At 43.8% G+C, this 57,671-nt stretch carries 51 protein-coding genes; 27 read left to right on the forward strand and 24 right to left on the reverse strand.

Annotated elements, in window-relative coordinates; genetic code table 11:
• Nucleotides 1-238 precede the first annotated feature (238 nt).
• The 3 genes from DKT75_RS06490 (at nucleotide 239) to DKT75_RS06500 (ending at nucleotide 2,063) form a co-directional block, all read left to right on the forward strand.
• On the forward strand, nucleotides 239-700 hold the full coding sequence (locus tag DKT75_RS06490) for a hypothetical protein (RefSeq protein WP_109822605.1): 462 nt from the start codon (nucleotides 239-241) through the stop codon (nucleotides 698-700).
• A 172-nt stretch (nucleotides 701-872) separates the two neighbouring features.
• Complete coding sequence (locus DKT75_RS06495; protein WP_109822606.1) at nucleotides 873-1,439, forward strand: hypothetical protein; 567 nt, start codon at nucleotides 873-875, stop codon at nucleotides 1,437-1,439.
• Nucleotides 1,440-1,499: 60 nt separating this feature from the next.
• Nucleotides 1,500-2,063 (forward strand): DUF4145 domain-containing protein, encoded by a 564-nt coding sequence (locus DKT75_RS06500; protein ID WP_109822607.1) that lies wholly within the window; start codon nucleotides 1,500-1,502, stop codon nucleotides 2,061-2,063.
• 240 nt (nucleotides 2,064-2,303) lie between these two features.
• On the opposite strand, the gene DKT75_RS06505 is transcribed toward DKT75_RS06500, so the two are convergent.
• Nucleotides 2,304-3,128: a hypothetical protein gene (locus DKT75_RS06505; protein WP_109822608.1), complete on the reverse strand. Its 825-nt coding sequence runs from the start codon at nucleotides 3,126-3,128 to the stop codon at nucleotides 2,304-2,306.
• Between the two features lie 354 nt (nucleotides 3,129-3,482).
• Between DKT75_RS06505 and DKT75_RS06510 the strand changes: the two genes are divergently transcribed.
• A complete protein-coding gene (locus tag DKT75_RS06510) occupies nucleotides 3,483-3,944 on the forward strand; it encodes a LysM peptidoglycan-binding domain-containing protein (RefSeq protein ID WP_109822609.1) in 462 nt (153 codons plus the stop codon).
• Nucleotides 3,945-4,203: 259 nt separating this feature from the next.
• On the opposite strand, the gene nfsA is transcribed toward DKT75_RS06510, so the two are convergent.
• The 4 genes from nfsA to DKT75_RS06530 all read right to left on the reverse strand — a co-directional run bounded on the left by nfsA (nucleotide 4,204) and on the right by DKT75_RS06530 (nucleotide 6,927).
• A complete protein-coding gene (nfsA, locus tag DKT75_RS06515) occupies nucleotides 4,204-4,941 on the reverse strand; it encodes an oxygen-insensitive NADPH nitroreductase (RefSeq protein ID WP_109822610.1) in 738 nt (245 codons plus the stop codon).
• Nucleotides 4,942-5,056: 115 nt separating this feature from the next.
• A complete protein-coding gene (locus DKT75_RS06520) occupies nucleotides 5,057-5,818 on the reverse strand; it encodes an SHOCT domain-containing protein (protein WP_109822611.1) in 762 nt (253 codons plus the stop codon).
• Nucleotides 5,819-5,955: 137 nt separating this feature from the next.
• Entirely contained in the window at nucleotides 5,956-6,321 is a 366-nt protein-coding gene (locus DKT75_RS06525) for a SpoIIAA family protein (RefSeq protein WP_109822612.1), read from the reverse strand.
• Between the two features lie 87 nt (nucleotides 6,322-6,408).
• Nucleotides 6,409-6,927: an RDD family protein gene (locus DKT75_RS06530; RefSeq protein ID WP_109822613.1), complete on the reverse strand. Its 519-nt coding sequence runs from the start codon at nucleotides 6,925-6,927 to the stop codon at nucleotides 6,409-6,411.
• 193 nt (nucleotides 6,928-7,120) lie between these two features.
• On the opposite strand from DKT75_RS06530, the gene DKT75_RS06535 reads away from it, so the two are divergent.
• The gene (locus DKT75_RS06535; RefSeq protein ID WP_109822614.1) at nucleotides 7,121-7,552 is read left to right on the forward strand and encodes a hypothetical protein; all 432 of its coding nucleotides are present in this window, start codon (nucleotides 7,121-7,123) and stop codon (nucleotides 7,550-7,552) included.
• A 51-nt stretch (nucleotides 7,553-7,603) separates the two neighbouring features.
• On the forward strand, nucleotides 7,604-8,452 hold the full coding sequence (gene thiD, locus DKT75_RS06540; protein WP_109822615.1) for a bifunctional hydroxymethylpyrimidine kinase/phosphomethylpyrimidine kinase: 849 nt from the start codon (nucleotides 7,604-7,606) through the stop codon (nucleotides 8,450-8,452).
• Between the two features lie 11 nt (nucleotides 8,453-8,463).
• Here thiD and DKT75_RS06545 read toward each other — a convergent pair whose 3' ends face one another.
• Nucleotides 8,464-9,183, reverse strand: a complete 720-nt coding sequence (locus tag DKT75_RS06545) for a ZIP family metal transporter (protein ID WP_109822616.1) — start codon at nucleotides 9,181-9,183, stop codon at nucleotides 8,464-8,466.
• 151 nt (nucleotides 9,184-9,334) lie between these two features.
• Here DKT75_RS06545 and DKT75_RS06550 point away from each other — a divergent pair, with 151 nt between their 5' ends.
• Nucleotides 9,335-9,475, forward strand: a complete 141-nt coding sequence (locus DKT75_RS06550; RefSeq protein ID WP_109822617.1) for a winged helix-turn-helix transcriptional regulator — start codon at nucleotides 9,335-9,337, stop codon at nucleotides 9,473-9,475.
• Here the strand turns inward: DKT75_RS06550 and DKT75_RS06555 are convergent.
• Together DKT75_RS06555 and DKT75_RS06560 are read right to left on the reverse strand one after the other, a co-directional pair.
• Nucleotides 9,472-10,041 carry an excalibur calcium-binding domain-containing protein gene (locus DKT75_RS06555; protein ID WP_109822618.1) on the reverse strand — a complete coding sequence of 190 codons (570 nt, stop codon included), beginning with the start codon at nucleotides 10,039-10,041 and terminating at the stop codon, nucleotides 9,472-9,474. The genes DKT75_RS06550 and DKT75_RS06555 overlap by 4 nt on opposite strands.
• Before the next feature lie 167 nt (nucleotides 10,042-10,208).
• On the reverse strand, nucleotides 10,209-10,892 hold the full coding sequence (locus tag DKT75_RS06560; protein ID WP_109822619.1) for a cupin domain-containing protein: 684 nt from the start codon (nucleotides 10,890-10,892) through the stop codon (nucleotides 10,209-10,211).
• Nucleotides 10,893-11,164: 272 nt separating this feature from the next.
• On the opposite strand from DKT75_RS06560, the gene DKT75_RS06565 reads away from it, so the two are divergent.
• Nucleotides 11,165-11,503, forward strand: coding sequence for a high-potential iron-sulfur protein (locus tag DKT75_RS06565; RefSeq protein ID WP_211665236.1), 339 nt, complete (start codon nucleotides 11,165-11,167; stop codon nucleotides 11,501-11,503).
• Nucleotides 11,504-11,625: 122 nt separating this feature from the next.
• Here DKT75_RS06565 and DKT75_RS06570 read toward each other — a convergent pair whose 3' ends face one another.
• Nucleotides 11,626-12,048 (reverse strand): GNAT family N-acetyltransferase, encoded by a 423-nt coding sequence (locus tag DKT75_RS06570; protein WP_109822620.1) that lies wholly within the window; start codon nucleotides 12,046-12,048, stop codon nucleotides 11,626-11,628.
• A 161-nt stretch (nucleotides 12,049-12,209) separates the two neighbouring features.
• Here DKT75_RS06570 and DKT75_RS06575 point away from each other — a divergent pair, with 161 nt between their 5' ends.
• Nucleotides 12,210-13,484 (forward strand): PKD domain-containing protein, encoded by a 1,275-nt coding sequence (locus DKT75_RS06575; protein ID WP_109822621.1) that lies wholly within the window; start codon nucleotides 12,210-12,212, stop codon nucleotides 13,482-13,484.
• Between the two features lie 144 nt (nucleotides 13,485-13,628).
• Here the strand turns inward: DKT75_RS06575 and DKT75_RS06580 are convergent, their stop codons facing one another.
• The 4 genes from DKT75_RS06580 to DKT75_RS06595 form a co-directional block, all read right to left on the reverse strand.
• Nucleotides 13,629-14,804 carry a MalY/PatB family protein gene (locus DKT75_RS06580; RefSeq protein WP_109822622.1) on the reverse strand — a complete coding sequence of 392 codons (1,176 nt, stop codon included), beginning with the start codon at nucleotides 14,802-14,804 and terminating at the stop codon, nucleotides 13,629-13,631.
• A 93-nt stretch (nucleotides 14,805-14,897) separates the two neighbouring features.
• Nucleotides 14,898-15,674 (reverse strand): DUF1223 domain-containing protein, encoded by a 777-nt coding sequence (locus DKT75_RS06585; protein WP_109822623.1) that lies wholly within the window; start codon nucleotides 15,672-15,674, stop codon nucleotides 14,898-14,900.
• Between the two features lie 52 nt (nucleotides 15,675-15,726).
• Complete coding sequence (locus DKT75_RS06590; protein ID WP_109822624.1) at nucleotides 15,727-16,848, reverse strand: serine hydrolase domain-containing protein; 1,122 nt, start codon at nucleotides 16,846-16,848, stop codon at nucleotides 15,727-15,729.
• Nucleotides 16,849-16,971: 123 nt separating this feature from the next.
• Nucleotides 16,972-18,024 (reverse strand): acyltransferase family protein, encoded by a 1,053-nt coding sequence (locus tag DKT75_RS06595; RefSeq protein ID WP_109822625.1) that lies wholly within the window; start codon nucleotides 18,022-18,024, stop codon nucleotides 16,972-16,974.
• A 257-nt stretch (nucleotides 18,025-18,281) separates the two neighbouring features.
• Here DKT75_RS06595 and DKT75_RS06600 point away from each other — a divergent pair, with 257 nt between their 5' ends.
• The 3 genes from DKT75_RS06600 (at nucleotide 18,282) to DKT75_RS06610 (ending at nucleotide 23,611) form a co-directional block, all read left to right on the forward strand.
• Nucleotides 18,282-19,715 carry a BON domain-containing protein gene (locus DKT75_RS06600; protein ID WP_109822626.1) on the forward strand — a complete coding sequence of 478 codons (1,434 nt, stop codon included), beginning with the start codon at nucleotides 18,282-18,284 and terminating at the stop codon, nucleotides 19,713-19,715.
• Nucleotides 19,716-19,727: 12 nt separating this feature from the next.
• Nucleotides 19,728-21,038, forward strand: a complete 1,311-nt coding sequence (locus DKT75_RS06605) for a hypothetical protein (protein ID WP_109822627.1) — start codon at nucleotides 19,728-19,730, stop codon at nucleotides 21,036-21,038.
• A gap of 401 nt (nucleotides 21,039-21,439) precedes the next feature.
• The gene (locus tag DKT75_RS06610) at nucleotides 21,440-23,611 is read left to right on the forward strand and encodes an OmpA family protein (protein WP_109822628.1); all 2,172 of its coding nucleotides are present in this window, start codon (nucleotides 21,440-21,442) and stop codon (nucleotides 23,609-23,611) included.
• Between the two features lie 262 nt (nucleotides 23,612-23,873).
• On the opposite strand, the gene DKT75_RS06615 is transcribed toward DKT75_RS06610, so the two are convergent.
• Both DKT75_RS06615 and DKT75_RS06620 read right to left on the reverse strand, forming a co-directional pair.
• Complete coding sequence (locus tag DKT75_RS06615) at nucleotides 23,874-24,152, reverse strand: hypothetical protein (protein WP_109822629.1); 279 nt, start codon at nucleotides 24,150-24,152, stop codon at nucleotides 23,874-23,876.
• Nucleotides 24,153-24,208: 56 nt separating this feature from the next.
• Nucleotides 24,209-24,520 (reverse strand): hypothetical protein, encoded by a 312-nt coding sequence (locus DKT75_RS06620; RefSeq protein WP_109822630.1) that lies wholly within the window; start codon nucleotides 24,518-24,520, stop codon nucleotides 24,209-24,211.
• Nucleotides 24,521-24,718: 198 nt separating this feature from the next.
• On the opposite strand from DKT75_RS06620, the gene DKT75_RS06625 reads away from it, so the two are divergent.
• Nucleotides 24,719-25,684 carry a DnaJ C-terminal domain-containing protein gene (locus DKT75_RS06625; protein WP_109822631.1) on the forward strand — a complete coding sequence of 322 codons (966 nt, stop codon included), beginning with the start codon at nucleotides 24,719-24,721 and terminating at the stop codon, nucleotides 25,682-25,684.
• A 13-nt stretch (nucleotides 25,685-25,697) separates the two neighbouring features.
• Nucleotides 25,698-26,027: a chaperone modulator CbpM gene (locus DKT75_RS06630; RefSeq protein WP_109822632.1), complete on the forward strand. Its 330-nt coding sequence runs from the start codon at nucleotides 25,698-25,700 to the stop codon at nucleotides 26,025-26,027.
• 7 nt (nucleotides 26,028-26,034) lie between these two features.
• Here the strand turns inward: DKT75_RS06630 and DKT75_RS06635 are convergent, their stop codons facing one another.
• The 3 genes from DKT75_RS06635 to DKT75_RS06645 form a co-directional block, all read right to left on the reverse strand.
• A complete protein-coding gene (locus tag DKT75_RS06635) occupies nucleotides 26,035-27,267 on the reverse strand; it encodes a GGDEF domain-containing protein (RefSeq protein WP_109822633.1) in 1,233 nt (410 codons plus the stop codon).
• 183 nt (nucleotides 27,268-27,450) lie between these two features.
• A complete protein-coding gene (locus tag DKT75_RS06640) occupies nucleotides 27,451-27,717 on the reverse strand; it encodes a hypothetical protein (protein WP_109822634.1) in 267 nt (88 codons plus the stop codon).
• Nucleotide 27,718: 1 nt separating this feature from the next.
• Nucleotides 27,719-29,527, reverse strand: a complete 1,809-nt coding sequence (locus tag DKT75_RS06645) for a Na/Pi cotransporter family protein (protein ID WP_170310658.1) — start codon at nucleotides 29,525-29,527, stop codon at nucleotides 27,719-27,721.
• A gap of 213 nt (nucleotides 29,528-29,740) precedes the next feature.
• Between DKT75_RS06645 and DKT75_RS06650 the strand changes: the two genes are divergently transcribed.
• The 4 genes from DKT75_RS06650 (at nucleotide 29,741) to DKT75_RS06665 (ending at nucleotide 36,188) form a co-directional block, all read left to right on the forward strand.
• On the forward strand, nucleotides 29,741-31,453 hold the full coding sequence (locus tag DKT75_RS06650; RefSeq protein ID WP_109822635.1) for a protein adenylyltransferase SelO: 1,713 nt from the start codon (nucleotides 29,741-29,743) through the stop codon (nucleotides 31,451-31,453).
• Nucleotides 31,454-31,600: 147 nt separating this feature from the next.
• A complete protein-coding gene (locus DKT75_RS06655) occupies nucleotides 31,601-34,519 on the forward strand; it encodes a molybdopterin-dependent oxidoreductase (RefSeq protein ID WP_109822636.1) in 2,919 nt (972 codons plus the stop codon).
• Nucleotides 34,520-34,528: 9 nt separating this feature from the next.
• Complete coding sequence (locus DKT75_RS06660) at nucleotides 34,529-35,224, forward strand: 4Fe-4S dicluster domain-containing protein (protein WP_109822637.1); 696 nt, start codon at nucleotides 34,529-34,531, stop codon at nucleotides 35,222-35,224.
• A 10-nt stretch (nucleotides 35,225-35,234) separates the two neighbouring features.
• Nucleotides 35,235-36,188, forward strand: coding sequence for a dimethyl sulfoxide reductase anchor subunit family protein (locus DKT75_RS06665; RefSeq protein ID WP_109822638.1), 954 nt, complete (start codon nucleotides 35,235-35,237; stop codon nucleotides 36,186-36,188).
• 104 nt (nucleotides 36,189-36,292) lie between these two features.
• On the opposite strand, the gene DKT75_RS06670 is transcribed toward DKT75_RS06665, so the two are convergent.
• Together DKT75_RS06670 and DKT75_RS21795 are read right to left on the reverse strand one after the other, a co-directional pair.
• A complete protein-coding gene (locus DKT75_RS06670) occupies nucleotides 36,293-36,694 on the reverse strand; it encodes a hypothetical protein (protein ID WP_146201328.1) in 402 nt (133 codons plus the stop codon).
• Nucleotides 36,695-36,712: 18 nt separating this feature from the next.
• Entirely contained in the window at nucleotides 36,713-36,883 is a 171-nt protein-coding gene (locus DKT75_RS21795; protein ID WP_158278803.1) for a hypothetical protein, read from the reverse strand.
• A 362-nt stretch (nucleotides 36,884-37,245) separates the two neighbouring features.
• Here DKT75_RS21795 and DKT75_RS21800 point away from each other — a divergent pair, with 362 nt between their 5' ends.
• Nucleotides 37,246-37,413 carry a hypothetical protein gene (locus DKT75_RS21800; RefSeq protein WP_158278804.1) on the forward strand — a complete coding sequence of 56 codons (168 nt, stop codon included), beginning with the start codon at nucleotides 37,246-37,248 and terminating at the stop codon, nucleotides 37,411-37,413.
• Nucleotides 37,414-37,426: 13 nt separating this feature from the next.
• On the opposite strand, the gene DKT75_RS06675 is transcribed toward DKT75_RS21800, so the two are convergent.
• Nucleotides 37,427-38,767 carry a Fic family protein gene (locus DKT75_RS06675; RefSeq protein ID WP_109822640.1) on the reverse strand — a complete coding sequence of 447 codons (1,341 nt, stop codon included), beginning with the start codon at nucleotides 38,765-38,767 and terminating at the stop codon, nucleotides 37,427-37,429.
• Nucleotides 38,768-38,921: 154 nt separating this feature from the next.
• A complete protein-coding gene (locus tag DKT75_RS06680) occupies nucleotides 38,922-39,197 on the reverse strand; it encodes a hypothetical protein (protein ID WP_109822641.1) in 276 nt (91 codons plus the stop codon).
• A 345-nt stretch (nucleotides 39,198-39,542) separates the two neighbouring features.
• Here DKT75_RS06680 and DKT75_RS06685 point away from each other — a divergent pair, with 345 nt between their 5' ends.
• Nucleotides 39,543-46,514: a galactose-binding domain-containing protein gene (locus DKT75_RS06685; RefSeq protein WP_109822642.1), complete on the forward strand. Its 6,972-nt coding sequence runs from the start codon at nucleotides 39,543-39,545 to the stop codon at nucleotides 46,512-46,514.
• A 196-nt stretch (nucleotides 46,515-46,710) separates the two neighbouring features.
• Here DKT75_RS06685 and DKT75_RS06690 read toward each other — a convergent pair whose 3' ends face one another.
• Nucleotides 46,711-47,616: a LysR family transcriptional regulator gene (locus tag DKT75_RS06690; RefSeq protein ID WP_158278805.1), complete on the reverse strand. Its 906-nt coding sequence runs from the start codon at nucleotides 47,614-47,616 to the stop codon at nucleotides 46,711-46,713.
• A 195-nt stretch (nucleotides 47,617-47,811) separates the two neighbouring features.
• Here DKT75_RS06690 and cuyA point away from each other — a divergent pair, with 195 nt between their 5' ends.
• The 5 genes from cuyA (at nucleotide 47,812) to DKT75_RS06715 (ending at nucleotide 52,563) form a co-directional block, all read left to right on the forward strand.
• Entirely contained in the window at nucleotides 47,812-48,822 is a 1,011-nt protein-coding gene (gene cuyA / locus DKT75_RS06695) for a D-cysteate sulfo-lyase (RefSeq protein ID WP_109822644.1), read from the forward strand.
• A gap of 65 nt (nucleotides 48,823-48,887) precedes the next feature.
• Nucleotides 48,888-50,201 carry a histidinol dehydrogenase gene (gene hisD / locus DKT75_RS06700; protein WP_109822645.1) on the forward strand — a complete coding sequence of 438 codons (1,314 nt, stop codon included), beginning with the start codon at nucleotides 48,888-48,890 and terminating at the stop codon, nucleotides 50,199-50,201.
• A 10-nt stretch (nucleotides 50,202-50,211) separates the two neighbouring features.
• The gene (locus DKT75_RS06705; protein WP_109822646.1) at nucleotides 50,212-51,402 is read left to right on the forward strand and encodes a DegT/DnrJ/EryC1/StrS family aminotransferase; all 1,191 of its coding nucleotides are present in this window, start codon (nucleotides 50,212-50,214) and stop codon (nucleotides 51,400-51,402) included.
• Nucleotides 51,402-52,109: a cysteate racemase gene (cuyB, locus tag DKT75_RS06710; RefSeq protein WP_109822647.1), complete on the forward strand. Its 708-nt coding sequence runs from the start codon at nucleotides 51,402-51,404 to the stop codon at nucleotides 52,107-52,109. The genes DKT75_RS06705 and cuyB overlap by 1 nt, the downstream gene beginning before the upstream one ends.
• 106 nt (nucleotides 52,110-52,215) lie before the next feature.
• The gene (locus DKT75_RS06715) at nucleotides 52,216-52,563 is read left to right on the forward strand and encodes a RidA family protein (RefSeq protein WP_109822648.1); all 348 of its coding nucleotides are present in this window, start codon (nucleotides 52,216-52,218) and stop codon (nucleotides 52,561-52,563) included.
• 204 nt (nucleotides 52,564-52,767) lie between these two features.
• On the opposite strand, the gene DKT75_RS06720 is transcribed toward DKT75_RS06715, so the two are convergent.
• A complete protein-coding gene (locus DKT75_RS06720) occupies nucleotides 52,768-54,816 on the reverse strand; it encodes a molybdopterin-containing oxidoreductase family protein (RefSeq protein WP_109822649.1) in 2,049 nt (682 codons plus the stop codon).
• Between the two features lie 110 nt (nucleotides 54,817-54,926).
• Between DKT75_RS06720 and pdxR the strand changes: the two genes are divergently transcribed.
• Nucleotides 54,927-56,411 (forward strand): MocR-like pyridoxine biosynthesis transcription factor PdxR, encoded by a 1,485-nt coding sequence (pdxR, locus tag DKT75_RS06725; RefSeq protein ID WP_109822650.1) that lies wholly within the window; start codon nucleotides 54,927-54,929, stop codon nucleotides 56,409-56,411.
• Between the two features lie 112 nt (nucleotides 56,412-56,523).
• Nucleotides 56,524-57,474 carry an NADP-dependent oxidoreductase gene (locus tag DKT75_RS06730; RefSeq protein ID WP_109822663.1) on the forward strand — a complete coding sequence of 317 codons (951 nt, stop codon included), beginning with the start codon at nucleotides 56,524-56,526 and terminating at the stop codon, nucleotides 57,472-57,474.
• Nucleotides 57,475-57,671: the final 197 nt, after the last annotated feature.

Raw genomic sequence — 57,671 nt, forward strand, 5'->3', positions numbered from 1 at the left:
CCTGAGATGTTTTTGTAACTACTTCTAAAAACTATAAAAAAACCCTATTTATAGACTACTCGATACCCTAACAACCTTCTAACAAGGGTGTACTCTAAATGTAAATTCGAATGTTGCACCTAAGCGTTAATCACCTTAGGAAGGTTATGTTAATCTGGATTCCGTTTATTACACGTTATGTAATCAATACAGGTGTATTTATACGTAAGGATATAGTGCATCAACATCAAGGATAGATATGTCAAATACTACATTCGGCGAAGTTATTAGCAGAATCTCAACCGAAAAAGAATACTTGTTAGCATTGGGTGCTTGTGTTCTTCAATTAATCTCTGCCGAATGGAATGCGGCTTACTGCTGTGAGCGTATGCAACCGGATTATATTAGAGATGTGTCTGATCCTGACCAGAGAATTATGGCAAGGAATATAGCTGAGAAACTAGTTAGTCTAACAAAGAATCTCCCAGATTCAGATGATAAATCTGAGCTAACAAATGCAGCGGATATTTTCCTTTCTTTGGTAAAAGAAGAAAGGAATTTTCTATACCATTCTCATCCAATATCCTACGATGGAAAGACGGCGTTAAAAAAGAATCAAAGAATATTTACCATCGAAGAATTAAAAGAAACTACAGTCAGAGCCTTTGACTGTAGTGGAGTTCTCAATAAATCGCTGCATGGTTTTCTCAGGCAGCCATGACAAGCTAAACATAACGAATTATGCGTAGTTACTGTGATTACTAATTGTGTTTTAGTAGCGCTATTTAACCACTATTTCGCGTGCTAATATCAGGTGAAATCATATTAATGGTATGTTTAATGAATGAAGAAATGGCACCTGAGCTCTATGCAAACACCGGCAGTAATCAGTAATGATGAGCATAACCTATAAGATCAACAAAGCTATTCGTATGACAACAGCACTCGAGAATTTCTGGTCAAGCTCTAGAGGATGGGCTCCTGAGTCAGCTGCTGAATTGCTAGCAGAAGCAAGACTTGATCGACAAATATCTTTTGCGCATACACTGTCAGATTATCTTGAACCTTTTCCGGAGGGCTCAGCTGAGGCTCGTATAATTCTTGGGTATACAACGTTACGAAGCATGGCTGAAGGAGCATTGAAGTTATTCTTTTCCGTTTGGTTTGAGGATTATCAGGCAGATGTAGACGCAGCGAGACGCAAAGGAGAACTAGTATCACCAGAAGATGTGAAGTTTGACTATCTGATATTTTTGTATGTTAGTAAGTTTGGTAACCAGTATCAAGATTTTCTTAGACAAGTTCAATACCGAGGGAATGCAATCCATCATTTCAAACATCGAGATATTGGCACTCAACAAGAGTTAATTGCAGACATTGAAAGTTATTGTGATTTCTTAACAGCTATTAATGATGGACTGCCGTATCCAGATGAGATGTATAACCCAGCTCTAGCCTAACTAAACGTTCGCCATCCCGATAAGGCTGGTGAGGAAAGACTTTAAATAGCAAAGGAAACTATGAAGATAATATCGGGCTTAATTAGTATTATATTTATTATTCTAGCTTCTCTACATATTTTTGTAGATGCAGTAACAATTGATGTGATCGCAATTATGCTAATTGTTTTGGCTTCTTTACCTTGGACACTACCCTACCTAAAATCTTTTGAGCTTCCAGGTGGGGTAAAAATTGAATTAAAAGATGTACAAACTGCAATTGAAAAAGTGTCTGGAGGTGACGACGAACCTTCGGTAGAAACATCAGATTATGATTATCTAAAGGTAATATCTGCTCACGACCCAAGTCTTGCTCTTGTAGCAATTCGCATTGAAATTGAAAAAGCTGTCCGCTCTACACTTGATAGTGAGGAACGCCCAATTCCTTTATCGAGAGCTATTAATGAGTTAATTTCAAACGGCACCATTACACGAAGTATTGCTTCAGGTTTAACAGAATTTATACAATTAGGTAATCAAGCTGCTCATGGAGTTGAGGTTGATGCTCAAGCAGCAGACTATGTAATTGAAAATGCAGCAAATATATTAAAACCATTTAAAGAACAATTAGCTAATGCCAATTAACAAGTAGCTGCATCGAAAAAACTACTCGCTCTCGCTCGCATTTTTCCGCTGAGCAATGCGTAAGAAAGGTATTCAAACCTAACCAAAGTCTTCTTTTTTTGATCGTTTGAATGATTCCAGGTACTAGACATAACATCCGATTATGCGAAGCTACGAGGACGACTTTCCGCTTCGTATGGTTTCAAAGAAACGACTCCATCAAGTTGTAAATCTCTAGCAAGGGTATATCCTAGCCACTAATTATTTTAACGCCTTAGAAAGCTCGTAATTTATAGTTAAGCGAAGCTCACTTTCAGAGTCCATATAATAGTCTCCTTCATTCCAATCTCCCCCCATATAGCCTTGTGTTAAAAATGGTTTAATCGCATTTTTAGCCTCTAGTTGGCGTATTGCCTTGATTAATTTGACCTTATTGATCGGGATTTTTTTACCGCTATAACCTGAAAATACTGGGCAGGCTTTGATAAAAGAATCAAACAACGCTGTACCGGTTTTGAATTTTATAAATTCTGATGAAGAACCATCATAGCTCGGAAGCGGTGGTTCAATTTGTTTTGTTGCCGCTGTATATTTAATGTCAGCAAAGGTTTTGTAGAAGCCATGAAATTCACAAGGGCTGATAGCGGGAAGAACACCAACTAGCTGCTTTTCTAACTGGGGTCTTATCTCGACTTTTGAATTGCTATTTTTCTTGCTTGGGCCAGCTTTTGCTATACGCATATTAATGCCAGCCTTAGCGTGGTTAAGGCCAAACTTTTCCAATGCTGACTTCATCTTTTCATAGTTGGTGTTTAGCTCTAGGCCACCAAATTTTCCATAATAATAGGCTGGAAGTTTCTTATCGGCAGAGTCATCGGAAACATGAATTACTGGGCAATCTTGAGTGAATTTTTTTATTTTTTGCTGATCATCAGTTGATCTGTAAATCTTTGCATTTTGCCCATCACCTAGCGTTGCTATTTCATAATCAAAAAGATCATCAAGAATACCATGTATATTGCAAGCAGGAGCAGAGAGTGCACTCGATGCGCCGAACAGAGAAAAAAGCAGAATTAATGTTTTCATTTTTACTGACCGGTGATGGGGTAATTATGAGTATAGTTAGTAAATCATAGCTGTGCTGTTATATACGGTTTTTAGATACCCAAAAAAAAGGCAGTAATCGTCAAAGGATAATTACTGCCTTTTTTCATTTCACAACTTGATGCGATACCAAAGATAAACCTGTGCTCCTAACGGACTAAAAAGCAGTCTTGCAAAGTCAACAGACCAAGCTGAGTAATGCTTTTAAACCATACCAATCACAACCAAAAAACCATTACACAATCTTTACAAATACATAGCACAAACTTACACAAATGAGGTTCATGATACATCCATAAGTTAAACACCCCTCCCATTGGAAAAAAGGATATAACCATGAAAATTTTAAACACAGTGATCGTGACATCAGTACTAGCGCTTGGCCTTGCAGGTAACTCAATGGCTGCACCTAGCCAAGTTCAGTTGCTTAAAATACAACAGCAAACGGCTCAAGCTAATAAACAAGCAGCACAGCAGAGAGCAGCTCAAATTCAACGTCAGGCTGCACAGCAAAAAGTAGTTCAGGCTAGACAGCAAGCGATAAAGGCACAGCAGCTACAGGCTGCTAAACAAAAAGCCGCTCAAGCTCAGCAACAAGCAGCTAAGAAACGCGTTGTTGTTCAAAAAGTACCAAGTAAGCAAGTGGCGCAAAGTAACTACCGTGTAGCGACAGGCGATACGCTATACCGCATTGCACAACGTAATAACGTTTCAGTAGAGACACTGGTTAAGCTAAACGGCCTTTGGGGCAGCAAAGCTAGCAACCTAAGCATAGGTGCAATCATTCGTCTTAAATAATAACGAATCATAGCGCGCAATAAAAAGGCAGTAATCGTCAGAGGATGATTACTGCCTTTTGCATTAAGCCGTCTGTACTTTATGATAAAGTGACTTTCATCATTTCACTCCAACCAATAACGGATCTTAAACACTATGCTAAATTTTATTAAAGCCAATATGCTTTGGGTAGTCGTGGGTTGTGTATTGCTCGCTGCCTATATTTTTTCCGCAACGGCTTAGCCACAAAACCACCCTGTTTGCATTCGGCTTTCTACGCTTACGACTTCAAGAAGCCCTGCTTCTGACAAAACGCTAACAAATGCTCACGCTTTTTCAACTGGACTGCCGCTGCTGTTTGCTCAGACCAGTTACTCGCTTTCTGGTTATCGCCACGACTTAGGTAGTACTCGTGTATCTGTTGGTCATAAGCGTCCACATCAGACTGACAACGAGTCGCATCGTACTTGTCTTTATGAAGTACCACTTCAACCGGTAAACGAGGCTTCAAGTCAGGCTCAGCATCTGGCCAACCTAGACACATTCCAAACACCGGAATAACTTGCTCTGGTAATTCTAATAATTCAGCCACCTGCGCTGGATCATTACGAATGCCGCCAATAAACACCGCGCCTAAGCCTTCTGACTCAGCGCCTAGCATCAAGTTTTGCGCCATTAGCGCAGCATCCATTGTTGCCGCTAGGAAGTGCTCAGTATTCCCTTCTAACTCACCTAAGCCTTGTTTGATCGAGGCATATTCAACCCGCGACAAGTCAGCACAAATCACCAAAAACTCAGATGCAGCTGCTACCCATGTTTGCCCACCGGCTAACGTTGCGATTTTCTGACGCGTGTCCACATCAGTCACTTGTACTAGCGAGTACGCTTGAATGAAGCTTGACGTTGCCGCACCTTGGGCACATCGAATCAGCTTGTATAAAAGCTCAGGCTCAATCGCCTTATCTTTGTATTTACGAATAGATTTATGAGCGAGCTGAGCATCTAAAATTGGGTTCATAATCGTCCACCTATTAATTTCACCTAAAAAAAAAGCTACCCACCCTAAAAGGATAAGTAGCTGATTATTTTATTACAGTTGTTATACGAACCTTGGGTGTCGGTTCTTACAAAACTTATAGTCGAGCAAGTAGCTCTGACTTTTTCTTACCGTATTCTTCATCAGTCAATATGCCTGCTTTGTTTAGCTCAGACAGTTTATTGATCAATGCAAACGTCTCATCTGACGCGCCATTATTGACAGCGGGTGCAGGTGTGAAAGCTGGCTCAGACATAGGTGCTGGTGCTGGCTCAACAAAGTTATTATTGGGTTGTTGCGGCTTGTTGCCTGCACCGTTACCAGAAACAATTGGCAAGCTACTGACAGGAATAGTCCCGAACTGGCTACTAAAAGTCAGTGAGTCATTACCACCTTGCTGCTGGCTAACGCCACCAATCTGGTTATCAAGTGTGTCATAAACCGTTACTTGGCCATTCACTTCTACTGCTAGTCTGCCGTTAAAAACAGCGTAGCGTGTATTGTTTTGTCCACCACTACTAAACGGTGCGCCTAGCTCACTCGGCCACCACTGATTAGAGCCCGGAGTGCCCGCAGGAATAGTCGGAAACATTTCGTTATTTGCGAGTGCGTTTGACAAGTCGTTACATAGGTTATTAACCGTTGCTTGTAAGCCTTGGTTAAACATGTCGCCAACCATCGTCATTCCACCACGCATCCACTGGCCACCCCCACCCAACTCAGGGCAGTTAAATTGTGCCATAGAACCTGAGCCATTATTTACTGCAACTAACATGTGTACGACGGCATCCGTACTTAGATTATAGCGATTAGACAACTCGTTAACGATACGTTGTCCGGTGTTAGTAAGGCTTTGCATAAGGTTCTCTTTATATTGAAAATATAGAATGTAGTGGATCAAGCCTTGATAATAGCACCTCTAAAAAAAACCGTGATGCTTTACTTCATTACTATTCAAAAATAAACAAATGCGTGTCTGATTATTGACTAATAAAGCTAACTGTCTAGCCAAGCTTCGGCTTCTGCCACTTGGTCTAAGTCAAATGCTTTTATGTCGATACCTGGAATGACGGCACCTTTGATTTCACTGGCTTTTTGCAGCCATGATCGGTCAGTGAGTACCGCGGCACGGTCAAATTTCCCGAGGAGTCCAAATAGCGCTGGCAGACGTGTGAACTCTACGCCAATTGCGCCGAGTGATGGGAGGTGTAGATCAATGATGGTATAGCGCATTTTTCCGTGTTTGACGCTTTCAGATTTTGCTATCAAATCATCAAGTGCAAACTTCATGCTTTCAGCATCTAGCTTGCCACTGATTTCAATATCTACACGGTTTTCACCCTTTGATGTCACATTAAACATGGCGCTCTCCTCTGTATTTGTAAGTCTCCTACAACGACCAATATACGTTATATCGAGCACTTTAACATTAGCAAGCGCCTTTACCCCTCAGTGCTTAGGTACTTCCACCACGATTGTCTCTGCTAGGTAGTCATGTAGGCAGCGACGGTCTTCTCGAAAGATAAATAGTCCATCCACCAGACCAATGATTGAGCCAATCACAGGGATTTGAAATACTAAGGTTTGTGGTAAATAGCGTACACTAAAGACTTTCCAAAGCGGCAATATCTGCTCACTTTCTCTATCGACTATTTTAATCTTCAACAGTCTTTTGCCAATCGTTTGACCGTATTTAGCGAGAAAATTACCGTGCAGTACTAGGTACATCACCAGCCCAAAGACGACGATCACAAGCGAATCAAAAATAGTCAGTGTCAGCTCTGTCGACTTCTCCCAAAACCCCATGTAATACAAAAATGGCAGTGACACGACCAAGCCAATACCCGCATCAATAATAAACGCTAGAAATCTGTCTGACTTAGTCGCCAGTTGAAGTCCTTTTGACGCATCATTTATTGGGTCTGACAGTTGTGCTTTAGGCGGTGCAAAAACGTCTTCTGAATCCATTCTTTATTACCTTAATCTGTGGGGTTTAGTCGTAGAACACGAGGCGATGAGTTTACAGTAGCTTCATCGCTATATAAATGAAGTCAACTTAACGACACATCGATACCGCACACATCATGCGACAAAACACAACTTTCCCGCTAGTATACGCACTGCTGTATAACTGGCTTTTACTTACCAAAGGAATCACCGAATGCTTGGATCGTTACTGTTTATCGCTGCGCTTGTTACATGTGTTGGCTTACTGACTGCTATATACCGACGTCAACCGTTGAAGCGACTAACATTGATTAAGCCAGGTATCGTGTTTTTTCCTAAATACATTGCGGCTTATACGCGCAGTGACGCTGATGTAGCGTTGACTATTGGGCAGTTAGGTTTTCGTAGAAACGAAATGACGGGGTTGTATTCTCGCGGCACGATGCGTACAGGGTTAAACACTAAGTCCATCAAGCTGACTATTTCAATGGATTATGAGAAAAAAGAGATTTCTATCTACTCTTCATTTTTCGGTATTTTGTTTGATAATGGTGACATTTGGCAATTAGCACATGATGCAATCAATGGACTAGAAGTTGAGAAAGACAGAACACAAGCGTTGGTTGATCTGTTTGATAATAAGTAATAAATATTCCCCCACAACTAATCCAATAAACTGCCCACGCTAGGAGCTTTTATGTCAAGCCACACCGCAACATCTACTCAACCGTTATCAACGCCCATTGTGTTAACAATTGCTGGCTCTGACAGCGGTGGTGGCGCGGGTATTCAAGCGGATATAAAAGCAATTTCAGCAACGGGTAGTTTTGCCTGTTCTGCGATCACTGCCATTACTGCGCAAAACACCCTTGGCGTCTCGGCCATCTTCCCTATTCCACTTGAGCATATCGAAAAGCAACTCGACGCTGTGTTTACGGATTTGAATGTGATTGCCGTTAAAGTCGGCATGCTGGCAGACACTGACATCATTAAAGTAGTAGCTGCGAAAATCAAACAGTACAATCCTCAGTTTGTCGTCATTGACCCTGTCATGGTGGCAACAAGTGGCGATATGCTGTTGAAAGAGTCAGCGGTTGCTACGTTAAAATCAGTGCTATTCCCACTAGCCGACTTGATTACCCCCAACTTACCAGAAGGCGCTGCCTTAACGGGTATGAGCGTTCCACAGGATGAGTTGGACATGGAGAAGATGATTGGCCAACTGCGTGACTTGAACGTCAACGCAGTGCTATTAAAAGGCGGGCATTTAGAAGCTAATCAGAACAGTAACGACTTGCTTATCTTCCCTGATGAGGTTCACTCCTTGAGTGCAAAACGTATCGCCACTAAAAACACACATGGCACAGGCTGCACGCTGTCTTCGGCTATCGCGTCTTACTTAGCGCAAGGTAATGATTTGATACAGTCCGTTAAGTTGGGTAAACGATACATCTCTGAGGCCATTGCTCACGCTGATGAGCTAAGTATTGGCCAAGGTCATGGCCCAGTGAATCACTTTTACGACGGGCATTTAGCGGTTCGTTGAGTTGTTCAGACTCACGATGACGCGGTTAGCATAAAGCCATACATACCGAGTACAAAACCTAGTACTGCACCCATGGGTGGGCCCCAGTGATTTTCGAGTCTCACTTTGGGCGCTAAGTCTTGGAAAATGGAATAAAGAATGCCGCCTGCTGCAAACAGCATAATCATCGAAATAACGTCAGGTTGTCGGTCTAGCCATAGGTAGCCTGTCACTCCGGCTATCGGGCCTAGCAGTGACATAACGCTAAAGGTAATGATGATCTTTCTAGGGTTGTAGGTTGCGTTAGTGTTTAACTCTCGATACGCGCTAAACCCTTCCGGGATGTTTTGTAGCGCAATTAAACCTGCCAATAAATAGGCACTGTTACTGCCCGTTGCAAAGGCTGCACCGAGTGCGATGGACTCTGGAATGAAATCAGTTAACATTGCCGCTAACTGAGTGGCTGGGGTATTTATTTTCTTTAGGTAGATATCCAGCAGCATAAAACACAAACCGCCTGCAACAAACCAAAAACAGACATTTAAAGGGCTCAGTGTTGCGATCCCTTCTGGGACTAATACAAGTGCGACGGCAGACAATAATGCACCGCCCCCGAAGGCTAGGACGCTATGTTCAAAGCCTTCACCTATCCACTTTTCGTTCATCTCTTCGATGTATGCCATGACCGCACCAAACGCCATCGCCAAACCCGCGAACAGTGTCGTCGCGATAACCATAAACAAAAGAGACATACATTAACCTGTATTCAAATGTTGCCCTGAACTAGGGCGTCGAGGGCAACACTTGTAGTCTACTTTTTAGATACGTACAAGCACACTTTCTAACTTACGACGAGACTTAGGCAAGTTGGCATTGCAATAACCTTCCTCAAGACGGTAGCCTATACGTGGAAAATGGAAAGGCGTGATTCTTTATCATTTACTTGTAGATACGATTCGTTTTAACGGACTTAAACGACAAATACCGTGTGTTACGCAACGGATGTTGACTAAACAACTTCATGAGCTTGAGGCTACTGCTTAATTACACCACTGACTCTCACACGGGACACCATCATGGTCGCCATCCATCTTAGTACCTGAACAGTTTTGTACATAAAATTTGGCTTCTGCACACGAAGTAACTTCACTGCAGTAGACCTTACCTCTACAACTAAACTGGCTTTTCACAATTTTTGTGAACACTGGCGTTTCATGTGATGCTTCACTAACTAGGGTTTGAGCTTGGACTTCAACAACTATTTGTCGTTGATAAACTTCATATCCAATCACTGCTACAGCGATTAGGCCGAGCACAGTTAATAAACCACTAAAGAAACTTTTTGGCTGAGCCTCTTGCGCTGGGAGTTGCTTTGACACTCTGCTTCTGGATGTTAAATCAGTTGAGGCGACACCACGAATTTGGGCCTGCGTAGCCCTTACCTTGCCATTGTTATCTGTGTGACATTGAAAAGTAAGAACATCACCGACGACTGGACGGCGACTCATTTTCTTTAACGCTGAAATGTGAACAAAAACATCTTTAGCACCTGGTGAGCTAATAAAGCCGAAACCTTTATCCCCATTCCAGACTTTTAATCGTCCTTCCATAATAAACACACTCTTATATTGTTATTTTTATTCGTAAAGACTTATTATTAATCTTTGTGGTGTTATTTTATATATCGATTATTCATAGTACAAAAGAATAGAAAGAAATGCTCATCAAATTAACGGCTTTATTGGTTTTTTGTTGGCTAAAGCCCATGCTTTCGGAACTAAGCCAAATGTCCTACCTTCACATAAATCAATGCACCATCATCTTTAGTAAATGGCGTATGTTGGCTCAAGTGCGGGTTACGTAACCAAGTACCTGTTGGGTATTCACCATGCTCATCGTAAAACGTACCAGACAGTACAAATATCTCTTCACCACCCCAGTGCTGATGCGGCTGGAACTTTGTATTGGGTGCCCACTTAACTAACGCAACCGACTCATAACTAAAACTGTGTAGTGGCATAACGGTTAATCCATCAACTAACCCTTGCCGCCATTCTGTTGTTAACGTGTCGATAGCTTTTTGCTCTGTATCTTCAGCATCGAATTGATCCAGTTTGACAAAAATCGTCGCCCCTGCTTCTCCAATACGCGGTGTATGGGAAGTGCCGATTGGGTTTCTGACATAAGTGCCAGCAGGATAGATTGCATGCTCATCTGCAAATGCGCCTTCCAATACAAAAAACTCTTCGCCGCCAGTATGCGTGTGTGGTGAAAACTCGCTATTCGGTGCGTAACGCACAATCGTAGTGACTCGGTCAACGTCATCACAAATACGGTCTAAGCGCATACGTTCGACACCGGGCATCGGTGAATCAACCCATTGATAGTCTTCTGGCCTTATCACTACGCGTTTTTCTAGATCCGCATTGAAGTATAAGGGATCTATTTTTGTATTATTCATGTGCTCTATTCCAATCAATGGCATTCAAGGGTTGAGGTGGGCTGTTGTTAAGGCAACTGCACTCTTTCAAAATACGGTATCACTTTTAGTCTGTAAGCATATATCCATATCGGATATTCAGACGTCTTTGACCCATTGATCATGGGGTTTTATTTTTAGTTTTAGTCCAAATAACATTACATAAACTGATTTATATCAATGTTCTTAGACTTTTAATCTAATATGATTTTGTTTGACAAAGATAAACCAATTCTTATGTAGGACATAAAAAAATGAAACAAGATATGAGTAATTTAAACCGTAGAAATTTCCTAAAGAAAAGCCTTTTGGGTTTGACTACTGTTGCAGCAACTTCGACCATTTCTATTCAAGCTTTCGCTGATGAACTACCTGAGCTAACAGAAACTGACCCAATGGCGATTGGCTTAGGCTACAAGAAAGACACGGCTACTGTTGACGCGGCCAAACAGCCGAAGCATAAGCCCGAGCAAAACTGCGCTAACTGTGCCTTGTACACAAGCAAGTCAGATACAGCGGGCGCTTGCGCTATTTTCGCTGGAAAGCAAGTCAGTGCAATCGGTTGGTGTAGTGTTTGGGCTCCAAAAGCTTAAGCTTATACCGAACTAGTCGCGTAGGCCCTAGGGCTATGTATGAAGCCGAAAAGTACTAATGACTTTTTGGCTTTTTTGTTTTCTGAAGAAGTTGGCTATGAAATACGGCTTCTAGTGCCAACCTAAACCAATGCTTTTTCCATTGAAATGTGAACAATCCCAGCATCCATAAACTCTTCGCCATATGCTGTAAACCCGAGTCGCTGATAGAAGCCATTAGCGTGCTTTTGTGAACCGAGATAAACACGACTATAGCCCTTTTTTGTTGCATCATCGATTAACGAGAGGACAATTTTAGAGCCTACTTTTTGGCCCCGATATGCTTTTAATATAGCAATACGACCAATATGGCCATCGTCCAACATCCGGCCTATACCAACAACGATATCGTTTAAGTACGCTAAGGCATGCATTGCTTTAACATCCAGCCCATCAAAATCTATATCAGCAGAAATACCCTGCTCATTCACAAAAACACTTTCACGGATGGCACGTATAGACTGCTCATCTTCACCCTCAAAAGTTACAAGCCTGATTTGAAACATTACCTATCTCCGTTGTTTTGGAACGTGATATGACACGTTGCCAGATTTTATATGAAATCCATTAAAAATTACTTAGATTTAATCTTCTATCCATATTATGCTGCTGATTAATTACTCAAGAAAATAGTTACTGATACAAAATATTTATAGGAGATGACGAAATGAAGCTTACTCACCTGCCAGTACTCGCCCTAACACTCGCAATAACAGCCTGTGGTGGAAGCGAAAAAGGTGAAACGCCTCAAACCACTGCTGTAGACTCTTATGTAGGTTTTAGTTACGCGGCTAATTTAACATCTAACAATAGTTTCGAGTTTCTAGAACAGGTCTTCATTGGTAGCTCAAGCAGCGTATTAGCGAAAGCTTCGGATAGTTACGCGCCTGAAGATCAAATCAGTATTTTAGAAATGCAGTCAGTTTTCAACACTATTGCATTCAAAATGGCGCCTAACGACTTTCAAGCACGCGGCATTAATGAGACTGAACGCTGTGCAAACGGTGGTACTTTAAAACTCACCGGCACAGTTGATGACGAAAGCTATACCGGCAAGCTGAATGCCGAAATGGTCAATTGCGACCAAGGTTCAGGAAAGCTAAATGGCGACCTAACCATGGATGTAACCCTAGTCAGCGAAGCACAACAACCGCAGGCTTACATACTCGGATTTAATAACATCACTCTGACGGATGGAACACAGACTTATTACCTTGCTGGGACACAGTCTTTTGACTCAGATCGTGGTGTTGATACGACTATCTCGAACATCCTTCAAACCACGTCAGACGGTCGCCAATTGCTGTCGGAAAACTTTGTGGTCGTCGATAACACCTTAGAAAGCTTCTACACGGGCACGACTGAAACAGGCATCGATATTTCAGGCAAGATCTACATCGGTGATTATGGTTATGTTGAGATTTTCACAACCGACCTATTCCAAGACCTTCCCACCGAAATCATGCCTTACACGGGTACGATGGAGTTGTTTGGCAATGATTCATCACTGAAAGTCATGTCAGACTTCAGTTACACCTCAGTGCTTTTGGATGGAGACGGTAACGGACTTCACGAACAAATTGCTGAGCTTAATAATGATGCGTCAAACTTTGAAGAAGGTCTAAACTTCACCCCAAGACAGCCACCGTTGGTAAACATCAGTGATATCGGTGATGAGTTAACGGTTTACGTCGGTTACGACATGACCTTCGATGGCTTCCTTAGCACTGACCCTAGTGGCGGCCAACTCACCTACCATTGGCAAATAAGCTCAAAGCCAGCAGGCAGTACTTCACAAATACAACATGATAGTAGCTCACCCTACTTCATTACTGTCATACCCGACCTTGCCGGCGACTACACCGTCACTTTAACAGTGACAAACGAAAGTGGTCTATCGTCAATCGAGTCCAAGACAGTCACCGTACTATCACATTTCTAAACACTACTTCACAAAGCAAGTAGTCCTCCGTAATAAAAACAGCCATGTTCGCTGCGAAGCTGACATGGCTGTTTTTATTACGGAGAACGTTACTAACTAAGCGATATAGCCGTTTTTATTACGCAGCACATCACTAAAAAACGATTAAGAAGCAAACACCTTCTTTAATCGTTCAACTGCCTGCTCAATAACCTCACGACGACATGCAAAGTTAAACCGCAAATACCCATCGCCACCAGAACCAAACATCGAACCAACATTAGTCGCAATCTTCGCCTCTTTTTGTACCTTATTAATCACTTCAGCAGTCGATAATCCAGTACCCGAAAAGTCTACCCACGCTAAATACGTCGAGGCCATTGGCATAGATACTACACCATCAATACTACTCAGCCCCTCGTCCAACAGACGGCGGTTTTCATCCAAGTAAACCAATAGTGACTCCAACCACTCTTCACCTTGCGAATAAGCAGCCGTTGCCATCAACACACCATAACGCGTTGGTGATGTGCCAGATGCTGCATGTACTTTCAAAAATTTCTGACGCAGAGCTTTGTCTTCGATAATCACATTACCCGTCAAACCACCCGCAATATTGAATGTCTTAGACCCAGCGGTAAGCATTACTAAACGTGACGAAATCTCAGGTGCCGCTAATGGCATCACGGTATGTATTACGCCCGAAAAAACCAAGTCATGGTGAATCTCATCAGATACCAATACTAAGTCATGCTCGACACAAAAATCCGCTACCGCTTTGAGCTCTTCGACCGTCCAAACACGTCCACCTGGGTTATGTGGTGAACACAAAATCATAAGCTTCTCATGACCTTTAAGCTGACTCGCTAATAGGTCCAAGTTCATACGATAAATGCCGTCCTGAATCTCCAAAGGTGATTCAATCACTTCACGGTCATTCGCTTTAATGATACGAGCAAACGCATGGTAAACAGGGGTAAATAAAATCACACCTTCACCAGGTTTGGTATACGCCTGCACACACATTGCTGTACCTTGAATCAAACCGTGAACAGTGCTAATCCAACTTTCATCAACCGTCCAGTTATGACGCTTTTGCATCCATCCCATCACGGCTTGATAGTGTTCAGTGTCCCCACCAAAGTAACCATGCACTCCGTGATCAACTGAGCCTTGCAGCGCATTCTTCACCGCTTGCGGCGGCTTGAAATCCATATCTGCAACCCACATTGGCAAACTTTCTTCAGGCTTTAACCCGTAGTAAGTTTCCATCATGTCCCACTTTATAGAGTGAGTGCCAATACGGTCTATCTGTTCATCAAAATTGATCGTCTCGCTCATATCAGGTCATCTCGCATTGCAGGGAAAATAGAGCTCATAGTGTACTGCATCCGCAATAACGACCACAGAGAGATTTAAGAAATATTGCTGACTTTACAGGTAGCCACCAGTCGCTTGAATCACTTGTTGGTTTGCCCCTTGAGAGAGCCAAACTACCACCGCACTTTGCTTTTGACCGCTCTGCGGAATCGCAGGCATAGCAACCTGCCACTGATTAGGAGAAGCTGAGACAGTGTGTTTTTTGTGATTCAGAACAACGAAGTCATGTTTGAGTATTTCACCACGGTTTTCACCTGCTCTTACTTTAGAGCTGAGGTCCATACCAAGTATGGCAACGTTTAGCACATAGCTACCAGACTTCGCTTGAGCCATTAGACTTTTTGACTCGGGTGTAAACTTAACCGATACCGTATCTGAGTTATCAGTGATTGACGCTTTAAGCACGCCTACATTATTGGTATTTTGCTTCCATGCACGCTTGCCTGAAAGCCATGCTCGCCACTCGCCGCTGTTAGCAACAAACTGTGGTGTGTATGACTGAGATACACTGCCGCTGCTGACATAGTCACGCTGACGTATGCTGTAAGCCGGTTTTGCAAAACGATCTTTCCAACCAATGTAGTCCCAATAGTCGACATGAAATGCCATAGGGATAACGTCTTTGAATAATTCAGGTTTGTCTTTAAATGTGCTGAGCCATCGGTCAGCGGGTGGACAACTACTACAACCTTCTGAGGTGTATAGCTCAAGTACGTCGGTTGCTTCTGACTGACTACTAAAGTCTTTTGCTGACGCTATGTTAAACAAGGCCGTACTCCCCAGAAGAGTGATAAGTGCGGTCTGTTTGAGTAATTTTGTAGGTAGGGGCATTGCTGAATCTCCATTGGTATTACAAATAATACGCGAGGAGATACTTTTTAGATTAGGAAGGGTTAGACGTTGCCCATGACTGAGTGCGCGCCAGCCTCATCAACATAATGCCTGGCATGGTTAGATCTGTCGCTTTTGCCGATAAGATAATGATTGCAATATCGTCTACCGGATCAATCGCTGCATAGCTAGAAAAGCCACCGACCATGCCATTGTGCCATGATACATTTTTATTGCCGTAAAACTTCTCTAGCTTGCCAGCCTTCATCCAACCACCATCAGCATCTAAAGGATTTTTTGAGTCACTCGATTGATTAAGAAAATGCTTCAAAAAGGTCAACATATCGGCTGCTGTCGAGTTAAAACCACCAGCACCCTCTAGCGCTCCAAATGTCCACAAGTCAGCCTTATCACCGTTACGGTCATAACCCTGCACCATCGACTCATTCATCTCATCAGATAACTCAGTACTAGTCATATTCATACCAAGCGCTGAGCATATTTTGTCTTTCGCCAAACAATCCAGACGCTCACCTGAAACAACTTCAAGTACATGACCGAGTAAGCCTGTCCCGAAGTTAGAATATTCAACGTATCCAGACTCTTTCTTGCCTTCACTTGTTTTAAGATATTCAATCACATCATCAAAGCTAAGCACACTGTATGGATTTTTTAAAATGTCTTCTTTGCCAAATTGATCGACTGTTTTATCAATAAACACTTTCGGGACTCTAGGAAAACCAGAAGTATGAGTAACAAGCTGATGTAATGTCACTGACTTTGCATCTTCAGAAAGCTCATATTTGTCACCCATCAACTCACCGAGTGTTGAGTCCATAGTGACCAAGCCCTCACGAATTAAAGCGTGAAGTACCGATACTGTAATCAACTTACTGAGCGAACCAATTTGAAAAATACTATGCTGATCAGGTTGTTGATATAGGTCTTCACTAAAACGACCTTCCGATTTGAAGTAGCTTGTCCCTTGCTTGTACACACCCACCATAATGGCTTCTTTAGGGTCGCCTTTAGTCATTTTAGTGACTTCAGCATCAATCTCGACCTTCAGATGCTTTTTATCTTCTACGGTGAGGATTTTTCTTCTGGCATAAAAGAAAGCACACGCGACTAGCACTAATACTACTAATAGAAAGATCATAATATTCTGTATCATTTAATGGTCTCTATAACCAAAAGGTTAGTCGCTTTATCCATATTTTTCACCTGGGACTTTCTGTATTTATTCAGATGTCTAGCAGTATGATTAACTCAATTTCAAAATACCATACTGCCACGACTAACTGTCAACTGCACGAACAACATTTTGTTGTCCCTGATCCTTAAAATCCTTAACTAATTGTTTTTTAATATACTTTGCAATTGTTGTCTCAACATATCTAAACAACACCCAGCCACCTATTGTAGAGCTAATAAATAACACCAAAACAAAAAACCAACCATTCATAACACCAGTCAAACCTAACTTACTCAGAACCATGGCTGCAGCGACTAAAATGAATGGATGAATCAAATACATCGCATAAGATGAATCACCTAAAAGGTTCAACAGCTGATTGGGCCGCTTTTGTAACTCTCTTTCAACACCAAGTGCACCCGCCATAATTAATAGCATGGGTACGCCGAAATCAATGACTCTGATATCGGTTTGAATACCCTGATTGACAGCCAGTAAGCCACCAATACCTACGCCCATTAGCATCGGCATAGTCATCATTGGTAATCTCTTAATAAGGGGCATGTAATAGCAAAGTCCAATACCCGCTGCGAACTCTAAAAGCAGCTGATTACTCAAGAACATTCCCCAGACACTATTTTGTGGTTGGAAAAAACCAAACACTGACAGTACGGTAAGCGCCAAAACAACAAGCAAACTCCCAACGCCACGACTAAACAGTAGGCCGAGCGTAAATAGTATGTAGAACAAAAATTCGTAACTCAATGTCCAGCCGTTTGCTACTAAATAAGAGCCACTACTTGGAAGGAGAAAGAATGAGGCTAATAGATCAGTTTCACCACCGCTGCTATTTACTTTATCTGGCATTAGTACATAAACGATGAGTGCTAGACAGGTCACAAACCAATACAAAGGAATAATACGTAACACGCGACGCCACAAGAAAGTGATCGTTGAATTAGGTTGCTGGTGCTTCTCTGACATGGTGTAGCACATGATAAAACCGGAGATAAGGAAGAATAGATCAACACCTGCGCCGCCAATATGCCAGCCTGACAGTACGTCCGTAGAATACTGTGCACTCTTTAAGCCGATGTGCTCCAAAAGCACCATTCCAGCGGCTATGCCTCGTAAATATTGTACCGAAAGTACCATTTCTACCTGTCCTTAGTTAATAAACACCACAGTCCTTTGCTGTGGGTGAACTCATCATACTCAGCCGGTAAAAAATGCCATCTGCCACAACCTCAAGTGGTTATGACTGGCAGACAATCTGCGTTATAGCTACAAAAACGCTCTTATAAATTCCTTTTCAGTGAACATTTTTTTAAATAACAAACACTGAATAGTTATACGTTTGAAATTAACATAAGTTTCAACACCCACCCATTATTAGAAGGCGGAACACTCCTATGATCAAAGATTTATGCCGTATAGGCTCACGCTTATCCCTTAATCACTGGATGCGTTGGGCTGGTTTAGGATTTCTCGGACTCCTTATATTGACTCTAGTGACACGCTGTAACTCAATTGAAAATGACATACAGCAACGTACTGATAAAGACCTTAATGCAGCAGGTATGTCATGGGCTAAATCGGACCTTGATGGTCGCGGTCGTGACGTTATGCTGACGGGTGTTGCACCGAGTGAAACGAGTAAGATGAATGCCATCACACTTGTTGAAAATATTGATGGTGTGCGACAGGTCTCTCATGACATCAGCATTAAACAATACGTTTCTTCTACATTTAGTTTTAAACAGACTGACGCTAAAGTTCACCTTAGCGGCATCTTCCCCAACCAAGCCAGCATTGACAGAACAATAACTAAAGCCCGTGAAGTATATGGCGATGATAATGTCGTTAACGAATTAACAGTAAGCGATAGTGCAAGTAAACCTGCATGGTTAGCTGGCGCTGTTGGCGTAATGGCCGCGATGAAAGTAGCGGAAGACTTTTCGATGGATGCATCGGATGACGTGCTTACTATTAGTGGAGTGGTTGAGTCAGAAGAAGCTAAAACGTTGTTACTAACACAAGCAAAAGCAGACCTTCGTAAAGACATCACTGAGTCGATAAAAGTTGTTAAAAAAGGCCCTACGCCAGCAGAGTTAGCGGTAGAAGCGTCACGCCTTGCTGAAATAGACAGACTTGCTATGCTTGCTAAGGAAGAGCGCATTGCTGAGCAAGCCGCAGCGCTTAAACTTGCGGAAGAAGAGCGTTTAGCTGAAAAGAAACGACTGGCTGCTGAAGCTGAGTTATTACGCCTTGCGGAAGAAAAGCGTCAAGCCGAAGAAGCTGAATTAGCACGCCTTGCCGAAGAGAAGCGTTTAGCTGCTGAAGCTGAGTTAGCACGACTTACAGAAGAAAAACGTTTAGCGGATGAAGCACAAAAAATAGCAGTACTAGAACGCATAGCGGCAGCAGAAAAAGCGAGATTAGCTAAGCTAGAAGCTATTCGAATGGCAGAGCAGCAGGCACTTGCCGCGGCACAAAAACAACGTAACTTACTGGTGAGCTGCCAAGCTAACCTAAACCATCTGCTTGATAGCAACACGTCACTTTTCTACGATGGGACTAGCACGATTAAAGGCACAAGCTACCCTGTGTTAGCCATGCTTGCCGTACAAATAAATGGCTGTAGTGAGGTACTTCATCAAAACAACCAGTTAATCGACATTCAAGCAACTGACAACAATATCGCCATCGCGAAGGCACGCCAAAGCACGGTAATTTCTTACTTAGAAAATATCAACGGTGCACATCGCGGTTTATTGCGTATGGGACAACCGACATCGGCTACGTCAAACGGCACGTCTCAGTTAACTTTCACCCTATCAAAATAGGATAAACTCCAAATGCAAATGCTTATCTTACAAGTGATTCTGTGGTTACTTTTCGCGCTTCTAGCAGGTCTAGCCATCGGCTGGTTAGTTCGTCCTTATTTTTGTAGAGACTGCGTGACTGACGGCGCGCCTAGTGACTCAACCAGTGCACCTACCGTAACGCCAATGACTAACACTTCTGAAAAGAATGTGATTCATGATGATATCGACAGTTCATTAACAACAGCAAGTACTGCAGCAGTAACGGCTGTCGCTACTGCAGTCGCCACTAAGCTAGTCAGTAATAATGCTGACAGCCCTTCTGATGATTTGACTGACAGCTTAGATATTACTGCTAGAGATGCTTCTTATAGTGACTCTGAAGTAGATAACGAGTTAGATTTTGATGCTGATACGAAAGTATTGATCGGAGAACTTGATCTTAATGATACTGAATTAGATATTGAAATTAACTTAGACAACCCTGACTTATTAGCTGACCTTGAAATGGGAATGGAAGCGGGTACAGGAGTCGATGATGCTGAATTAGCTGTTGAGACTGTTACTAACTCAAACATCGAAGCTGTCACTAAGTCAGACTTAGATGAGGCAGTTGAAGCTGAACTAGATGTTGAGACGGTTAAGCCAGAATCAAACAGTGACAATGGTGCTGCAATCACTGCCGCTGCAAGTCTTGGCGCTGTAGCAGCATCATCTGTACTCGTCGGTAAAAACGCTAGTAGTACTAAAGATGCAACTCGAAGCACGCCATCAGCAAATATTAAAGCAGGTACGGCAACGATTAAAGCTGCGCCAAAGGATAAAGGGCCTGATGATCTAACGCGTATTAATGGTATCGGTAAACCCATTGAAACGATTTTACATGACACCGATATTCACACATTCCAGCAGATTGCTGACTTTACCCCTGAAAATATTTCAGATTATAAAGAGAATATAACCTGGCCTGGCGCAGTGAATATTTCAGAATGGGTTGAGCAAGCGAAGGTTATCGTTGGCGAAGGCCAAGTCATCATTACTGACGAAATGAAACCGGCACTCCTCACTGAGCCTAGAGCTGGTAGCAAACGTGGCGATGACCTGAAACGTGTCAAAGGTATTGGTAAGGTACTTGAGCGACGCTTAAAAGAGTTAGGGATTTATCACTACGGTCAAATTGCAGATCTAACTGATGATCAAGTGCTGTGGATCAGTGACTACATCACTTTCCCTGAGGGCCGCATTCAAGCCGAAGCATGGGTTGCACAAGCCAAGGCGTTAGCTGAAGGTGAAGATACTGAGTACTCCAATCGTTTTGACAGTGGCGACACCCCTTACAAATAATCACTAAGCCACATCAGATATTGGGAGTACCCCATAAAGTACTCCCAATACTCCTCCTACGCATACCCTCATACATGAACATCTCCCTGTCATTTTTAGATTTTCGCTTGATTAGGGCTACTTGAGTCTCTGCACCTATTAAATAATTATTTTAAGACAACAGAGAGTGATCTCTTTTCTTTAGTTAATCTAAGCTCCTGTTATTTAATATAAATTAAATATTAACACTACATTAACAATAGTTCATTTTGTCTTATACTCAACTAAATGAACTCTATTATTTGTTGTTGTTGGTTTACTAACTGCGTTACTCTAGCTCTATATAAGGCGTTTAAATAGCCCTTATAAGGGGCACAAAAATCTATAAAAGATTACTAATCTACATCTACGGGCAATAACTTATGTTTAACAATCTCTCTACACTTGGCGCATACATGAGCAAACGACGCTGGTGGTGGTGGTCCATTTTAGGATTAATCGGACTCTACCTGTTAATGATGGCAACGCGTTGTTCACCAATAGAAAAAGATATTCAAGCGAGAACAGAAGCGGCACTTACTGAAAAAGGTCATGATTGGGCGAAAGTAACACTGGATGGTCGTGGTCGCGACATTATGCTAAATGGCGTTGCACCAAGTGAAGCAGCGCGTACCGAAGCAATTGAAACGGCTACTGCTGTTTATGGCGCACGTATTGTTGAAAATGGCATTAGTATTAAGGAATACAGCACACCTGTATTTGGCCTTAATAATGAAGACGGCAAGACGATCCTTACGGGGAGTTTTCCAGAGCAAGGTTTGATCGATACAACATTACGCGCAGCGTCTGACAACTTCGGCCCTGAGAACGTGGTTAACCGCATGACGGTAAGCAATGATGTTTCTGCTCCTACATGGTTGAGCTCTGCACTCAGTGTTTTGCCAACAATCACCGGGATGGATGACGCAGACTTTGATATTACAAATGAAGGTGCAACGCTAAACGGTACTTTCCACACTGAAGAAGAGAAGCAAGCGTTTGCTGCTTTGGCTACCGATAAGTTAAGCGGCAAGTTTACAGATAGCTCAGTTGTTGTTCCTTTAGGCCCTACTCCTGAAGAGCTTGCAGAAATCGCGCGTGCGGCTGAGGAAGCTGAAGCGCTTAAAATTGCAGAAGAAAAGCGAGTTGCAGCAGAAGCAGAAGTTGCTCGTATGGCTAAAGAAGCAAACTCAGTAGCAGAAGCAGCAAAGCTTGCGGCAGCAGCACTAGTAGCTAAGGTAGCTGTTGAAGCACCAGCGACGCTAGCTGAAGAAGTCAGCTTAGCTGATATTGAAAAAGCTAAAGCTGAGATGGCTGAAGTAAAGCGTCTAGCTGATATCGAAACTGCTAAGGCTGAGATGGCGGAAGTAAAGCGTCTTGCTGATATTGAAACTGCTAAAGCTGAAATGGCTGAAGTGAAGCGTCTTGCTGATATCAAAACTGCTAAAGCTGAAATGGCTGAAGTAAAACGTCTTGCGGATATCGAAACTGCTAAAGCTGAAATGGCTGAAGTAAAACGTCTTGCGGATATCGAAACGGCTAAAGCTGAGATGGCTGAAGTGAAGCGTCTGGCTGATATCGAAACGGCTAAAGCTGAGATGGCTGAAGTGAAGCGTCTAGCTGATATCGAAACGGCTAAAGCTGAAATGGCTGAAGTAAAGCGTCTGGCTGATATCGAAACGGCTAAAGCTGAAATGACTGAAGTGAAGCGTCTGGCTGATATCGAAACCGCTAAAGCTGAAATGGCTGAAGTGAAACGTCTGGCTGATATCGAAACGGCTAAAGCTGAGATGGCTGAAGTAAAGCGTCTGGCTGATATCGAAACGGCTAAAGCTGAGATGGCTGAAGTAAAGCGTCTTGCTGATATCGAAACAGCTAAAGCTGAGATGGCTGAAGTAAAGCGTCTTGCTGATATCGAAACAGCTAAAGCTGAGATGGCTGAAGTAAAGCGTCTTGCTGATATCGAAACAGCTAAAGCTGAGATGGCTGAAGTGAAGCGTCTGGCTGATATCGAAACCGCTAAAGCTGAAATGGCTGAAGTGAAACGTCTTGCTGATATTGAAACGGCTAAAGCTGAAATGGCTGAAGCAGCGGCACTCGAAGAAGCAGAAAGAATGCGAGTTGAAGAAGCGAAAGCTGTTTTAGCTGCTCAAAAAGCAGCAGCATTAGCTGAATTGGAAAGCTGCCAAAACCAGCTTAACAATGCAATGAATGGCAACTCAATCTTATTCGCGACGTCTAGCTCTAAAATCAACACAAAGAGTTACCCACTACTCGACACTATTGCACTGACTGCTAGAGAGTGTGGCGACACAATCATTTCAAATGCACAAAACATTGAAATATCGGGCCATACAGATAGCCGTGGTGCTGATACGATGAACCTTACACTGAGTGAAAGTCGTGCGAAGGCTGTACGTGACTACTTACTGGGTAAAGGTGTGCGTTCGTCAGTACTCACTAGCAAGGGCTACGGTGAAGTTAATCCTGTAGCAACTAACGACACAGCGGCCGGCAGACAGTTGAACCGTCGCATTCAATTTACTATTCAATAATAGGACACGACTCATGGGTTATTTATTTTTCCAAACTTGGATCTGGTTACTACTCGCTTTCTTATTAGGTTTAGGACTAGGTTGGATCTTACGTAATATGTCTTTTGCTAAAGACGGAAAACTGAAAGACAAGTAATTAAGTCACGGCGACAATCCGTTTCTTAAGCACAAAAAAAAAGGGGCTCCATTTGGAGTCCCTTTTTCATTCCAAGTAAAAAACTCAGAATGCGATGCTTAATGAAAATACTGTAAGCAGTATGACTTAACGACGACCGCCAGAAGGCTTTCCACCTGTAGGAACACACGCTAATTTGCTTGAGTTACCGCGTGGACCCACTTTACAGCTGCCCGTTACATTGCCTCGTTGCGAAGTAACAGAGCAAGAGTCGCCAGCAGACTTAGCTTCACATGCAGTGAAAGCGGCGGCTGGAGGTCCCTGCTTACTGCCTTTCTGACCACCACTATCTTTATCATTAGTCGCACATGCAGTGCATAACAACGCTAGTGCGCATGTAGCCATCAGTTTCTTACTAAGTATCATTATCTCTTTCTCTTTTATATCTAGTTAAACATTTAATTATTTTGTAGCCTTCAATGTTATGAAGGTCTTTCGCCACGTTGGCCACGGCCACCCGCTGGCGCACATGCTAATGGGCCTTCTTCGCCATTTGGTGCTGCTTTACAGCTACCTGTCATCTCACCGCGAGGTGTAGTCATCGCACATGCATCACCTACTGATAAGCTCTCACACGCTGTAAATGCTTCTGCTGGTGGGCCTTTAGGACGCTCTGGACGAGTGCCTGAGTCAGCTGCCAACGCTGATACTGCTAGTGTTAAACCCACTAACAATGTTAAAGAACAGCGTAGAGCTATGTTGTTTATTTTTTTATCTGTATTTGTATGAGACATTTTATTGCTCTTCTTATCTAAGTTAGGAGAGCTTATTGTGTAAGATAAAAATGTAGGATTTGAGGAGACTTTGTGAAGAAACTGTGGAGTTAATAACAGTACCCCTGCTTTATCATAGAAGACTTGATGTACGTCATATGGTTGCAATGGTTTCTGTTAAATAATGCAAGTAACGGTAAACATGGATTCAGGAATATTATGGAATATAAAGATTATTACGACATTCTCGGATTAAAAAAAGCAGCCTCTCAAGATGAGATCAAACGGGCATACCGTAAACTTGCCCGCAAATACCATCCTGATGTCAGCAAAGAGGATGAATCAGAAACCAAATTTAAAGAAGTCGGCGAAGCTTACGAGGTTCTAAAAGACCCTGAAAAACGCGAAGCTTATGACCAACTTGGTTCTAACTGGCAAGGTGGGCAGGAAGGATTCCAACCACCACCAGACTGGGATCAGAACTTCGACTTTGGCGGAGGCGGCTACACTGAAGGTAACGCTCAAGACTACAGTAGCTTCTTTGAAGATCTATTTGGTGGAGACCGTGCTGCCGGTGGTCGCTACACTCATCAAAGCGGCCAAGGCCGTGGCTTTCAGTCAAAGGGCGAAAACGTTCGTGCCAAGATCATGATCGACTTGGAAGACTCTTTAAACGGTGCTCAACAGTCAGTAAAAATATCCAGCCCTGAAATTAATGCTAACGGCCAAATGGTTAGCAAAGAAAAAACCTTAAGCATCAAGATTCCAAAGGGAATTAAAGAAGGCCAATCGATTCGCCTGAGCAAGCAAGGTAGCCCTGGACATGGCGGTGGTGAAGCGGGTGACTTATTGATTGAAGTCGCGTTTAATACACACCCACTTTATAGCATCAATGAAAAAGACATCTCACTGAATGTGCCTGTTGCCCCTTGGGAAGCGACCTTAGGTTCGACGATACAAGTGCCGACACCGGATGGCAAAAAAGTGGACATGAAAGTCCCCGCAGACTCCCAACAAGGGCGCAAGTTAAGACTCAAAGGTAAGGGCCTACCAGGCAAAGATGCAGGCGATTTTTATGTGGTATTGCAAGTGATGCTACCTCCCTCTTCTGACCCTAAAGTGAAAGAGTACAATGAAAAAATGCGGGATGAGATCGACTTCAACCCACGTAGCTATTTTTTCTAAATGAGACAATATTATGAATACTAAAGTAACTACAATTGTCGTTGGTAGCATTCTAGAAGAAGGGCCAACGTTGAATCTTGCAGAGCTGTGCCAGCACTGTCAAACACCTGCCGAGTTCATTATTAGTCTGGTTGATCAGGGCGTGATTGCGCCGGTTGAAGGGAGTTCAACTCGCAAATGGCAATTCCACCAAAGTGCGCTAATCCGCACGGATAAGGCGCTTCGCTTAAGACAAGACTTAGGCATAAACCTATCAGGTATCGCATTGTCTTTGGAGCTATTAGATGAGATTGATAATTTGAAACGAGAGTTAAATGAACTGAGGCACTTTGCCCAACTTTAACTGATGATCAGATTAGGTGTTGTACTGATTGGCGAGGCGGTTGTTCTGAATATTCTAATGACTCGTCTCGCTGTTTTTTGCGCCCTACTTTTGACTTATGCTCGAGCGGATTAACCGCTCCTAGTGCCTTATAAATGGTTTTATTCTCCCATAACACTTCTTTAATCTGTAACGACTTAGCCTGATACATCGCTTCATCCACACGCTCCAGCAACTGCGTGGCATTAAAATCATAATCAACAGCGATTCCGCCACCTGCACTGAGTTTTATATGAAGTCGTTTCCCATTAATTACGCAAGGCGCTTTCAATTCCTCTAAAAACAGCGCGTACTGTTGTTGAATAACCTCAGGATTATCCGACTCAGCAAGCCAGACAAACTCATCACCACCCAATCGCCCCACAATGCCAAACTTACCCAGAGTCTGTGTAAATTTTGCCGCTAGACTTTTTAATAGCTGATCACCAACATGATGGCCAAAGGTATCATTGACTGCTTTGAACTTATTTAAATCAAACAACAGCAATGAAAATGGTGTTCTATTATCACAGCGAGATTGAAGAGTGGTCATCACACAGGCACGACTGCTAAGCCCTGTTAAAGGGTCATGTGCCAGCATATGGAGATTACGTTTACGTTCTTTTCGTAACGTGATTAGTAAGTAGCCCAAGTAGAGAATAAACGTGAAAATGACCGCAAGCAGAATAAAGGCCGTTTTGATAATCGTGCCAGACGCTTTCTTAGAGTACTCCGCGGAAGTCGACGATACGTTATCCAGCACCTGATCATTTATTTGCTGATTCATCTCATGAAGCTGATTTACCCAAGCATTTAATTGCGTTTTATCAACTTGCTCTGGTCTTAGTATCATCTGTTCAGCAGACTCTACATGACTAAATGTCGCATAAATTGTGTCAGATAAGCCGCTAAGCTGTTGGAAGATTTTATCGTTTTCAATACTACTAATGGTCGCAGGAAAACGAGTCAGCAGTGACTCATAGCTTTGGCGCAACAACTGACTGCCTTGTTGGCCCTCAATGAATTTATGCGCATTAAACAAAGTATTTCCAACCGCTCTATCCTGCTGGATAAGGTCAGACAGCGTCGCTTGTTTTTCGTGATGAATGCCTTTGTATGTCGACAGCATATTAGCCGTTGCCAAGCCTACCGCTAGCAACAGAATTGGCCCAAGCGCTGACAGCAGGCCATCGGATTTTGTTTTTTTACACTGTATTGTCATTTTCTTTTATTAAGTAAAATTTTACTATTACGCAGCTGACATTACCTAATGGGATATTATTATTTTTATATTAAGGTCAGGCTTGTGGCACTTAATTGTCTTTCGGGTTCTTGTAGTTTAGCCAAGGGGAGCTTTCTAGCTGCTTAACTTTAATGACTAGATGATCAGCGATAGCTTAGTATTTTACGAAGACTCACTCTCTTCAGCTTTTATCTCTTTAAGAATACCCACACCGTTTTTCCGATGCAGTTTAGTTAAAGCTAGTTTCTTCTCTAGCTTCTCCCTACTCTCCAAATCCAACTCGTCACTCTGTAATTTTTCAAAGAGTTTGGTCTGATGCTTACGCAATTTTTTAAGCACAACCTTGATGCTACTTTGACGCTGCTTTCGATCACTTTCATCAGCATTAAAGAGTGTATCCGCTTTCTCTATCAATTTTTTAAGCTTCATTTTAGCGCTCTCCTTGATCGTGGACTAACTCATCTAGCTCTTCATCTTTCAGCAATAACATTTTTTCAGCTTGCTTGATCGCTTCAGTCTCAGGGGAAAAGAGCGTCTCGCCCATTTTCACCAAATTTTTAGTCGCGCCGTAAATATAATTACTGTCATTCATCAATGACGTTGCCTGTTGAGGACTCACCTTTCGAGTTCGAATTAATTCCTCTAGTCGATGTGTTAACGCGACATCATTTTCCTTCATTCTTAACCGCATGGCGTCCAGTGAAAGAATAGCAGGAACATCATCGTCAGCACCGACTCGCGTTAGCTCAAGCTCTCTAAGTACCTCTGCAAGCTCTCGACGTAACTGATTATACTCTTGACGAATATTCGAATTATCAGACGCTAGATAGCGCTCCAAATTTTTCTGTAAATGCTTGGTGTTTTTGATCGCTTCAACGATTTCACGCCCTGCTGCACGGTATGAAAACAACTCATCCATTTGACTCGGCGACATACCCCTCAACGTAGAAATATATTCAACAATATCACTATATAGGGTCTTGATCGTTTCGTTGTATTGGACATCAATATTGATTGGATGGGGTCGCCTAGCACGCTTAATGACCTCATCTATCGGCAACTCTGAGCGAATATCATCCGTACTTAAGCGCAAACCGCCAGCAATAACATCATAGGCATTTTCATACAAATGCAGTGTCTCTTTGCGCACACTTTCAATAGCAGTTTCAGGCATGTCAGAAGACACTTTATGTAAAAAACGAGGCTGCGCAGCCGTTCTTATCTGCGGGTGAATCGCTTTAATCAACACTGACTCCAGCTTGCCAATGAATGGCAGCATAACGACCAGCCCTATCGCATTGAAGATAGTGTGAAAAACAGCTAACTTTAGGGTGTAATTATCCGGTGCTATAGACAACCACTCACTGGCTAAGTCAACCACGGTTGTTAGCTGGTAAATAAAGACTATCGCGATAATCGCCGTGACCGCGTTAAAGATCAGATGAGCACCTGCCAGTCTCCTGCCATCCACATTAGCGCCTAAAGCTCCGATAATGGCCGTAATTGTCGTCCCTAAATTGGCACCAATCGCCAGTGCTAGTGCGTTCTCATAGGTAATCTGTTGAGCAGCTAAGGCGGTAATAATCAGCACTAACGTTGCATGACTGGATTGCATAATGACCGTAGCAATCACACCGATGAGTGTGAATAGTAGAATGCCCTTATAACCAGAAACGGCATAGGCAGTCAGGTCTAGCTGATCTTTGAAGGCGTCGAAACCTTCTTTCATGTAATAGATACCTAAGAATAGGAAACCTAATCCCGCCAAAATATAACCAACGCCTTTGAGTTGCCTACTTTTCTGGAATAGGAGAATGACGCCAAAGACAATCATTGGCATGGCGTAAGCGGCAATATTTACCTTAAGACCAAAGGCCGCAACCAACCACGCGCCAGTCGTTGTGCCGAGGTTCGCACCAAAGATAATCCCGATACCTGCTGACAGGGAAATGAGTCCAGCAGACAAAAACGAAATGGTGATGATGGAGACGAGCGAACTTGACTGCATGAGGGAGGTGGTGACAACGCCAAAACTAAGGCTCTTCCACAAGCGATTGGTGGTGCGACTGAGTATTTTTTCGAGTAAGCCACCGGTGAAGACTTTGAAACCCTCTTCGAGACTCATCATGCCGAATAGGAAAATGGCAACACCCGCGGCGATTTCCTTAAAGTCAGGACTTATCCAGAAGCCACAACCGAGAACGCTAAAAATCACGAGTAGAATTAGTTTATGGGTCATTTTTTGGCGTTGACCTGCTAGGAAGTTATATTCTAAATACTAGTATAAATACCAAGGCATTTAGAAAAAGGAAAGCACTACGTCAGAATGCATCAAAAGCACCTCGCCAACTAGCATTATCAACCATGTTACACTCGCACCTACAAATACTAGTGAAATGGTTAGCTAGTCTTGCCGCAATCTCCCCGTTAATTTTAGATAGAAGACGCTTTTATGAAGACGATAGACCCGACTCAAAATCAAGACTTCACCGCTGACATAAAAACGCTCAACGATCTTGCCAAATTTGCAGATTACTCCTTCATAGAGTCGCTTACCGTTGACCCTGACGCAGATTTAAACGGAGCAAATCACTCGCCTCGTGAAGTCTTCTCAGGACATTATGTGCCGGTCACACCGACTCCCATAGAAAACCCTGAGTACATCACACACAGCAAACAATTTTTTCGCGAGCTTGGCTTTGCGGACAGCTTGGCGCAATCCGCTGACTTCACACGACTGTTCTCTGGTGATATGTCTGGCGTTCCAGAACCGATGCACAAGGTCGGCTGGGCAACAGGCTATGCACTATCCATGCGCGGCAGAGAATATATCCAACAGTGCCCTTTCGGTACGGGCAACGGATATGGCGACGGTCGTGCAACATCGGTGCTTGAGGTTGCTATCAAAGGCAAACGCTGGGAAATGCAACTCAAAGGCAGCGGACGCACACCCTACTCTCGTGGTGCAGATGGTCGTGCGGTATTACGTTCAAGTGTGCGTGAGTTTTTGGCACAGGAACACATGCATGCACTGGGTGTCCCGACGACACGCTCATTAAGTTTATACGTATCTAAAACTGAAACAGTGAAACGCCCGTGGTACTCGGAAGGCTCACGCCAGCAAGACCCTGACATCTTGGTTAACGATCCTGTCGCCATCTCGACTCGTGTTGCTCCGTCATTTATTCGAGTCGGCCAACTCGAACTTTTCAGTCGTCGTGCGCGTTGGGAATCATACCCACACGCTACAGAAGAGTTAGAAAAAATTGTATTGCACCTGATCGACCGTGAGTATGCTGACGCTATCGACTCGCAACTCAACACTGCTGAAAAAGTCGTACTGCTTGCGCATGAGTTTCGCAGTCGGTTGACTTCAATGATTGCAAACTGGATCAGGGTTGGGTTTTGTCAGGGTAACTTTAACAGTGACAATTGTGCTGCGGGAGGCTTCACACTCGACTATGGCCCGTTTGGATTTATGGATGTGTTTGACCCTCGCTTCCAACCTTGGACAGGCGGTGGAGAGCACTATTCTTTTTTGAATCAACCGTTAGCAGCTGAACGTAACTTCGCTAGTTTTTGCTCGGCCTTGAAGCCTTTACTGACAAAGCACCCAGAATCGTTGGAACAACTTGATGACGTTCATCGAGGTTTTCCAAGCATGATGCAAAGCCAAATGGATGATATGTGGGCGGCTAAGCTGGGGCTTAAAACGTTTGACGAAGTGTTATTCAATAAATTGGTGGCGTTGATGATGGAAACGTCCGTCGATTACACAATATTCTTTCGGGAGCTTTCAGAGATACCTAAGGACATCGAACCACTAAAAAAGAGTTTTTACACTGACTCAGAAGCTATGGATGAGCATTGGTCAGCCTGGCTCGCACAATGGAAAATGTTGATTAATAATGTTGGAATGTCGCCTGAGGCGGTGTCTGAGCAAATGAAACTCGTTAACCCTAAATATTGTTTGCGGGAGTGGTTTGTTGTACCTGCTTATAAGGCAGCGGCTGAGGGAAACCATGCGTTGGTGCGTGAGTTGCAGGAGGTTATGACGCAACCTTATGCTGAGCAATCGAAGGCCGTTGAAGATAAATATTATAGACTGAAGCCAGCTCAGTTTTTTGAGGCTGGTGGGACATCGCATTATAGTTGCTCGTCATAAATATTCAGATAAGTGCGGTCTTTATCACTCCTATAAAATATACTTATTATATAAACTTATGCCCATATAAGATATACGTATTGGCTGATCTCAAAACTTAAGCGCATGATGATTTTAGACAATCACTCACTCGCGTAGGAGGACACGATGAGCACAGTCCCTAAGTTTGAAGATCCCGACAAGCAATCGGTGAAATACTCAACTTGTTATATGTGCGCGTGTCGCTGCGGCATCAAGGTGACGGTTGAAGACAAAAAAATTCGCTACATCGAAGGGAATCGTGACCACCCCGTCAATAAGGGTGTTTTATGTGCTAAAGGTAATGCCGGCATAATGAAACAAAACTCACCCGCCAAACTCACCACCCCCTTGTTACGCAAAAAAGGCAGCAAACGTGGTGATGGCGAGTACGAAGCCATCAGTATGGGTCAAGCGCTAGATATCCTTACTGCGCGCTTACGAAACATTCGTGAAACTGACCCTAAAAAACTCGCCTACTTCACTGGCCGTGACCAAATGCAAGCACTCACAGGCTTGTGGGCATCGCAGTTTGGCACCATCAACTGGGCGTCTCACGGTGGTTTTTGTTCGGTAAATATGGCCGCTGCTGGCCTCTACACCACTGGCTTTTCCTTCTGGGAATTTGGCGACCCCGACTGGGATCTGACCAAATACTTTATGATGTGGGGCGTGGCCGATGACCATGCATCCAACCCGATAAAAATTGGTCTTGAGAAGCTCAAAAGCCGTGGCGCAAAATTTGTTTCCATCAATCCAACCCGCACAGGTTATCAGGCGATTGCCGATGAGTGGATTGGCATTACACCCGGTACAGACATGCAGTTTGCCTTGTCGATGGTGCATGTATTGCTCAAGCACGAGCAGTTCGATTGGGAGTTTTTGATTCGTTACACCAACTCCGCTTACCTCACCGTCAATACGCCCGGCCAGAAAGGTGACGGCTTATTCTTGCGTGACGACGATGGTAATCCGCTCGTTTGGGACATGGAACAAGAGAAGGCAGTGAACGGTAAACTGCCTGACATCAACCCAGCACTTTTCTACGAAGGTGAAGCCAATGGCAAACCTGTTCGTAGTGCAATGGTCATCTTTGCTGATACGTACCTTGACGATAAATATTCACCTGAAAACTCTGCTGAAATCACCGGTATTCCTGCTGATACTATTGAGCGCTTAGCCTTAGAAATGGCACACGTTGCGTTTAAAGAAACCATCGAAATAGAGCAAGAATGGACCGACTACGCTGGCCGTAAGCACGATAAATTTATCGGTCGCCCTGTGTCTATGCACGCTATGCGCGGTGTATCTGCTCACTCCAACGGCTTCCAAGCCTGTCGTGCGATTCACTTTGTACAAATCCTGTTAGGCTCGGTGGACTGCCCCGGAGGACACTTGGCTAAACCACCGTTTCCAAAGCCAATCCCGCCGCCATTAAAACCGTGCAAAACAACAAAACCTAATACACCACTCACCTCACCACCGCTAGGCTTCCCGACCTGCCCTGAAGATTTGGTGATTGATGATGACGGCAAGCCATTACGTATCGACAAAGCTTTTTCATGGGACGCGCCACTGTCAAACCACGGTTTGATGCACATGGTGATTACCAATGCTTACAACGGCGACCCGTACCCGATTGATACGTTAATGATGTTCATGGCAAATATGTCGTGGAACTCCACCATGAATACCTCTCAAGTGCGCAAGATGCTGAGTGCGCGTGACGAGGAAACCGGTGAACATAAAATCCCATTCATTGTGGTGTCTGACGCCTATCATTCGGAAATAACCAACTTTGCCGACTTGATCATCCCAGATACGACCTATTTAGAGCGTTATGACACCATTTCGATGTTAGACCGCCCTATTTCTGAACCACACATGGCCGGTGATGCCATTCGCCAGCCTATTTTGGAAACCAACCGTGACGTGATGTCATGGCAGGAAGTACAAATAGAAGTCGGCAGTCGCTTAGGCTTCCCCGTGTTTACCAATAAAGACGGTAGCCGCAAATACAAAGGCTACGAAGACTTTGTCACCAACTGGCAAGCCGCGCCGGGCATTGGTCTATTGGCCGGTTGGCGCTTGGATGAAGACGGTAATGAAACCCACTTACGCGGTAAGCCAAATCCTAAGCAATGGGAGCGCTACAAAGAAAACGGCGCTTTTATGCAAGTGCCATTCACACCTGAAAGACGTTACTACCGCCATGCTAATAAAGACTACTTAGAATGGGCTAAAGGTAACGGTTGGATTGGCTCAAGTGATCAGATTGTCATGGAGCTTTATTCTGAGACACTGCAAAAATTCAACCTCGCAGGGCAAGGTTTGTATGACGGCCCAATGCCGACTGAGCAGCATCACAAAGATCGCTTAACCAAGTACTTTACACCGTTACCTGAGTTCTACACACCATTAGAGCAAACGCGAATTGATGAAGAGGAATACCCATTCCATGCCATCAACCAGCGCCCTATGTTTATGTATCACTCATGGGATTCGCAAAACGCGTGGCTGCGACAGATCATTTCGCAAAACTTCATGTATATAAACCGTGAACAAGCGGAAAGCATGGGCATCGAAGACAAGTCTTGGGTCTGGGTAGAGTCGCATAACGGAAAGATTCGTGTGCAGGTCAAACACATGGAAGGCTGTGTGAAAAACACCGTCTGGACATGGAATGCGATCGCCAAACAATCAGGCGCTTGGGGCCTAAAAAAAGGCTCGAATGAAGCAAAAGATGCGTTCTTAATGAATCACCTAATTTCAGAGTTATTACCGAAAAAAGGCGATGCACTGGACAACGTCACCAACTCCGACCCTATTACCGGGCAAGCGGCTTGGTACGACTTGCGCGTGAAGATCTACCCTGTTGAAAACGGTGAAACAGGTGCTTATCCGCAATTCCCTGACATGAAGAAGATGCCAGGCATGGAAGAGTCGCCAGATATTTTACGCTACAACGCACATGAGCACCCTGTCCGCATCCATCGTTCAATGGACGACGTGCTAAAACGTGGCAGCGTCCACGACAAAAAGAAATAGGAGTCATTTATGAAGCTAGGACTAGTGATTGATCTTGATGTCTGCGTCGGCTGCCATGCCTGTACCGTCTCCTGCAAACAGTGGAACACCTCTGGCGCAACCGGCCCGTTAACTGACCTCAAACCTTACGATGAAGACCCGCAAGGCGTTTGGTTTAACCGCATACGACACTTTGAAGTCGGCGACTCGCCAAACAGCAAAACCGTCAATATGCCCATGTCGTGTATGCACTGTGAGCAAGCCGACTGCGTAGACGTTTGCCCAACGGGTGCTTCTTACAAGCGTGTTGAAGATGGCATCGTACTGATCGACCAAGACAAGTGCATGGGATGCAACTACTGTTCGTGGGCTTGTCCATATGGTGCGCGTGAACTTGACCGTGACACGGGAACCATGAAGAAATGTACGCTGTGCATTGACCGTATTTACGATGAAAATCTTGAAGAAATTGACCGTCAACCTTCCTGTGTCATCACCTGCCCGTCCAATGCACGCCACTTCGGTGATTTTGATGACCCTGAATCAAATGTTAGTACACTGGTGCGCCAACGTGGTGGCCATCAACTAATGCCTGAGTTGGGATATAGCCCAACCAACCACTACCTACCGCCTCGCATTATGAAACCAATGCCAACGGCAGAAGCTAAGCCCGGATCATTGATAAGTTCAGTGAAAAAATGGGTCAATCAGTCCGTGTCAAGATAAGGAAAATACTATGCAACCCGCCTTTTCTGTTATTGCGTTTACCGTCTGCTCAGGCGCAGGCTTTGGTTTGTATATGTTGCTGGCAATGGCACATGTTCTTGGCTTTCTACCTATACTCAGTCGTGGCGAAATACTATTTGGGATAGTACTCGCCATGGTCTTAGTTATCGTTGGTTTATTATCATCAACCTTGCACCTAGCCAATCCCAAAAATGCGTGGCGTGCATTCTTTCGCTTTAGAACGTCGTGGTTATCTCGCGAAGGTGTATTTGCGGTGCTATTTTTTCCGTTTGCAGGGCTGTATTTACTAGGTGTCTATTTCGCTGATATGAAAACTGGTGATATTGGCTTTTTCAGCAAGCTCATGGGGCTGTTTGGCGTCATGCTCGCGTTCGCTACCTTGTTTAGCCAAGGCATGATTTATGGTTGCCTCAAAACGATTAAGCAATGGAACACACCACTAACTCCAACGAATTACATACTGCTAGCGTTTATGACAGGCGCTTTGTTGTTAAATGTCGTTTTGGCGTTTAGTGGTCAAGCGGTTGGTGTGATGGGTGGTATTACGGTTGGGCTGATTGTGACTGCTGGGATTAGTAAGGCGATTTATTACTACTGGATTCGTACGCCGAGCGGTTCAAGTATTAACACGGCAACAGGCTTCTTACGCGGCAATGTTCGTTTGTTAGATGTTGGGCATACTGCTGCTACGTTTTTGACCGATGAATTTGGCTATAAAACAGCGAAGGGACAGCTTAACTTGTTCAAAGCTGTTGTGTTTGTTTGTGGTTTCTTTATTCCGTTTTTACTGACTGCGTTTTCGGTGATTGGTGCTAGTGCAGCGGTATTTTCAGCGTTGTTGGCATTTGTAATTGCGATGGTTGGTATTACTGCGGAGCGTTGGTTGTTTTTTGCTGAGGCTAATCATGTGGTGAATCTTTACCATGGGGCGCAGCGGACTTGATGTCGTCTAAAAACTAAAACAAAGGTACTCCCTGCAGTATCTGTCGTAGCTCCAACCATAATCAACAATGGCAGTGGCACGCAAAGTGCCACCACCAAATAAGGTCATTTTGCTCTTTTGATGACTGAACCGTCGGGGCTAACGGTCCAACGCAAGCCATTGGTCGTATGCAAGACAAACTCATATGGACTGCTCAATATGGATAATTTTGTTTTAGAATCTAACCAAGTGTTCCTAAGACAAGCAGGCGCTTTTCTAACCTTTACGCCAAAATGGCTGGCTGGATACTCCATGGTTTTCTTGCCATTTTTATAAGCAATAAATGCATGAGTATCTGCGTCACTTTTTATATAATTGTTTACTATTACTAAACTCGTGCCGTCATTAGAAAGCTTCATAGTTCCAACACCATTTACATCCCAATGTTTAAAACTCCAAAGTGGCTTAGACTGACCATATGGGGTAGCCTCAAAAGCCAAAGCATAAGAGTCTCTTTTTCGAACCAATCGACCTTTCTCAAACGCCTATTTACTTGGCACGAGCTTAAGGAAGTACTGCTGGTTAGCAGAGGTGACTACCAATGACTTTTTAGCATTCAAAGGCCCGACCAAACCTGCATTTGGGGGCACAGGCTTGCAAGCGAATGCCATATCAGTTAGCAATAAAGTAAGTGCTAGAGAGATTATTTTCTTCATGATTACGTCTAGTTAGCTCAAAAAAAGTTAACATACCATAAAAATAAAACATATTAGTCTAAATATAAACCTATAAAGCACTATAATTAACAGAAAAAACCTACAAGAACTTGCTATTGTCAAAATGATAGGTGGGTAAACTTGGCCTTATACTCAAACCATAGAACGATATGGAATAGTCGAGTTAAAGAAAGTTAGCCGCTCTGTTGAGATCTGCTGTAAAAGCAAGTCAGTTTTCTATTCAATAAGGTACTTAATACCTCATATATCCTTTTTTAAGATATAAAAACCAAAATACATCACTTTATTGGGGTATAAGTCTCGTCTATAGTTAATCTACTTACAGAGCAAAGGTGATTGACATGTTGACTGAATACAAAGATGAAAACAGTATTGAAGAGACTACACTCGACCTGCAAAGCGTTAGTGTGAATGACACCATTAAGCAAACGACACAAGCGGCTAATGAAGAGCAAACAGAAGCTGAAGAAGAATTGTTTTTCTGGTTTGAGCCTGGAGTTTGTGGCTAAGTAAAACCTCACCTCATCGCTTTACTTTCCACAGCTCAAACTCCGAAGGTCGTAACCCATACCGAGCTAATACACCTTCATGCAAACGCCTAAGCTCTTCAATAATCAACGCCTCAACAGCCTTCTGATCAGCTTCCACAACCTGTTCACTAACCATCTTTTCAATCATATCCAACGGATCATTTTCTGGCTGTTTCACAATCTCATGAATCGCCTGCTTAATCACATCGCGATAGCTCAGTCTCAATGGGTCAGGCTCACTCAAGTCTTGTTTAATCGCCAAATACTCTTGAGTAGATCGTTCGTAAGCCCATACAAACAAATCACGCAGTAACTCAAACCGCCCTAGTTCGTACACACCTAAAATCGCCCGACTGTAAGCCTGCTCTGGAACATCTAAAAACGTCAACGGACAAAGGTTAGCGCGTATAAGCGGCAAGTTGGCAGCAATACGCGAGGTGCGTTTATTCATATCTGCAAACGGCTGCAAGTATGGAATATGCACCATGACGAAAAACGATTGCTCAAATGGGTCTGTGATCTGCGATGCTTTTTCTAATAACAATGCCAATGCTTCATCCAGCTGCGACGGCACTGAGAGTGGCCTAAATACACTTTTCCCAATTTCAACAATATGCTGACGCACCCTGCCTTCATCTGACGGATTAGGCAGTAAGTTTTCAGAAAGCAGACTGTGTAAGTTAAGCACGGTGAAAAGGTTAAACCCTACCTCCTCTGCATTCTCAACTAACAGCTCAATAGCCGCTTTATGATTCAATATCATCTGCGTTTCTATCGCAGCTTTACCACTAGCAGCATGGCCATGCTCAATCAGTTCACGAGTGTCCAGCCGAGAGTAAGTGTTCCCTTCCAAGTTACTGGATGCCCATGACAGGTCGATCAATAAACGATTTAGAATCGCACGGCCATAAGTGCCAACAGGTAACTTGGTTTGGCGGGTATCACCCATCTTATACAGCTGGCGTCGTAACGATTCAGACAGATAAAACGTTTCATTGGGTTGGTAGTCTTGAAGAAAGCTAATGTCATAGCCAACAGGGCGACGCACCTCTAGTGGCTGATCAATATAATCAAGAATGTCGCGACTGTCTGCGGATAATGGAATGTAGCTTGGATATTGATCAGTACTTGCCGCACTGCTTTCGGTAGTAGCGAGATATGCTCTGGATGGGCCATTGCCTTCTGCGATAATCTTATTATCATCAACAAGTTGCTTGAGCCAACGCTGTGCAGTTCTTTTCTTAAGCTCAGGAAAAACCTCTAGTAATTGCCCTAAGGAAAGCGCTTCATTCGCTCGTTGAATACTTTGTAATAACTTATTAACCGTTGTCATCTTTGTCACTATACACTTGCTATCGTGTCACTATTATGGCGCAATAGCCAAAATAGTGACACTAAAAGTGGCGCGATAGAAAATAATCGCGCCACTTCATCTCTTCCCTAACTCCCAAGTATACATAATGGCAGTGCATAAAATGTCCTATCACCTATCCTAAATGGCAACACTGAAGTACCCGTGTACAAAACAAAACCTGCTTTAAATGTTGGCCCAACAAAGTCTGCAAATTTAGCAATACCTTTATCTCTAATGCATTCAGACGTCCCTGCAAATACGAGTTTAACCAGATTGGCTTAGCGCGTGCACTCTTCGTTTGTAACTCAGGGTAGCCTCCATTAATGAGTGCATGCGCAAAATCTTCGCGCCCCATCTCTGGTAGATTTTCAGGTGCAGATATTTCATCATAACTAACTGGCTTACCCATCTTAATACTTATTATGAATATATCTAATAATCGGTCAATTAAGTAGAATACTAGTTGTTATTTTATAAAAAAAAGAGTACTGAAATTCAAAATTTCGATACTTTGACGCATTAAATAGTATCAACCAAGCAATAAAAACTACTTTTAGTATGGTTTAATAAATACTCTGACGATAAAACATAATACTCTAACGCTCGACATTAGATAACCAGTCAAAAAAAATACATTATCTCCTTCTCATCACCTATCAAGTCCCATCATTGCTCATATTATACACATCACCTTTCCTTATGATACTTTCGAATTGACAGCATTTTTTGTCATTTAGCAAATGAGGATAATTATATGGGAATTAACACGGCTTTTTCTAAAAGTCTTCTTAAAAAACGACCGACTATACTTCGGCGTTTTTTACTGGGTGCTCCTGTCGCCCTTTTATCTCTTTTAAACCCGTTACATGCAGCTACCTACAACGGTACAGAAGGGTTTGAAACCGCCATAACCGAGCCCGACTTCAAGGGCGGCGAAAAAACGTACTATGGCTTATGGATCGATGGTGGTTCGAGTGCTTACACCAAAACGTCAGAAAAATATGCTGGCAGTTCAAGCTTCACCCTTGTGCCGCTCGACAGTGCGTCCACCAATGCTGATGGTAACTATGTCGACAGTACGGGAGAGGTTAAGCAATACTACGGCTCTTTCTACAGCAAAACCTTAGACTTATCTAATTCAAGCAGTGCCAAACTTCGTTTTCGTTATTTATTAGTCAACTCTAGTGTCAGTGGCATCGTATTGCCAGATGGTGATTTTAACGTAGAAGCTTCAAATGATGGCGGTGAAACGTTTGAGATCTTAGAAACCTATAGGTCAGATGTTATCCATAGCACCAAAAATCAATGGCTAGCAGATGAGCAAGAACTTTGTCCGCTCACTACAGTTATTTTCTATCGTGAGTGCATCGCGTCTTTGTCTACGCAAAGTCAGAGTTTAAGTGTTACAGACACGCGAAAATACTGGTCCGGCCTGACTCAAGTAACTATTCCCGAAGAGTATTTAACCGCACACACTGTACTGCGTTTTAAGGGATATTATGATGATACGATTGATCCTAATATAAGGGCACATTTTGATAGTGTATCCCTTCAATACTCGGGTGAAGAACCGCAACTCAGTGATGACGCTTTCGTTCTCACTAATGACACGCTTCCATCAGGTGCAGAACTATATAACGAAGCAACTTTTGACGGTGAATTAACAGCTGGAGCAGTCACCGATTCTTCTACGCATGATTGGGGCATATGGACTGATGGTGGTCGTAATGCATACCTAACTGGCTTTTTATCGGAAGGTAATGATTATGGCTTAACCAGCAACACTAATGCCGGTGTTGCGCTAAAATCGCAATACGTTGAAGGCCAAGCAAATGAGGGTGAAGGCACCGGTGAACATAAACCAACCTACTCGTCCATTATCACAGCCAATACCGATTTCTCTGGTGCACAAGATCTCGCCGTTGAGTTTAGCTTTGTGGGTTATGGCTTAGATATCGCACAACAAGAATACTTTCAGTTATCAATATCTACCAATTCTGGAGTTGATTTTTACCCTGTTCAGCGCTGGACGGTGGGTGAAGATTTCATGAATCTAAACCGTTATAACGCGACTGTCGTTATTCCTGGAGATATTACCGAGTCTGGTCGTTTAACTCAAACCACGCAACTTAAGATACAGTCTCATGGGGATGAGCTTGAGGATCATACGTATATCGATAGCATCAAAGTGTATACCATTGGGACTGGCTCTGGACTAACCGCTGCTAATCAATCAATTGATTGGGAGGGTGACTCATCAGGCCTTACGGTATTAAAAGCAAACACTAGCCACACACCAGCCGACTCAAGCATTGTACCCGCTTATGACTTAGTCAACAGTGCTTTTATCAAATCATCTATTTATTTAGACGGTGCTGGAGATTTTGAAGGAAAGTTCGGTGAGGTTACCGACGGCACATTGCCATGTATTTACGGAGCCGTTGAACACACTGATGATAGTTACCCGGAATTCGGCCCTCATATCAAAATGGAAAGTGATAGTGATTTAGGCTCGGATGTATTTTACTTCTATCTTAACCAAGATGACCACACTCCACTAACGTCATCTGGACGTGCATACCCCTCTCCTGACACCGACCGTTGCCGTACTGACGCCGAGCCAGGTGAAGATTCCTACCGAACAGATCGTCAGCGCATGGAAATTAAAGCGTTCTCAGAATCTTACGATCACCAATTAGGTGTTGAGGGCGAAACACATTATATGGCGTGGCGTATGAAGCTACCTACAGGTTTCGGCGCTTCTGACAAGTTTACTCACTTGCACCAATTGAAACCAGTGGGTGGTGACAATGCCAGCATGCCGACGATCACTCTAACACCCGTTGCGGGAAAAGAAGGTGAAGATGCCGGAGAGGTTTCAACGCCTGCGAAGTTAAATCTACGCTATTCTCCATCAGCAGCGTCACAAGTAACTTTAGCAAGTATTGATTTAGCAGATATAGAGGGAAAGTGGGTCCATATACTTGAAAAAGTAACCTATGGCGTGACTAATGAAGGACGCTATGAACTCCTTATAATGGATAATAGTAACCTTGAAGGTGAACCTATCATGAGTTTTGCCTCAGACAGCTTACCTACCTGGAAAGGTGGAGATTATGTACGCCCTAAGTGGGGAATGTACCGCAGTATTGCTCAAGGCGATAAAGTTAAAGATGAAAAGGTTGGTTTTGCAGACATTGTCATGCTGGAACTGACGTCAGGCGATGCAGAATTTGGTAGTTTAATCGATTTTGCATACTACGCAAATAGCCTATCTGATGGAAACTCTGTTAGCGCAACACCAGCAGGAGCAACATCTTTCTTCAACGGTACCACAGGTGCTGATACCATTACAGTTCAGCAAAGTCCAACTGGCGTGGTCAGTATCACTGTCAATGGCGAGACAACAGAGTTAACCGGTACTCAAACACGCCGCTTAGAAATCGATGCTGGCTCTGGTGATGACAGCATTATTATTGATCCAGATGTTGAGTATGGCACTCTCTACCTTAAAGGTGGAGCTGGCTCAGATATTATTGTCGGTGGTCAATATGATGATAATATCGAAGGAGGTAGTGGCAAGGATTTCATCATTGGTAGTACGGGCGATGACACTATTTACGCTGGTGGCGGTAATGACCGAATTGCTCCGGGCTATGGCTACGACGTTGTCCACGGCCAAGGTGGTGTTAATGACCAGCTATTATCAGATGTCCACGACGCCACTGCTACTAATGTAGAAAAATTACTCGATAACCATGTGTCATTGGATGATACAGCTGAAACCTTATATTTGAAATCGGTACTGGACCATGTATCAAAGTTCAAGGCTTCAGAAGAAACCATTGAAATTGATCCTGTGGGGACCTCTCCACATGTGACAAGGTTTCATGATACACGTGACGCCTTTGGTCTAGCAACGGATCCTGAAGTGGAGTCAAGTTTTTTAATACCCACTCAAAACAAAATCTTAGCTGAAACGCATATTCTTGAATATGAAAGGAGTACCGATGATGCATCAAAACAAGATGCTTTAGATGAGATTAACAGCTTACTAGCGAATGATCCTGATACCTATGGTAAGTACATTTTATGGCGATTAAGGGCTGATAACGACTCAACCACAATCGCAACCATCAATTATGTTTATGATACATTTATCACTGACTACTTGTCTGGTAACACCGATGCGACAAGCTTTGAATATCAAGGCGAGCATACATTTGTATTCAATAATGGAACGACCTTCGAACCAACGATGGATGAGATTGAATATACGTCTGCTGAGGTTATTGATTGGGGTGAGCCACTAGGTACAGGTGAAGGACGCTATGCAGACCTAGTCAGAAATTGGGAAAAGGCAGAGGGTGAAGTTGGCTTTTTCATGGTCGTAGAGTATGACGGTAAAGGGGCTTTCCAAGCATCACATAACACTGGTGTTTTCAGTAAAAAGTTGTTGGCTAATGGAAATCAAGAGTCCGCAAAAATTACTTATCTTCGTAAAACAAGCTCTATAAGTGACAAAAGTGATCTACTGGATATCCGCTTTGAGCGTGCAGATGCACCTTATTGTTATTACACTGACCCGGTAACAGGCGAATGCTTTAAGTACATTAACAAAACATGGTACTTGAGTGAAGCTGAACAGATAGCAGAAACTACAGGCCTCCTAAAGTATCAACTCGATATGAGTATCACTGATATTGATGGTGAAGATACAACTACTACCGCTACAATTACCTTAGTAAAAACGGGCTATGAGCCTGACTTTAGTCTTTGGCAAGATGCAGACAGCTCCGGTGATATTAAAGCGTTTAATTATGAGTACGCGTTTGAACAAATACATGGTAGCAACGGGTTTACAGTCAGCCCAGCCAAATACCTAGAGTATGCGGCAACAGCGAACCAAAGCTTTTACTCAAGAGCAAAGGATGTCCTAGACAATCCAGATAGTAGTAGTAACGCTTCTTTTACAGCCTATGAAAAAGAGTTGTGGTCTAACCTATCGTATATTGTGCAAACTTATTCGGTAGACGAAAACTACCTCGACAACTACACTTACACTGACTCTAGTACAGGCGAAGTGTATGTGGGATTCCAAGACACTTATGAGTATTTAATTAGCACTGACTTTATTCAGGGACGATTGGATTCACATCAGTTTCACGCTCGTGGAGAAGTGTTTAATGAATATGTACCAACAAGTATTGCCGATAATATCGATTCATTCTTAACAGAGGACCGTAGCTTAGAATTTCTTGATATTGCAACACCCTCTATGCGTCAGGCGTATTTTGACCCATTGCAAGCAATACAGTTGACATTTGATGAAACTATTGCTGAAAGCACCAGTGACATTCTAGTCAGACGTCAATTAAATCTCGATGATGATGATAAGGTAACTGAACGCCGTGGCAATGCGCTTGATTTAGGTGATGGTTTTGGTGAAGGTGTTGATGTAACAGTTGCTCTCTTCCGTCTTGGCGGAGGCATCTTATCTACCTCTCAAAAAATAAGCCTATACCGTTATGACACTCTAAACTATGCTGAATGGAAAGAGTTTGCCGACATCATGAAGGAGGTATCTACTAAGGATAACAATGCTAGTGCTATCACTTTACTGGAAACCCTCACCGAGAATATGGGAGCGACCAAACGTAGTACGTTTTATGAAGTAGGCCATCTGATTATCAATGAAGGCTTTCTCGACGTAGCGGATGCTTTTGCGACCATTGTTTCCCTCATGCATCGTATAGATGCAATTCAAGATGGTGATGGCAGTGAGTTTGACCTCGGAACACGCTGGGCGATGGCCGCAGACATTCTGCATATCATCAAGGGCCCCGTTCAATTGGTCAACTTGGCCAGTAGCTTAACAGCTAAACGCCGTGCGACTTTAGGCAATATTATTGAGTCCATGAATGCAGAGAACACGAGTTATGTAAGAATCGCATCACAGCTTCAAGGTTATGCAGGTGCTTATACATCTCGTCAGGACCTAATTGACGCACTTAGACTTCAGTTAGAAGACTCAGATGCTGAGTTAACTAAGCTGAAAGATCGCGTAGTCCTTAATGCTCAGAACTTGGATGAAGCTAAAGGATTGCTTGCTACTGAAGAAGAAGCAATAGTGGTTGAGTTCCTTGAAAACTTGGTGCCATATGAACTTGCTGGCCCCTATGTGGACTCCGTTATAATTGATTGGGACGACGCTTTAATCGAGCGCCTAAGAAACATTAGGGCGATGTCTGAAGGAGACATAACTCACCTAGGAGCAGAAGGCGAAGCACTACAGAAATCCTATGCTACAATGCTTGAGTCAGTAGAAGGCTCAAGATCAAATTTGCAAGCTAATGTCAGCGTTTCAAGAATAGAAATGGAAACAATTGCTGAATTGGAGGCAGCGCTAGAAGCAGAAACGATAACCAACCTTATTGGTACTCGTGATGCTAAACTCGCAGCAAGGATTACCAAGCTATGGAAGGATGATATGGTAGCAAACTCCGAAGGTAACTTGGTTAGTTACTCCACGTTGAAAAGTGGTGGTGTACTGATGAAAACTCTTGGTTTGCTAGGTGCTGTAGGTGATGGTATTTATTCTGTTAGCACTGCCCTTGCTGCACAAGAAGCTTGTAATCAAGGTCAGGACAATATCTGTATAGCCTTAGCGGTTAAAAGCGCTGGCTTAGGTACCGCATCTGCCTTAGGTCTGTATGACTTTTCTGCCTTTGTATTTGGCTGGTCAAGCATACCTGCTTCACTTTCTGGACCTCTGTCATTTACACTGGTTGCAGTAGTTATGGGTGTTCAGATTTATGAAATAGTTGAAGAATCAGACCCAGATAATGTTACTTGTCCAGCAGAAGGTGCGACGAACGATAGTGGTACTTGCAATGGTGAAACTCGTAACCTATCTAGTAGCGACACGAACTTAGCTCTGACTGGTACAGCGGACCAATCTACAACAGCTTCTGGTGGAGAGCCTGAACGTGCTATTGATGGAAACACTAGTGGTGTTTATTCGAAGAGGTCTGTTACTCATACCAGTAATAGTAGTAACTCTTGGTGGGAAGTGACACTTGAAGGCACTAGTCAGATTAATCAAATCGTCATTTTCAACCGAACAAATTGCTGCCCATCTCGTTTGAGTAACTTTACTGTGTCGGTACTAGATGAAGGTGATAATGAGATTTGGTCTAATACTTATGCGGACTACCCAGACCCATCATTAACGATTGATCTTTCAGCGGTAGGGAGAAAGGTACGCGTATCACTAAGTGGTACTTTGTCTCTTGCAGAAGTTCAGGTGTTTGGAGAAGCCGCAGAAGAGAGCAATTTAGCGCTATCAGGTACAGCCGACCAATCTACAACAGCTTCTGGTGGAGAGCCTGAACGTGCTATTGATGGAAACACTAGTGGTGTTTATTCGAGGAGGTCTGTTACTCATACCAGTAACAGTAGTAACTCTTGGTGGGAAGTCACACTTGAAGGCACTAGTCAGATTAATCAAATCGTCATTTTCAATCGAACAAATTGCTGCCCATCTCGTTTGAGTAACTTTACTGTGTCGGTACTAGATGAAGATGATAATGAGGTTTGGTCTAATACTTATGCGGACTACCCAGACCCATCATTAACGATTGATCTTTTAGAGGTAGGTAGAAAGGTACGAATATCACTAAGTGGTACTTTGTCTCTTGCAGAAGTTCAGGTATTTGGATATTAAGCCAAAATGATTCAATAATGTTTTTATAATTGAGTCAATACCTAGCCAAGGGCCTGTTTATACAAGCCCTTGGCTTTTTTTATTCAAGAACACGCACAGAAGTTTGAACTCCGAAGGCCGTAACCCATACCTAGCCAATACACCTTCGTGCAAACGGCTGCAAATATGGAATATGCACCATGACGAAAAAGCATAACTAGCTACCCTCTTCCAAGACCTTAAAATAGTCCCAAATAATATCCACTTCCTTAAGCCTTGAAGTCAGCTTTCGATACAACATCACCTTCAATTTTATAGACGGTAGCGCCTCGCTAGCACGCACTAACTGACCTCGCTCTAGCTCCGATCCAATCGCTGACTCAGGTAGCCACGCTAAGCCATTCCCTGCAACAACCAACGCTTTTAAGCCTTCAACAAAGGAGTTCTCGCACTGTGTGCGGAATGTCGTAACTTGCTTCACTGATGAGAAGTACTCACGTTGCAACAAGCGCCCAAAGAATGACTCACCGGTGTAATTCAGTAGCTTTACAGGCTTGTCAATACCAGGCCCAAACAAGGGCTCACCCGCTGCATTAGGGGCTGAGACCGGCACTAGCTGATCAGTCCCTACCTGTAGGCTCATAATATTATCTCGCTCCAGCTGAGGGAAGATATCGGGCGAGTGATAACACAGCAAGAAGTCCCCCTGCTCAGACATTAGCGTATTAAGGCAGTCATGCAGATTATTGGCTTCAATACGGATACAAATATTGCTTAACGACGACTGTAACGGCTCAATTTTTTGAGGTAAAAACGATACTGTCAACGAATGTTGCGCGACGAAGGTTAGCCGCTCGGTACTAGTCACCATATCCCGCATTCGCGCACGGGTACTGTAAAACTGTTCCACCCAATCATAGGACTTAGCGGTAAACTCTTCACCTGCTGGGGTCAGTGTTGTAGGGTACTTCTGTCTGTCGACCAGATCAAAGCCTAACCAGCTCTCTAAGGCTCGAATACGACGACCAAATGCGGGCTGCGTGACCATACGTGCTTCAGCCGCTTTAGAGAAACTTCCAAACTCTACCAATGCAATAAAGTCTTCTAGCCATTTAAGTTCCAACTCAACCACCTTTTTCTGTTAATTTTTTGCAGAAAAACCCCCTGCAAGCCACAGTATAACTAAGGTATGCCGAAAAGTACTAGGCCCTGATAAAAATAGCATTGGTACCAATCAACGACGACTCCTATTATCGATGAACAAGCTATTACAGCGTGAAGAACATAACCCTACAGTATCGTTATAGGAACAATTACTATGCATTTATCTCGTTTCCCCCGTTTAAACTTTGCACACCTTGCAACTCCTCTTGAGCCTATGACTAGTCTCAGCAAACACCTTGGTGGTCCTAACCTTTGGGTTAAGCGTGATGACTGTACTGGTCTTGCTGGTGGTGGTAACAAAACTCGTAAACTAGAATTTTTGATGGGTGATGCTATTGAGAAAGGTGCTGATACCATCATTACTCAAGGTGCAACTCAGTCTAACCACGCTCGCCAAACAGCGGCTATCGCTACTAAAATGGGCATGCAGTGCCACATTTTGCTAGAAGATCGTACGGGCAGTAAAGATGTAGATTATAACTATAACGGTAACGTGCTGTTAGATCAGTTATACGGTGCAACACTGGCTAAGCTAGCTGCTAATACTGACATGAACAAAGCAATGGAAGACCTTGCTGAAACGTTACGTGCAGAAGGCAAGAAGCCTTACATCATCCCTGGTGGTGGTTCTAACCCAATCGGCGCATTGGGTTATGTTAATGCTGCAATTGAAACACTAACTCAAGCAAATGACATGGGCCTAAAGATTGACCGTGTTGTTCACGCGACTGGTAGTGCGGGTACTCAAGCTGGTTTGGTAACAGGCTTTGTAGCGACTAACAGCCTTATTCCTGTACTAGGTATTGGCGTACGTGCACCACAAGAGCTTCAAGAAGGTAACGTGTTCCGTTTGGCTGAAAAGACAGCAGAACACCTAGGTATCCCGGGTACAGTAAAGCGTGAAGATGTTGTTGCAAACTGTGACTACGTTGGTGAAGGCTACGGTATTCCAACAGCTGGTGGTATTGAAGCGATTGAGTTATTCGCTCGCCATGAGTCTCTACTACTAGACCCTGTTTACTCTGCAAAAGGTGCAGCAGGTCTTATCGATCTAATCCGCAAAGGTACATTTGAGAAAGACGAAAACATTGTCTTCTTACACACGGGTGGTAGCCAAGCACTATTCGGATACCGTGAAGCCTTTAACTACCCAAAATACGACTAATTAATGCGTGATTTTGAAATCGCGGTGCTAAATAGCATCGCGATTTCAACTATAAGGAGGATGCATTGGAATTTTTAAAGCAAGCCATATCCGTTGATATGGTCGCTCAAGAAGATGAAAAGACTCAAGCAATCGTTAAAGGAATGCTGCAACGTATTCAAGACGAAGGCGAGTCTGCTGTAAAAGAATATGCTAAACAGTTTGATAACTGGGAAGGTGATTTCATCTTGTCAGACGAAAAGAAAAAAACACTGATTGATAGTGTTCCTCAAAGTGTTAAAGATGATATCGATTTTGCTCACCGTCAGGTTAAGCGTTTTGCAGTAGCACAACGTAACAGCTTAACTGAGTTTGAAATTGAGACTGAGCCAGGTGTTCGTCTTGGTCAAAAAGTAATGCCTGTTCAAGCTGCTGGTTGTTATGTACCGGGTGGCCGTTATGCTCACGCTGCATCTGCAATCATGAGTGTTGCAACGGCTAAAGCTGCTGGTGTTCCACACATTGTTGCTTGCTCACCTCCTCGTGGTGATAGCATTAACCCTGCTGTTGTCTATGCAATGGATGTTGCAGGCGCAGATGTCATTATCGAAATGGGTGGTGTTCACGCCATTGCTACCATGGCTTATGGCTTATTCGGTGGCAAACCTGCTGATATTTTAGTAGGTCCTGGTAATGCATTTGTTGCTGAAGCAAAGCGCATGTTGTTTGGTGAAGTGGGTATTGATGTATTCGCTGGTCCAACTGAGTCTGCAATCATCGCTGATGAAACAGCTGACCCAATGACTATTGCGGTAGATTTAGTATCACAAGCAGAGCACGGTACGAACTCTCCAGTATGGTTGTTTACAACTAGCCGTGAGCTAGGTGAGCAAGTTCTAAAGATCATGCCACACGTAATTGCTGACATGCCCAATGCGGATGTTTGTGAAGCGGCTTGGCGTGACCATGGTGTTATTATTTATGCTGAGACACGCGAAGAAATCGCGACGATTAGTGATGAATACGCCTGTGAGCATTTACAAGTAATGACAACGGACTTGGAGTGGTGGAAGAGCAATCTAAACAACTACGGTTCTTTGTTTATGGGTGAAGGCAGTACAGTGACACACGGTGATAAGTGTTCTGGTACTAACCATATTCTTCCAACAAAACGCGCTGCTCGTTACAGTGGTGGACTGAATGTTCAGAAGTTCATGAAGGTACTGACTTATCAAGAAATTGATGAAGCAGCTAACCTTGCATTCAGTGGCGCAGGGTCACGTATTTCTCGCGTCGAAGGTATGGAAGGTCACGCAAGAGCATGTGATTGGCGCTTACGTAAATATTTCCCTGAAACAGAATGGGATTTCGACGTTTACGACCAAAAACACTATAGCTAAAGGTTAAGGTATGAAAGTCTTCAATAAGTCATTTACTCAACAAGAGCCGATTCCTCAAAAGGGAATCGACGCTGCACTTGAAGTCATGAAGTCAGGACGCTTACATCGTTACAACACGCTGCCAGGCGAGAAAGGTGAAGTTGACCTACTCGAGCTTGAGTTTGCTGAGTATCTTGGTGTTCCTTACTGTTTGGCGTGCGCATCGGGTGGCTATGCCATTCACATTGCAATGCGTGCAGCAGGGTTACAGCCTGGTGATAAGGTGCTTTCTAATGCATTCACCTTAGCACCTGTACCGGGCGCTATTCACAATAGTGGTGGTGAGCCAGTATTTGTGGATGTAACAGATGACTATTGTATAGACCTTGACGACCTTGAGCTAAAAGCACGTGAGTCAGGGGCTAAGTTTTTGCTCCTGTCTCACATGCGTGGTCATTTAGCGGATATGGATCGAATCATAGCGATTTGTAATCAATATGATTTGTTCCTGATCGAAGACTGTGCCCATACCATGGGCGCTAGTTGGAATGGCGTAAAGAGCGGCACGTTTGGTGATGTTGCCTGCTTTAGTGCGCAAACGTATAAACACATTAACTCCGGTGAAGGTGGACTTTTAACCACTAAACACGCCGATGTAATGGCGAAAGCGGTCATGTACTCAGGCTCTTATATGCTGTTTGCAAACCACCACAAAGCACCACCTGTCGAAGCCTTTGACGACGCACGTTACGAAACACCTAATTACAGCGGCCGCATGGATAACCTGCGTGCTGCGATTTTACGACCACAGTTGGCTGACTTGGAAACGCAGTGTAAAAGATGGAATGAGCGCTATGATGCCGTGAATGACATTATTGCGAACTGCTCCTCTATTCACTTGCCTAACCGTCCTGAAGCCGAAGTATTTGTCGGTAGCTCTATTCAGTTCTCGCTACCAACGTTTACTCCAGAACAAATCACTAAAGTCATCGCGGTTTGTGAAGAGCGTGGCGTAATGCTGAAGTGGTTTGGTAATGCCGTGCCGATGGGCTACACCAGCCGATATGACAGCTGGAAATACATCAAAGATATGCCTAGTTTGCCTACCACAGAGGCTATATTAGCGACCTTGCTTGATATGCGTATTCCTCTGACGTTCACACTAGAAGATTGCCAACTCATTGCTAATATTATCGTTGATGTCGTTGAGGAGTGCTTTTGATGAGTAATCAAGAAAAGACCGTTGGTATTATAGGCGGAATGGGTCCTGAGGCGACGGTTGACTTGATGCAGCAAGTGATTGCTGGAACACCAGCCAATGATGATGTTGACCACATTCGCATGTTGGTTGATAACAACCCGAAAGTACCCTCAAGAATTAAAGCCATTATTGAAGGTACGGGCGAAAGCCCTGCCCCAGTAATGATTCAGATGGCTCAGGGACTGGAAAAACAAGGTGCTGATTTCCTCGTGATTCCTTGTAATACCGCACACCACTATTACAACGATGTTGCTGCATCTGTCAGTATTCCCACGCTCAATATTATTGAAATCACTGCTAAGCATAGTAAACAGCAGCAACCAGACCTTACTAAGGTTGGTTTACTGGCTTCTAGTGCGCTACAAAAAATTAACTTATACGAGCCTTGGTTTGAGCAACTAGGGGTTGAGATTGCCTACCCTAATGTAGACGATCAGCAAGCGGTCATGGAGTTAATCCGTGCGGTAAAAGCTAACAAGCAAACGTCAGAGCAAGTTGCAGCTTATAACCGAGCTGCACAACAGCTTGCAGCACAAGGTGCTGAGTGCCTGATTGTTGCCTGTACTGAGTTATCGGTAATTGGTGATCAACTTCAGACAGAGCTACCTGTTTATGATGCTTCAACACTATTAGCTCAGGCTATTATTGATAACGCTTTAAACACCTGAAAGATCGTCTGAAACAATGTAAAGCTATATGTGGCGCCTCCCCTTGATTAGTTAAGGGGAGGCGCATTTACTTCTAAAATTAATAACACCGCAACAAGAGAATATTATGACTATTGAAAGAATAGAATCAACTGAGCGAATGAGCAGAATTGTTAAACACAACAACACTGTATACTTATGTGGCCAAACTGCTGCGGATGAAGCTTGGGATATTACTGAACAAACACAGCGTTGTTTGCAAAAGGTTGAAGATCTCTTGGAAAAAGCAGGATCTTCTACTGAGAAGCTATTGATGGTTACCATTTACATTCGTGACATGAATGACTTCGCGGCGATGAATAAAGTTTGGGATGCTTGGGTGGCAGATAAGCCAAAGCCAGCACGTGCTTGTGTTGAAGCGCATATGGCTAGACCTTGTGTGTTGGTAGAGTTGTCGGTTACGGCCGCTCAGTAAATTGCACAAAATCACTGGCGGCATTTAAAGGTGCCGCATTGTGTTGATAGCGATAGAGCATGAAATGTTCTATCGCCTATCCGAAATGGCAATATTAGGGAGGATGTAAATCTAACTGTGTAAATCTAACTGTGTAAGTGCCATTTTGGATACTCTGTAATAACTCATTTACTGTGACACGGCTATTGCGACACTCAACAGTCATTAGTAACTCTCAATCGCCACCAACGTATCGTTATAACAAGCGCCATCCAAAATATCCGTCCGCACATCCGCAGGGATCAACGCATTCACCGTTTGCCCACTTTGGCTAGTCGCCTTCCAAGCACCCTTGGGCGTATACAAAACACCCTGCTTTACTTTGTCTGACACCTGCGCTTTAAAGCTAACCTCGCCCTGCTCATTCCACACTCGCACCAACTCACCGTGCGTAATACCCGACGCTGCCGCATCTTCTGGGTGAATCTCAACTGACTGAGCAACTAACGACTCAGAACAACCACCAAACGTCGCATTGGTACGGTCATTTGAAGAGGGTGAAATAATCATAAAAGGAAACTTCTCAGCTCTCGCTAACGGCTCATAACGTGGCACACCAAAGCCATACTTCTGTTCAAGCGCATCACTGAATAACTCAATCTTTCCTGACGGTGTGGACGGTTTAACCGTATCGCACATAATAATTGGCTGACCTGAGTCAGACTCGATAAACAACGCTTCATCAACGCCTAATTTGCTAGGTTTCTTGCCTTGTAAGCGTGGGTCACCGTCAATAAACGCCTCATCCATTAGCTGCTTATCAGTACGCTTAAACGACGCATCATCAAAACCAAACCTAGCAGCTAAACGGCGGAATATTTCAGTGTTAGCCAACGCTTCACCGACAGGTGCAATCACCGCTTCTGCCCGTTGCAGATAGTTGTGCCCATAAGAGGCGTAGATATCTTCAATTTCAAACATACTCGCCGCAGGTAAAATAACATCAGCGTATTTCATACTGTCCGTCATCACCACATCACAGCCTGCGATAAAAACAGATTCTTTACTCAACGCACGTTGCATTCGGTGTTGGTCTGGGTGGGTTGCGATTGGGTTGTGGTTATAAATCATTAAAGCTTTTACTGGGATAGCTAAAGTGTCATCCAGTATCGACTTACTCACGTCTAAAATATTCAGGGTGCGCGTATTTTTAGGCACCATCGACGTGCCTTCTAAACGCTCAGAGTCACGCGGAAATGATAGACCTGCTTTAGCAATCACACCTGCACCACTACGACCAAAGTTACCCGTCAACGCTTGCAAAGCCATTGCCGCACGTAAGCCTGAACCACCACTTTTGCCACGTTCTATCCCATTTCCAAATGACGCTGATACGTTTTTAGCCTGCATATAATAGTCCGCTAACGCGTCAAAAGACGCCAAGCTCAAACCACAAATAGACAGCACATCTTCACGGCTGTACTGACGCGCTTGCTCAAGGTATGGCGCTGCGCCATAGACCCACTGTTCTATAAAGTCATTATCTAAACCACCACGACGCTCCAACTCAGCGGCTAACGCCATTGCCAGTACAACGTCAGTACCTGGATTAATCTGTAAAAACAGGTCTGCGCGATTCGCGATGGCTATTCGCTTTGGGTCGATCACGATCAGCTTACAACCCGCTGCCTGTGTTTTTTTTAGCATACGAGACAAGTGTAAGTTTGACACCGTTGCATTGTTGCCCCACATCACCAAAAGATCGGACTCCATCACCTGCTCTGGCGGCATACCAGCGGTATCGCCAAACAAACTCGCATACGCGCCACTTTTCACCGCACCACACAAAGGGCCACGGTCTAACTGTGTCGCACCGAGCTTGTTAAAAAACCGACGATCCAGCGAATTAGCGGCTAATTCCCCATGTGGGCCAGCGTAGTTAAAACCGATAACAGACTGCGGGCCGTGTTGCTCAATGGCTTGACTGAAACCTTCGTGTACCAAGTCAATCGCCTGTTCCCAAGAAATCTGCTCGTACTCACCAGAGCCTCTAGAGCCCGTCCGTTTGAGCGGATGTGTGAGTCGTTGCTCACCATGCACGTAGTCAGGATAAAAGCGCGCCACCTTGCTGCAAATCGCTTTATCTGTGTACGGATTCACTTCCGATGCTCGAATGGATATCACTTTTTCGTCCTGTACTTTTACCGCCAGACTACAGGTATCTGGGCAGTCCAAAGTGCAGACAGTTAGGCGAGTTTCAGTGGCAGTGCTCATGCTTTTTTCCTCAAAACGAAGGTGGTCGGGTGACTCATTGATTAAGTATAAGATTAGTGGCTAAATGGAGCATTAAGAAGACCCATTTATAGACTATTTATAGGCCCACTTTGTCATTAGCTGATTTTCCATCTGAGCTGTTTCTGCCTTTTCTGAATCAGGACAATAACGTACCTCAGTACGTCGCCTTGTTTCGTGCGTTTCAGCAAGCCATCGTCAAAGGTCATTTGATCGCTGGCGCTAAATTACCCGCGACTAGACCACTTGCAACTGCGCTCAGTGTGTCACGAAACACCGTCAAAACAGCTTATGAAATGCTGTTGGCGGAAGGCTATATAGAAACAAAACACGGTGCTGGCAGCTTTGTTTCGACACAATTACCCGAACAATTTGTCGCGGCTAAATGCTCAAATGCTAACGCCACAAACCATCGCCCTGCACTATCTTTATTCTCCCAACGCACCGAACAGTTAATACCAACGCAGACGACTAAAACGGGATCATTACTACGACCTGCTCATGGCTGCGTACAGAGCTTTCCTTGGTCACAGTGGCAAAAGCATGTGACTAAAGCCGCTCACACCATGAAATACGCATCTTTAAACTCAGTGTTGGGCGCGCCATTATTACGTGAACAAATTGCTAGCTATTTGAATGTTGCACGGGGAGTGAAGTGTCATGAAAAGCAAATCATTATTTGCTCTGGCTCTCAGCAAGCGCTCTACCTCAGCTTGCAGTTGCTAGTAAACCAAGGCGACCATGTGATGATTGAAAACCCCGGTTATTCAGGCATCGGAGGCTCGATAGATGCAATGGGCGCAGTAAAAGTCCCCGTCACTATCGACCAACATGGCTTTAGTCTTGAAGACGGTTTAGCGCAGTCACCCAATGCGCGCGTAGCACTAATTACACCCTCACGAAATTATCCGATGGGTTACACACTCAGCCTAGACCGTCGGCTCGCACTCATTAACTGGGCAAAGCAAAACAAGGCGTGGATTATTGAAGACGACTACGACAGTGAGTTTCGTTTCGACGGCCCGCCACTGAGCTCTATGCAGGGTTTGGGCGGTGAGAAGTGCGTGATTTATACGGGGACGTTTAGTCGCATTTTGCATTCATCGATTCGTATCGGGTATTTGGTGGTTCCAGAGTCGTTAGTCGATGTCTTTAGTCAAGCGAAACAGTTTATGGATGGTGGTTTGTCGCAACTGCCGCAGCTTGCGCTGGGCGAGTTTATGGCGACAGGGCAATTTACTAGCCATGTTAGACGTATGCGTAAGTTGTACCAGCAGCGTCGGGATACGTTGAAGCAGTTGGTTGACGAAACCATGCCTAATATATTGCAGCGCGTTGAGACGGATGGCGGAATGCACTCGGTGTTTTTACTGCCTGAGGGGTATTCTGACATTGAGATTTGTCAAAAAGCCAATGCGCAAGACTTGGGTATTTACGCGCTTTCTAGTTACTACGTGGGAAAGCAAAAGCAGCAAGGTTTATTGATTGGGTTTGCGGGGGATAATGAGGAGTCGATGAAACACAGTATCTATAAACTGGCTCAGATTATTAATACAGGGCATCACTTGTCTTCTTAAATAATGCCCTCCATATTTATCTATAACCTATTTAGCTCAATGGCGCTTATCAAAATAAGGTTGCTTTAATAAGCTAAACCCAATGTTTAACATCACCCCAGAGAATAAAATCATGTCTAATAACTCTCAGCAAACAATGCAAGCCATACAAATCAATGAGTACGGTGACTCAAGCGTACTTGAGCTAGCAAACGCGCCTATACCGACACTGGAAAGCAACGATGTCCTGATCAAAGTTCATGCGTCTTCTATCAACCCTGTCGATTGGAAAATCCGTGAAGGTTACTTAGCGTCGATGATTCCTTACGAATTCCCTGTAACACTAGGCTGGGATGTAGCTGGTGAGATTACCGAGCTAGGTGCAGACGTAACAGGCTGGTCTATCGGTGATCAGGTATATAGCCGCCCAGACATCGGTCGTAATGGTACTTTTGCAGAGTTCGTTGCGGTACATGCCGATGAGATCGCACTAAAACCAAAAACCTTAGATATGAATCATGCCGCAGCTGTGCCACTGGCGGCACTAACGGCTTGGCAATCACTGTACGACTTTGCTGACGTTAAAGCGGGTGAGCGCGTATTGATTCAAGCCGGTGCAGGTGGTGTCGGTAGTTTTGCTATTCAACTGGCTAAGGTACGTGGCGCGCACGTAATCAGTACCTGCTCTACTAAGAATGTTGAGTTCTTAAAGTCTTTGGGCGCTGACGAAGTCATTGACTACACAAAGCAAGACTTCAGTGAGTTAAGAGATATCGACGTGGTATTTGATACCTTGGGTGGTGAAGAGCTTTCGAAGTCATGGCAGACAATGAAAGAAGGCTCACGCCTAGTATCGATCGTTGAGCCACCAAGTGATGAGGAAGCGGCAAAGCACGGTGTTAAAGTTGGATTCGTTTTCATTCAACCTGACGGAGCACAGCTAAAAGAACTAGCAACGTTGATTGATGACGGTAAAGTGACTGTAACAGTGGATAGCGTATTCCCACTGAAAGATGTTGCGGCAGCACAAGATAAAAGTGCGACAAACCGTGCAAAAGGTAAGATTGTTATTCAAGTTATTTAATTTTTTTGCGGCCTAAAAAATCATTGAAAAGTAATAAAAAATGCAGCTAAATTAGCTGCATTTTTTTATATCAATCATAAGTCAATTAGACAAACATACCACGCGCTGGACGATCATTATCAATCGTAAAAATCATGCCATCTAGCAACTCAGCAAGGTCTGCTCTAGCCGCAGGGCCATTAGAGATCGCTGCTATT

The sequence above is a fragment of the Leucothrix arctica genome (assembly GCF_003172895.1).
GTDB lineage: Bacteria > Pseudomonadota > Gammaproteobacteria > Thiotrichales > Thiotrichaceae > Leucothrix > Leucothrix arctica.

Bases quoted from the DNA above. Each gene is read 5' to 3' on its own strand.
- cuyB (WP_109822647.1), top strand. From the start codon at position 51,402: ATGAGTAATCAAGAAAAGACCGTTGGTATTATAGGCGGAATGGGTCCT.
- DKT75_RS06555 (WP_109822618.1), bottom strand. From the start codon at position 10,041: ATGGAAGGACGATTAAAAGTCTGGAATGGGGATAAAGGTTTCGGCTTT.
- DKT75_RS06595 (WP_109822625.1), bottom strand. From the start codon at position 18,024: ATGGTACTTTCGGTACAATATTTACGAGGCATAGCCGCTGGAATGGTG.
- DKT75_RS21800 (WP_158278804.1), top strand. From the start codon at position 37,246: ATGTTGACTGAATACAAAGATGAAAACAGTATTGAAGAGACTACACTC.
- DKT75_RS06615 (WP_109822629.1), bottom strand. From the start codon at position 24,152: ATGATACTTAGTAAGAAACTGATGGCTACATGCGCACTAGCGTTGTTA.
- DKT75_RS06560 (WP_109822619.1), bottom strand. From the start codon at position 10,892: ATGAATAATACAAAAATAGATCCCTTATACTTCAATGCGGATCTAGAA.
- DKT75_RS06660 (WP_109822637.1), top strand. From the start codon at position 34,529: ATGAAGCTAGGACTAGTGATTGATCTTGATGTCTGCGTCGGCTGCCAT.
- DKT75_RS06490 (WP_109822605.1), top strand. From the start codon at position 239: ATGTCAAATACTACATTCGGCGAAGTTATTAGCAGAATCTCAACCGAA.
- DKT75_RS06520 (WP_109822611.1), bottom strand. From the start codon at position 5,818: ATGCAAAGCCTTACTAACACCGGACAACGTATCGTTAACGAGTTGTCT.
- nfsA (WP_109822610.1), bottom strand. From the start codon at position 4,941: ATGAACCCAATTTTAGATGCTCAGCTCGCTCATAAATCTATTCGTAAA.
- DKT75_RS21795 (WP_158278803.1), bottom strand. From the start codon at position 36,883: ATGAAGAAAATAATCTCTCTAGCACTTACTTTATTGCTAACTGATATG.
- DKT75_RS06730 (WP_109822663.1), top strand. From the start codon at position 56,524: ATGTCTAATAACTCTCAGCAAACAATGCAAGCCATACAAATCAATGAG.
- DKT75_RS06605 (WP_109822627.1), top strand. From the start codon at position 19,728: ATGCAAATGCTTATCTTACAAGTGATTCTGTGGTTACTTTTCGCGCTT.
- DKT75_RS06500 (WP_109822607.1), top strand. From the start codon at position 1,500: ATGAAGATAATATCGGGCTTAATTAGTATTATATTTATTATTCTAGCT.
- DKT75_RS06525 (WP_109822612.1), bottom strand. From the start codon at position 6,321: ATGTTTAATGTGACATCAAAGGGTGAAAACCGTGTAGATATTGAAATC.
- DKT75_RS06640 (WP_109822634.1), bottom strand. From the start codon at position 27,717: ATGAAGCTTAAAAAATTGATAGAGAAAGCGGATACACTCTTTAATGCT.
- DKT75_RS06565 (WP_211665236.1), top strand. From the start codon at position 11,165: ATGAAACAAGATATGAGTAATTTAAACCGTAGAAATTTCCTAAAGAAA.
- DKT75_RS06590 (WP_109822624.1), bottom strand. From the start codon at position 16,848: ATGATACAGAATATTATGATCTTTCTATTAGTAGTATTAGTGCTAGTC.
- DKT75_RS06625 (WP_109822631.1), top strand. From the start codon at position 24,719: ATGGAATATAAAGATTATTACGACATTCTCGGATTAAAAAAAGCAGCC.
- DKT75_RS06610 (WP_109822628.1), top strand. From the start codon at position 21,440: ATGTTTAACAATCTCTCTACACTTGGCGCATACATGAGCAAACGACGC.
- DKT75_RS06505 (WP_109822608.1), bottom strand. From the start codon at position 3,128: ATGAAAACATTAATTCTGCTTTTTTCTCTGTTCGGCGCATCGAGTGCA.
- DKT75_RS06585 (WP_109822623.1), bottom strand. From the start codon at position 15,674: ATGCCCCTACCTACAAAATTACTCAAACAGACCGCACTTATCACTCTT.
- DKT75_RS06580 (WP_109822622.1), bottom strand. From the start codon at position 14,804: ATGAGCGAGACGATCAATTTTGATGAACAGATAGACCGTATTGGCACT.
- DKT75_RS06720 (WP_109822649.1), bottom strand. From the start codon at position 54,816: ATGAGCACTGCCACTGAAACTCGCCTAACTGTCTGCACTTTGGACTGC.
- DKT75_RS06685 (WP_109822642.1), top strand. From the start codon at position 39,543: ATGGGAATTAACACGGCTTTTTCTAAAAGTCTTCTTAAAAAACGACCG.
- DKT75_RS06545 (WP_109822616.1), bottom strand. From the start codon at position 9,183: ATGTCTCTTTTGTTTATGGTTATCGCGACGACACTGTTCGCGGGTTTG.
- cuyA (WP_109822644.1), top strand. From the start codon at position 47,812: ATGCATTTATCTCGTTTCCCCCGTTTAAACTTTGCACACCTTGCAACT.
- DKT75_RS06535 (WP_109822614.1), top strand. From the start codon at position 7,121: ATGCTTGGATCGTTACTGTTTATCGCTGCGCTTGTTACATGTGTTGGC.
- thiD (WP_109822615.1), top strand. From the start codon at position 7,604: ATGTCAAGCCACACCGCAACATCTACTCAACCGTTATCAACGCCCATT.
- DKT75_RS06705 (WP_109822646.1), top strand. From the start codon at position 50,212: ATGAAAGTCTTCAATAAGTCATTTACTCAACAAGAGCCGATTCCTCAA.
- DKT75_RS06510 (WP_109822609.1), top strand. From the start codon at position 3,483: ATGAAAATTTTAAACACAGTGATCGTGACATCAGTACTAGCGCTTGGC.
- DKT75_RS06620 (WP_109822630.1), bottom strand. From the start codon at position 24,520: ATGTCTCATACAAATACAGATAAAAAAATAAACAACATAGCTCTACGC.
- DKT75_RS06635 (WP_109822633.1), bottom strand. From the start codon at position 27,267: ATGACAATACAGTGTAAAAAAACAAAATCCGATGGCCTGCTGTCAGCG.
- DKT75_RS06675 (WP_109822640.1), bottom strand. From the start codon at position 38,767: ATGACAACGGTTAATAAGTTATTACAAAGTATTCAACGAGCGAATGAA.
- DKT75_RS06715 (WP_109822648.1), top strand. From the start codon at position 52,216: ATGACTATTGAAAGAATAGAATCAACTGAGCGAATGAGCAGAATTGTT.
- DKT75_RS06645 (WP_170310658.1), bottom strand. From the start codon at position 29,527: ATGACCCATAAACTAATTCTACTCGTGATTTTTAGCGTTCTCGGTTGT.
- DKT75_RS06665 (WP_109822638.1), top strand. From the start codon at position 35,235: ATGCAACCCGCCTTTTCTGTTATTGCGTTTACCGTCTGCTCAGGCGCA.
- DKT75_RS06630 (WP_109822632.1), top strand. From the start codon at position 25,698: ATGAATACTAAAGTAACTACAATTGTCGTTGGTAGCATTCTAGAAGAA.
- DKT75_RS06530 (WP_109822613.1), bottom strand. From the start codon at position 6,927: ATGGATTCAGAAGACGTTTTTGCACCGCCTAAAGCACAACTGTCAGAC.
- DKT75_RS06575 (WP_109822621.1), top strand. From the start codon at position 12,210: ATGAAGCTTACTCACCTGCCAGTACTCGCCCTAACACTCGCAATAACA.
- DKT75_RS06655 (WP_109822636.1), top strand. From the start codon at position 31,601: ATGAGCACAGTCCCTAAGTTTGAAGATCCCGACAAGCAATCGGTGAAA.
- DKT75_RS06650 (WP_109822635.1), top strand. From the start codon at position 29,741: ATGAAGACGATAGACCCGACTCAAAATCAAGACTTCACCGCTGACATA.
- DKT75_RS06495 (WP_109822606.1), top strand. From the start codon at position 873: ATGATGAGCATAACCTATAAGATCAACAAAGCTATTCGTATGACAACA.
- DKT75_RS06600 (WP_109822626.1), top strand. From the start codon at position 18,282: ATGATCAAAGATTTATGCCGTATAGGCTCACGCTTATCCCTTAATCAC.
- DKT75_RS06570 (WP_109822620.1), bottom strand. From the start codon at position 12,048: ATGTTTCAAATCAGGCTTGTAACTTTTGAGGGTGAAGATGAGCAGTCT.
- DKT75_RS06680 (WP_109822641.1), bottom strand. From the start codon at position 39,197: ATGGGTAAGCCAGTTAGTTATGATGAAATATCTGCACCTGAAAATCTA.